Origin of the sequence: Aliagarivorans taiwanensis DSM 22990 (assembly GCF_000429505.1) — a bacterium.
In the GTDB taxonomy this organism is placed as follows: Bacteria; Pseudomonadota; Gammaproteobacteria; order Enterobacterales; family Celerinatantimonadaceae; genus Aliagarivorans; species Aliagarivorans taiwanensis.
The window spans coordinates 1-54,956 of the sequence record NZ_AUBZ01000034.1; the positions used below are offsets into that span (position 1 = coordinate 1).

Here is a 54,956-nt window from a genome sequence, read left to right on the forward strand (position 1 = left end):
GTGGGGCGCTCGATGTTTGCGGGTATGAATTTGATTCCAAAATTCACTAAGAGTAATACTAAATCTGCTTGTTCGTTCCATGGAACGATTTGAAGTTCTATTGGTGCCGGGGGCCGTTTGCTCTAGCCATGCTCATCTGAAATGGACCAATACTCATGGCGGTCATCAAAGAAGAGTTCGTTCCATGGAACGATGTTTGTGCGGCCGGTTTTGATTCCAAACTGTGCCTCGAGCAATATTAAAGGTTGGGCGCGCTTGGTTGGTGATTAGTAGGGTGGGGGGCTCGACTCGACTCATTAGTAACTGTTCCCATAAGTGGGTCCAACCAATACTAATCTGGCTGTACCTCGTTCCATGGAACGAGAGGGCGGAGTGCGCTGTAGGCATAGTCAGTGTGTAAACTGATGCCACTCGTTTTGCCAATCAATACTAACGAGCCGACAAAATCGTTCCATGGAACGATAAAGCGCCGGCGGGGAAAGCTCGAGAGTGAATGTGAACTTGGTAAATCCGTTACCATTTTCAATCTTAAGGAATACTAAATACGTAGCTTGTTTGTGGTCTCTGCGCGTTTCGCTGCAAAGTAGGGTGGGGTGTCATGTTGTGATTGGTCTGTGTGGTTTGAACAGCAAGCAGACAGTTAGTGATAGCGAATTTGACCGCACGCATGCAAAAGTGCCGCTGCTGTCACGCTAAAGCAATATCTCTGGCCTTATGTTTGCATGGTAAATTCACGGGCATAAGCTATCGATAAGGTGGCTAATATTTGAACGTATCATGCTATACCCACGCTACGGGCATATGTGGTAACGTAAATGGGTCATTCAACTGCCGTCCGTACCATGGAACTACAAGCCCTATTCGGTGTTCGCCACCGTGTCACTATAGATTACCACTCGTTATGCTTCCTGCTCGGTATTGAGGCTACGGCAGACCGTTCGGCGCTGACACTGCTGTTGACGCAATGCGCCAGTGAGTATTCGTTTGACGTTGTAACTATCAATGGTATGACAATCTATCAACTGGAAAGGGTAGGGGAGAGCTCACTAGACTTTAGCGCCTGGGTTGAGAGACCAAGCGCTGAGCAGCTTCACGCTTGGCAGGCTTGCATGGAAGAGTCTGGTGGAGTGACTCAGCCGTTGGTTGATGAGTTTCATCGTGTGGCGGAGCAGGGGCAATGGTATCAGGAGTTTGCGTTTAGCGATCTCATGTTTATGCTGGCGTCTTGGCCTATGACCCGCTTCCATCGTTTTACCCCTTTTCACCGCGGCCTCGAACGCCGTGGAATTGCCCAGCAGATCCATGTTGAATCAAGCTGCGAGCCGGTTCGCTCTGAACTGGATTTCGATGCGTGGCCTGCAAAGCCATCTATGTCATTATGGGTTCAGTATTGTGCTGCTCGCTCGACGAGGGGCTTGCAAACGAATCAAGCTGTTGTCGATATGCTTCGTAAGCCATTGTGGGCCGGTTACAAAAATGAAGGCTTCGCGGTCGATGATATGTTTAGGTCTGCGTTAGATAGTGGTGATGTTAATTTCACGGACTTGAGTGAGTCGCTAGCTAGTCATGTAAAGGGCGGGGGCGATAGCGGTGCTCGCTCGTCCTCGCTTATGGTTGACTCGTTAGTCGTTGCGTATCGAACCGCATATCCAAATTTATCATATACCATTCGTTCTGTTGGAAAGGCGGACTACATTGACAGTTGGAAGAGCTTCATAGACGCGAACGGGATAAGTAGTGACCTCATTGAGCGCACTCGGCAGGCTTTGCTTTCTACCTCTCTAACCACTGAATTGTCACATACCGAGGTCTTTTTGCTGGGCCTTGGGGTCGATGACATAGCGAGGTGGGTGCAGGATGCTAACTCTTATTCAGCTAACGCTGTCCAAAAGGCCGTGAAAGCGCAGTTAGGGCGTGGAGTCGGTGTAGATAAACGCTCGCTAGGTCGTTGGGCAACGGCATTGCTACAACATTGCCTCGATAATGGCTTAAGTTCTACTGTGTCTGAGCCGGTCGAGGCGGTGGATGGGGAACCTAAACAAACCGATCCCGCCGCGGGTGGCGCTAACCAAGCAAGCCCCGAGTTGGTTGAAGATTACTTGGACAGTATCAAGCGTGCGCTGGGTAAAAAGCCCCCGGTCAAAAAGTAGTTGTCGTCGCGGTAGATTAATATATCATATCTGAGACAGCAAATGTTCGAGATGATGTATGACAGCCTCTGCTTTGAGTAAACATGAACGTTATCGCTTGGCTATCGGCCGCTTTACTTTTGCGGCGCTTGCTTATGGTTATCTAGCCAACGGCAAACAGCCAATGACCCCACTGCTGGTTCGCTTTATTAAGTCAAAAATGGACTTGCCCCATTATCGCCCTATCCGGGCTGATCTTAAGTTGTTGCTACGGGAAGCTAAGCGGGCCGATCTACTTAATCTTATCTGGAACTTACGTCGTTCTTACGACCCCACGCTGCTGAAGACTCCGCTCGACCAATTCCGTTTTGCATTAAGCCTGGTGCCAGAGCTCAATGTGCATGTCGGCTTAGAGTGCGAAGTTAGTAAGTTGCAGGGAGACAAACTGTGGGTGGGGGCTAGCTGTATTCAGGCAAGCTTCAATCAGGATGAGGAGCTCGTAACACCGCTCTCCCTGACAGCGCAATGTGGTGCCGGCAAGTTGGAAGGGATCAGACAGCTTATGATCGGTAAGGGCGGATTTGATGTGAGTATCACGAGTCTGACCCAAGATACCCACATTGTGCAGCTGCAGCGCAGTCGCATGGCGCGCCAGCAGGTTGCGTGATATCACCTTGCTGGGCTAGCTTCCCCGGCTGAGAGTAGGCGCAACAATCCCGCCTTATCTAACCGATAAAAGCGCACAGCTGCAGCGTCTCGTGCGTTATCCGTGCCAAAGCTATAATTCGTTGATTGCTGTAGTTCGCTGAGGTAGCGCACCTGTAGCCCTAGAAGCATCAGAGCAAACCATGAACATTTCTTTTCGCAATGGCGCCACTTCTTGAGCGTTGGTAATCCTACCGGTAGCTCTTCGGCAAGCTTGGCAAGGCTGTTTGGGCGGTCGAACCCCAGCTCCTGTAGTGTGTGCTCAAATCTCTCGGGGTTGCCCCATGCGCTCAGCGTTGCCTTGTCCCAGTGGTTGGCCCCTATGGTCGCGAGCTCAAACAGCGCAAGGTAACTGAATCGGCTTGGCTCTTGTTCCCAGCGTTTGAGTGTACTTACGGGGATCCCTACGAGTAGTTTAACCGCCTCAGGCGTTGCGACCGTATATTGATAACTCATCTCAGCTCCTTTTAACTGCCTGGGGGGTGAGTAAGCAGTGATACCAGCCCATCGGGGTCGGTTCGATACAGCCGCGTTATCGTGGCGTCCTGCTGCCTGTTTTTCCCAATCTGATACGCAGGGACCTTGGCCGCGACTTCACAGAGGTAGCGCCACTGCAATCCCATCAACAGGGTGATATAGATGCGTCGCTTGTGAGATGTTTGCCAAACGTAGAGCGTGTTCTCGGAGACTGGGAGCTCGGCGGTTAGGCGGTGAAGTGCATATGGCTTATCAAAGCCAAGTGACTCTAGGGCTATATCAAACCCATCTTCAGGGCGTTCGAACGTTGCCCAATCGTCATCACTCCAGTGCGAGGCTATCTTAGGGGCAGCATCGAGCATGGTAAGGAGTGCCGCTCTGGCCGGATCGGCCTCCCAACGCTTAATGGTCGTTAGCGCAATCTTCGAGATCCGCATGACCTCGGCTCTTGATGAATAATGGTAAGCAAACTGCTCCATGTATGGATCTCCAATTATGCTACACGCAACGCTAAGCGGGCTGCCAACGTCATACTCTCCGCCTTTCTACTCACCGCGCTGGTCATCATCAGCTCAGCCTGACGGCAGAAGGTTTCTACGCGCTCAAGTTCAACACTAAGGTAATTGATGGCTCGCGCTAGGCGAGTTCGCATCAGTGCAACCTTCACTTTCTCTGGTATATAGAGAAAAAGGTATAACTCAGAGCGGTGCACCTGATTCATTAACGATGCCCATTTTGCACTAAGGGTCTCTTCACTATCAGCATCTGGGCATTCAATTAGCGCTTGGAACGCCTGTAATGCAGCAAGATGGCCCCGGTGCTCGTCGATGAGGGTGCGAAGTTCGATGAGTTCATCGCGGCAAACGTTACCGATTTGGGCCGGCATTTTAACGAATTCTGGTGCTCGCAGGTAGCGATTTCCAGCGTCGTGACCCAAAAGCATGCGCACAAAAGGGTGGATGCTGTTTACACAGGGAAGGTGGTAGCTCAACCAAAATCGGCTACCACTTATTCGGTGTGGGCCGCGATGTTCAACCGATTCGAATTCAGCGCCTAAGTGCCTAGCCATGCCGGCATTGAGTGTCATCTTGCTTGCCGTGACTGCCGACTGAAAGAACCATTGTGCCCCTTCAAGTAGTGGCTGCGCGTCGTTGTTGCTAGCTAGTTGTGCCTTAAGCGCTCTACGGCGTTGATTGCGTTTCTCGCGGATGCAGAGCATGACCTTGGCTTTGTGTGAGCGGTGTGCGCGCATATCGATAGTACTTGGGTGCCTGGTCAGTGCCGTGTGGTCCATATTTGCCAGGTCGAAGATCCCAGCATCATCAAGAATATGAGTGCGCTTGAGTATCGCGAGCAGCTGCTTACGATATGCCGCTTTGATTTGGATGCCTCCCGTGCGCAATAGTTGTTCGGCCACATGGGTGCCGCCATAACGACGCATGGGGTGTTGGTTTTTAATTTGCTGGCTTCTGTGGCTTCTGTGGCTTCTGTGGCGCCGGGCGCGTGCTAGGTGACTATCATGTTGCTCCATCGCGTCATCCAGGCCTCCGAACTGAATCCAGTCATTGAGCGCGCGCTGGTCGATGACAATGTTTTCGTTGCAGAGCAGATCATCACTGAGCATTGGCAGGCGCTCGACATAGCTGTACTCCCGTTGCAGTGATGTATCAAATGACAGTGCTAGTCGTGATGGTGCGGTGAAGTGGCTTTTTTCGAAAACCGGCGTCGTGCTGGCATCATAGGTGCGCAGGCTGCTGGTTGTGCGAATAAGCTTGCCCTTTGCAGCCTTGAAAACTCGGCGAATACTGGCCTCAAGAGGGCGTGCTCGCTGCGACGTTGATACGTTGCTCCGGGCAACGACGGGGCCATGCTCCAGCTTTAAGCCTACGACGCCGGCAGACTTGATAAACGGCTTTGCTAAGTCCAGCGCGATGCGTTCGACCAGTAAGGTTAGGTCGTTCTCACTATTGGCTGGGGCAGTCCGCTGCTCATCGATACGCTCTAGCGTTTGGGTCCATGACTTAGTCAGTAGCTCAGTGAAATAGGGCGTGAGGGATGATTGGGTGGCTACGTCGACTGCGCGGTCTTGCATAGTTAGCTTGGATAGAGACACCGTATCAAGCACGAGGTAGCAGCAATGCTTGCCATCAAAGGACCAGAATGGGTAGTAAGTCTGGTCTTGGGTGGGCTCATCGGTAGTGAGGTGCATGCGGTATTGGGCAGTCGCTTTAGCCGGAACGGTAGGCACGGTTGTCTGCAGGGTGCAATTCATGTCGGCTTCAATAAAATCATAGGCCCCAAGTGGACGCTCCCATAGGTCGACGAGACTGAAGTTCTGTTCCACCAGCGCTTTGGGTGGGTAGCGATCTTCTTGCAATAACGGGATTGCTAATGCGTCGGGAAGGGCGTGTTGGAACGATATTGGACCGCGTTTGGCTTCCCATTCACGGTTAAGCGCAGGGAAGGGGATCCGTTTACCGTGCTGGCTCACCTGTCGCCAGATAGCGAGTGGGCGGTAGGCAGCAGAGCAGATCCCATCCACTGACCAGCGAAAGGAAAGCAGTATCGCATGGTTCAGGGAAAAGACTTGAGTCAGCGGGTGTTGGGCGCGCTCTTTGTACATCTGCAGGAACTGAGCTCGCGTCTTCTCCGACATGCTCGGATCGGTGGCAATGTCTCGGTAACCGGGGTGCTCCATTTCACGGCCTTGTGCCACCAGCGCACGAAACTCAGCGGCGTAAGTCTGGCCATCCACTGCCAGTTGACTGATGTACCACACGATTTTTTCTAGGTAAGACGATTTTAAGACATTAGGCTGCAGTAATACCCGCATCGTGACAGGGCAGAAGCTACGAGCATGCATCGCTCTGGCATCCATATCCGCCGCGGCTCTTAACAGGTAATCTCGGACGCGTAGCATGTTCTCTGCACCCAATGCGTTCCATCGTGGATAACGAGTCAACGCTTCACCGGTGTTATCGTGTACGCGCATGGTGCAAAAGAAACAACCATAGCGGCTCTTTCCGTTGCAGCCGCTTTTCTTCTTAGTGTTCAGGGCTACTTCGCAGACGTCTTGACTACCGTTCCCATAGATTTCCAGCAATAGCCCTGCGTGGTCCATGAAAAACGGGATGTGCAAGTTGGGGCTCAGCCATGTCTCCACCGGATCGCGTCCTGCGAGCTTAAGGGTATTGAACACATCGTCGGTGCTCCAATCGCGGATAGGTGCCCAATCCAGTAACGGTTGCTTGGTGAGCATCTCTTCAGGTTCGGTCAGTTCAGACAGTAGGTCATCAACCGTTTTTACCTTAATGCCTTGCTTGGCCATATTGCCTGAGCGTTTTGAGCCTTCATCGGTTCTGCTGCCTACACACTTGAGGATAGTGCTCGAGGCATATTCTCGGGGAAGCAGGGTATGTATCTGCTGCAAGAAGCGTTCAGCGGTATCGACTTTTAAGATCACCGCGCAATCGGCCCGTCTAATTGGCAGTGGGATTAACTTCTGTCCTCCCACAAAGCGAATGAAGTATTCATCGTTAATTGTTGGCCGCGACACATGTACCAGTGCGTTGAGCTTGAGTGACGTTAAATGCGCCTCCAAGTGGCGTGCCGCAAACTCGGGATACATTTGCATCGGGATAGTCTCACCGCAGGTGTCCACGGTGTTAATAAGAATGGGCCGCTCAGGCTCAACCTTGCCGGCTTCAATCGTTCGGCGCATGGCTTCGGTCGCTGCCATTTTTACCAGCGTTGAGTCCTTGCCGTAGCTCAGTGGAATGAATAACACCGGGCGCATCTCTGTACATAGAAGTGTTTCAAATTCGGTTACTAGGCTTTCGAACCGATCATGCAGGCGTATTTGTGCTTGGCGAGTTCTCTGCTGAGCTTCAGTGCTGATGTCTATGCGTGCCGAGATTGAGTTCCGTAAGCTCACCAGAGCCTCCTGTTTGCGATTTGATGAGTTCATATTAGGGAAGAGATTAACCAAATGCAAATAATATTATTGTATATGGTTGACTGGGTTGTATTTTGGCCTTACAGTGAGGCTACAAATTCAGTAAATGGAAGACCTGGCATGAGTGAATTAGCTACCGAAAATCACATTGATATCCCTCCGACCGACATTGTCGCGCCAAACGGGGCGCCGCTAACGTTGGTGGTTCGCCCCGCCCGCGAAGGCTTAAGTGAGTCCAGTAATTGCGTGATTCGTGAGGGGGTGATGACGTGGGGGCAGTTCACTCAGTCGTTTGCAGCTGAAGCGAATTCAGATGAACTTTGCCCAAGTAAAAAAAGCCAGCGGGATGTCGATAACCGGCGCCTGAATAAGCTGGATGAGTATGAGCGGCGCGTCGATACCAGTTACCCCGGCGTCGTACTCTTCGTCACTCGCGTCGAGACGCTAGAACGCACGGAGTTTTATGGCGAAACCGTCGAGGCGGTGCGAATAGCTGCCGATGCTGGTCGTTTGCCATCGGACGGTCAGGGGCGGCTAGTCCACTTTGGTAGGCAGTTGATTAAACGGCCTGAGCTGGCAGACCGAACTATCGCGTTCAAGTTAATTGAAACCAAGACGGCGTCCATTTGGGAAGCTCGCGCCATGATCCGCCAGCACTTTACAGATATCAATGTGCAGAGTTCAAAGCCCAACACCTCCATCTCCAAGGCGTTTGATTCCGCTAACGTGTTCAACCGAATGGTAAATCAGTTGGTTGCTGGTGGCCGCTTGGGTGATGGCCGTCCTTACCATGACTTAATCAGCCTCAATGGTGTGCGCAACGGTGTCCAGATCTGGAATCGTGCTCAGCTGGGGGAGTGTATCAAGGCATTCTTGGGGCAGTCTGAAAAAGAGATCTGTAACACCCTTGCTGATGATGATTTATATCGAGCGGCACTTGAAGAGGTGCAGGCCTTTATGGAGGCGGTGTTTCGTTATCTACCGTTGTCTCACATCTACGCGGCGTCAAACAAGACACAAGCCCACAAAGAAGCGCTCTATACCAAGGCCTTGTTCGCCACAGCGATTGGTTTGGTGGGGCGTTGCCTTAGCAACGAACAACTGGACCAAAGCCGCGTTGACTACAGCAAGCTTGCTGAACTTCAGACGCTGCCGTTGACCAATTTGGCGGCGCCTGACTGGGCCGAGTTTGGGATTTGTGTGCCGGGCCAAGAGGGTACAGCAAAAATCGTTAAGTCGTGCCACAAGCTGATTGCACAGGTTCTTTGCAGTACCTGCGGCATCGTCATTGGCAAGTTCATTTTTAAGTAGGGGTTGGGCATGGATAAGTATCTCGACTTGGGGGCGCAGTTGTGTCCCAACGCGGTGACCAATGCCATCAGGGAAGTCTCGGTCTTTTATCAGCAAGCGCTTCATTCTAACGAAGACAAGCCGTCTCTCCTTATTGAGACGATTGCACCCAACATGAATAGAGATCTGTCGCTGTACTTAGCCCAGACCTATGGCGATAGCATCAAGATAGAGCAGCATGAAAGTGCCCCGCTTAATCAGTATCAGCTCGCCGCGCTTAAAGGAGAACTGGAGCCTGAGGAGCTTGAGCATCATACCCGCAGTTATTTGCTGTTGATTACCTATCAATCCAATCAGCAGTGCCGTCCGCAGTAGTCGTAAGCAAAGCAATAAAAAGAGAGAGCACCATGTTAAAAGGAATTGATCTGTTTGCAGGGGCCGGGGGAAACACCATTGCTGGTACCAATGCCGGTATTGAGATGGTTTATGCCGCCAACCATTGGCAGATGGCGTGTGACATCCACCGAAGTAATCACCCAAGCATTGAAGTTGCGTGTCAAGATCTGCAGCAGGCCGACTGGAGCCGTTTGCCGGCGCATGATATTGGTCTCGCATCTCCTTGTTGCCAAGGCCATTCAAAAGCTCGAGGTAAGGAGCGGGCACATCATGATACCCAGCGAAACACCGCGTGGGCAGTCGTCGGTTGTGCAGAGTACCACAAAGAGGATGTTTGGCTCGTCGAGAATGTGGTCGATTTTCTTGACTGGCCGCTGTTTCCAAGCTGGCTTGATGCCATGCGACGGCTGGGATACGCCATGGCGCCATACATCATAGACAGTGCAGACCATGGCGTGCCGCAGCATCGTGAGCGTGTCTATATGGTGTTTACTCGTTCCAAGCATCCCATAGAGCTAACGCTACCAAAGCGTCCACATGTCCCTGTGAGTAGTGTGATTGAGTGGGAAAGCTACAACTGGTCGAAGATTGAAAAAACTGGTCGCAGTCCCAAGACCCTCGCCAGAGTGAAAAGTGGTCGAGAGCGTTTTGGTGACCGGTTTGTCTTTCCCTATTACTCCAGCGGCAGCGGTAAAACGGGGCGCAGTCTTGATCGGCCCTTGGGGACGGTTACGACAGTGGACCGCTGGGCGATTGTGCAGGGGGACATGATGCGCATGTTTCAGCCAAGCGAGTACCGCAAGGTGATGAACTTTCCAGAGAACTACTTGCTTCCATCAACTCGCCGTGAAGCGATCAAGATGCTTGGCAATGCCGTGACCCCTATCGTCCCTGAAGATCTGCTGAATGAAATTCAGCGTGTCGCCTAATTAGCCGATTTAGCATTAAGTGAGGAGTTACCAATGATAAATACCATGGACGTTACTAACGGTGCCCCGTTGTTTATTGATTATTTCGCCGGTTGGGGCGGGGTGTCTCAAGGCTATTTTGATGCCACTGGGCGGCATGTCGATATCGCAATTAACCACAATGAAGACGCCATCTCTGTTCACCGGGCGAATCATCCTTCGACTCACCACATTCAATCGTCAGTTTGGGATGTGGATATTCCTCGGTTGGTCGCTGGCCGTCCAGTGATGGGGCTTTGGGGCTCACCGGATTGCACGCACCATAGCCGTGCCCGAGGAGGTGTTCCTCGTAAAAAGAATATTCGAGGTTTGTCTTGGGTGTTGCTGAAGTTTGGTCTTCACGCCAGGCCAAAGGTGTTCGGCATGGAGAACGTTGTGGAGATAAGTTCATGGGGGCCGCTGGTGGATGGTCAGGTGTGCCAGGCGCGCAAAGGGGAGACGTTTGACGGTTTTGTTCGAGCGTGGACAACGGGAATAGATCCTCAACATGGCGCGTGGCAAGAGATGGTCCGCGCCTTGGATATCGAGTTTGATGTTAAGGCCAAGCTAGCGCTCTATAAGGGGCTTGGTTACGAGTTGGAGTATCGAGCGCTTCCTATGGATCGCTATGGTATTCATACCTCTCGCTTGCGCTTCTTTCTGATTGCCCGTTGCGATGGTGAGCCTATCCGCTGGCCAGTTGAGACCCATGCCGACAATGCTCTGGGGATGCGACCTCGACGAGGGGTAGGGGAGTGCATTGATTGGACGATCCCCTGTCGCAGTATTCTTGGTCGCAACAAGCCGCTGGTAGAGAAGACATTGCAGCGAATTGTGCGGGGTATCGACCGCTTTGTGATCGCTGATGCTAACCCTTACTTGGTGCCACAGGCGCATCTCCACCAGATCACGCCGTTTGTCTCGGATTATCAAGCAGTGGCAGGGCGTTATGACGCCTCATCTATCTTGGTTGGCTCAATGGTCAAGCATTACGGCGGTAATTATAACGGCGCCGGTACCTCTTTGAGAGAGCCCTTATCTACGGTGACCTGCGTGGACCACAACGCCTTGCTGACGACGCACATCATCAAATTTAAAGGTTCTAATACTGGGCATCGGATGGATGAGCCGTTGCAGACACTGACAGCAGGCGGGCTGCATTATGGTGAGGTTCAAGGCAGTCTTCGTAAGTTACCCGGCGTATGGCCACAGGGCAAGTTTGACCATGGGGAGCGGGGCGTTCCTGCGCGAGAGTTGACCGATGATGAGCGCTATAGCGCATGGTGGACCGCTCGGTTAATTGAAGAGCATCGCACCGGCAAAGCCCAAAAGGCACCCTCAATTATTCCAGAACCTCGCGTTTCTATGCTTGTTGTTGATGGCTGGGCACTGGTTGAGATCGGCATGCGAATGCTAACGCCGAGGGAGCTAGCGCGCGCGCATGACTTCCCTGACAGCTACATCTTAGAGCGCGGCGCCTGTGGTAAGAAGTTATCGATTGCGGCGCAAGTGCGTGGGATAGGAAATAGCGTGCCACCCAAGATGGCAGAGCTATTGATTCGAGCGAACTTCCCTGAGCTGTGCGGTGAGCGTGGCGTCAAAGATGCCGCATAGGAGGTATTATGGGTTGCCAAAGTCAATGTTCTATCACCGTGAGTTGCTATTTGATGGCTACCAAAGCCACATTAGTGCTGCCTTGCTCAGCCGAAAAGCTGGCCACGACGGCGCCGGCGTTCGACTTATACCGCGGCAAAGGGTACATGGGGGTGGTGCGCCAATGGGAATACAGCGCCATTAAGGATGCGTTTAATGTGTTATTTCTGTCAGCTAAGCATGGTTTGATATGGGCAAACGAGTGCATAGAGCCGTATGAGCAGCGGTTAACCCCGCAGCGATTGAAAGAGCTGAGCCGGTCAGCCTCGCATCGCCGTAAGGCACAGCGCGCTCTGAGGCTAGTAAATGCTACCTCTCCCCTCTATCTGATGATGCCAAAGGCCTATCAGGAGGCGTTTTATTCGCTGGCAGGCAGAACCGCGCAGCGGTTTTCGCAAATAGAGGCAAGTAGCGGCGGAATTGGAACGCAGCGGGGGCAGCTTCGACGTGTCATCACCCATGAGATCGCCAGTGCAAGGCAGCGAGCCTCAATGGATGAGGTGTCGATCGAGTATTTCGATACAACCACTCCTATCAGTTGGGTTGAGTTGCTGGTGCGTGTTGGAGACAGGTTTCGCCCCGTAGTCAAGGGGGCGGGGCGCTCGGCCCAATATGGGCTACCGGTAACAATTGCTGAGATTATTGCCAGTTCCAATGGCGATGGCGTCAACTTTTGTGATACGCAGGGGCGGCACTGGAATCGGTGGTCGTTAACGGATGGCCTAACCGAGGAGCAGCTTGAAAGCTTGGCACCTAAGCTGGTGCGGTATAAACATGCGCCTTTAAATAGCGTGCGCTTTAGTCAGTTACCCTCTGTCTGCGCGAGTTAATGCTTGGTTGGGGTGTGGTGGGTGGTGCAAAACATATAGCGGCTAGGAAAAGCAAAGATGAGGAGCACCATGAAATGGTGCTCTATGTGCCATCATTTGAGCCCCGCGTACTTTTTTAGATCGCTAGGGTAGAGTTGGGAGCCAAAGCCCAACAGCAACTCGGCTTCTGCACGAACTTGCTTGGTTTCAGTTTCACCCACCAGCTCTTTTCTGTCGCGGGCATGAAGACGGCTTACGGTGTGATAGAACAGCGCGGTTTTCGCCGCTTTCCGTGTCCGGTTTCGTAGCCGTTTTCCCCACCATTTAACCGTGCCAGCAATGACGATTGCAGTCAGGGCAAAGTTTGACAATGCCACGCTGAGCGCGAGCTTTGGGTCGCTTTCCCATAGTGTAATCCAAGGCTCTACGAGTGGGACGAGCCTCAGTCCTGTCAGTACGAAATCTAGCATAAGACCTCCTTAATAATCTGGTCTAATTATATCACAACCAAGACGCAAGTAGAACCATAATTACACTAATATGGGTAATTATGGTTGAAACGGTTTTCTGTCTTGGATATGATATAGGTAAGAGTTGGGAGGGCACATGAATATAGTCAATTACGAACCAGTAGATGTGTTAAATGGGCCGGGCACGCGGGTTTCGCTGTTTGTTGCCGGGTGTCGTTTTCGCTGTAAAGGCTGTTTTAACGCCATGGCACAAAGTCATACGGCGGGCGTGCAGTTTACCGACGACATGGCCGAACAAATTATTCGCGACCTTCAAGATACTCGCATTCGTCGCCGAGGCTTGAGCTTGCTCGGTGGCGATCCGCTATTTGAACGCAATATCGAGGCGCTGACTGCCTTGGTGCAACGCGTTCGCCGTGAGGTGCCAGCTGCCGACATTTGGTTGTGGACAGGCGAGGTCTACGAAGCGTTGACACCAAAGCAACGAGCATTGGTGTCGCTGGTGGATGTGGTGGTTGACGGCCAGTTCGAGCAAGGCAAGCGTAGCCACAAGCTGGCGTGGCGCGGCTCTTCTAACCAGCGTGTAATCGACGTAGCGCGTTCACTTTCAGTTACTCAGTTGTGGCAGGCCTAATGGGGCTGTCCGTAGACAATGCGGCTATCTGTCGCGCTATCTCAAGGAATGAATCATGAGCATTAACCCTATCCAGTATTGTGTACTCGTGCCAATGATGTCTGGCTACTCGGCGACGGTTACAGAGAATGAGCATGGCGAAATGGAGCCTGATCTGTTTGATACCCATGAAGCGGGAGCTGCGGATCTGGCTGCCGACTTCGCTGAGCATCAAGCCCGTATCGATGAAGGAGACCTCGACCCGGAAGAGGTGTTTGAGTTGGAGCTGTGGCCGGTTCGACGCGAAGGCGATGTGTTATGCATGCTGGACGCTGAGAACGGCTTCAGTGAGGTGGCGCGGTTCAATTGGCGTGCAGAGGTTCAGTAATGGCGATCGAATTGAGTCATGCGAGTCATGCAGACCAGCCGCGTGGGGTTCATGTTGCGGTCAATGTGCCCAGTTTGGCCACCAAGCAGCTTAAAATTAAGCGTTACCCAGATGGTAAACGTAAGATCGTGTGTTCGTCGAACTGGCTGCCATTGTTCGCGTTTTTCAAAGGTACGCCAGTTGTTGAAGAGTTCGCTGCCGATAGGCAGGCGTTAATCATCAGGCTGGCTGAGCCCGCCGAGACTAAGGTTAAGACGGTCTATGGTCGCCACTATCCGAGGCGTCGTAACAACCCGTTTGAGACGTTGGTCCAAGTGGCCTCTCAAACAACGATTGATAAAGTGTTCCCGAAGGACTGTGAATACGTCCATGTGGCATTTACTCACGGTCGTTTAGTGCTTAGTCCGCTCAAGTCCAAGTTGCTGCAGCGGCTGCGACAGTTCATGGGCTTGCCGAACAAGAAGTCGGTGTTTGCGGTCTGTTCATCTGGTATGGATGCGACCGCCGCTGAGGAGGCCGGTTGGACGGTGCAGGCGGCGCTGGATTTTCGTCCCAATGAGCGTCGCGACATCAGTGCTGGCCGAGACTTAACAGAAACCGGGTTACTGAATCTGCTGGCCAATGTTGCTCCCCAAGCGGCATTTAACGAGGATATTTACACGGTTGATCCGCATTACATCAAGCGGGTATTTGGCAAGAACACACCGGCGTTGATGACGATCAGCTTGCAGTGCTCAGATTTTAGCAATGTGAAGTCAAGTAAAGCCAAGCTCGCCAGTGAGCTCGATCTGAGTTCGACCTTGGATATGGCCTATCCGGGCTTGCGCATGGTGGAGGTCGTTGCCCCGCCAATGGTGTTATTGGAGCAGGTGACTGGGTTTGGCCGCTCGCCAATCGGTCGTCTGTGGGATCTCACCTTGCGCCGTTTGGGGTATCAAACCTATCAAGCTGAGCTTGACCCGCGTGAGCATGGAGGGCTGACTAGCCGCAATCGCTTCTTTAGTTTTGCCACCAGCCTGCCAGCAGCGTTCGCATGGCCTAAGTTGCAGCCGGTTAACACCACGCCGCTATGGGATACCATCATCAAGCCTCGGCTTCACGAATTGCGCGATGTGACGGCCAACAATGCTATGCAAGAGGGGCTTAAGCGAGGGTTCTTGCGCTGCATTACCCCAGATAGCTGTCATGCGCCAACTATCTTAAAGAGCCAGCCTCGACAGGCAAAAGACTCCGTTGTCATCAAAACCAATGAGACGCCGCCGCGATTGTTGTGGCCCAGTGAGGGGTTGCTGAAGGATTTAATGGGCGCTACCGACAGCTTTAGCGTCGATAGCTGTGCCACGGAAGTGGCGTCGCAGATCATCGGTCAGGGCGTAGATATGCCTGAGTACCGGCAGATCATGTCAAGTATCACAGCGCACGTAGAGGAGTCGCTGGCGTTCACCGAGGCGGCCTAGCTGCCTTGGTCTCTTCACTGTGCAGCCAAAAGCTCCTGTTTAATACGCGCAATGATCTCCTCGTCGTCGACTTCTCCGTAATCGCTTAGCAGGCCTGCGATGATCTCAAAGCTCAGATCAAACTGGTGATTGAGCTTGTGGTGTAAGGCGGTGTGCGCATCCTCGGCCATGCCTGATACCTCACTAAAGCACGCCTTGATCCTCTCAACGTCTAACTCAGTGCCAGTAAGTGGACGGTCGTACTCGCTCACAAATTACTCTCCTGCCTGTGGTGAGTGGGCTCATTGTCGGCCAAGGGTGTCTATCCAAGGATGAATGTAACACATTACAGGTTGATCTCAGGGGCAGTGTGCTGGTGCCGGGGGCCTATGACAGTATTTAGCGATGGGATTTCACTTGCTAATTGATGTGGGTGTAGTGGTTCTGGCGTTGTCGATGCGGGGATAATCGGGCGTCCATGGCGGCGTTTGGCTCGACGCTAGCCGCCATGGGTGCGACTGGGAGTATAGTTTGCTTTCTGGCTAGTTGAGTTGGTTGGCCAAATTGATCGCCAGTGTTTCCGTTGCGACAGTGGCCACCCAGTCTTCTGTACCGGTGGCGAAGAGTCCTACCACGCGCCAGTTTTCACCACACGGTTTGTAGATATAGAACTTGTCCTGCTCTTCGAGTGCCTCCAGCAAGGCCTCTTCTTCATCAGGCCCCGGCCAGCCACACTGCTGTAACTGTCCGGTGAAGGCGGCCAATTCAGGGATGAGCTGGACCACGTTCTTAGGCACTGTCTGGATGGCCGCAATCAGCTGCCCTTGTTGGTCGCGAGTTGGCTCCGGGAAGTCCTTGTTTTGACGCTCCACCAGTGTGTCACCGAACTGACACAGTGCGAGCCAATCGGCCTGGCTGATCTGCGTGTCACTGGTTTGAGTGCTTGCCTGTTCTGTCAGGCCGAGTTGGCGTTTGAACTGCTCCCGAATTTGCGTAATAAGAGGTTGTGGGTTTAGTCCACCAGCCGTTACAACGCTTTCGAATGCGCTTGCTAACCACTGTTGGCGATAACCCCACCCTTCAACAAATTGGTGTTTATCGGCGTCACTCATGGGTTTCATTGATTCTGTCATTTTATAAATCCTTAGCTTGCTTGCTGCAAAAGGGGAGGGTGTGGCTGGTGCACCGAAGGCGCTTGGAATAGCTCCTCGTACTCGCGTTGCGTGCGGAACCAAAATACATCGCGTGGCTCAAGCTCACCGGTGCGTGGTTGCTTGGTTAGCTCCGCGTAGTTACCCAGTGGTACTTCAACCAGCGCAAAATAGCGTGCGTCACTGTGGTCGATGCCCTGCTCAGCCAAGCGCTGAAAGGTAGGGTCCACCAGCCGACCGTCCGCCATCCTTAGCCATGCGTGTTCTATCGGTAGGCCGCCAAATACCACTGCACTGCCATACACTACGGCTTTTGCTTCCAGTGAAATGCCGACCAAAAAGGCGTTGGTATAGCAGGCCTTTGGCTGAATCATTGAGCGAATGCGTCTAAATACCCCTTCATGGATTGCCTCCACTGTTTGTGGCTGGAGACATGACGGGTTCATGTGCAAGTGCTGCTGGATGAGTCGTTGGTCTTCCATGTGTTTCCTCAATTCCATTTATTTAGTTGACAATGGCATAATATGCCATTTATAGTGTTTGGGCAAGGTTAAATTAGTGGTTATTTACGGAAGGAGTTTGCCTGTGAGTGAATTAGCAAAAGCCCACTTTGTGGCAGATGTGACAGTTACGGACCCTGATACTCAAGCGCCGGTCGACGTGGCCATCTATAAAGATCAGCAATCGGGTGCCATGTTCGGTGTTGATTGTAGCTACCTGATGTTGCTTGCCGAGGATGATCCAGTATTCAGCCCTTTTAACGAACAACAGCTGATTCTTGTTGAGCCGAAGGAGGGCGAAGAATGCGTGTTGCAACGATAACAATAAGCAGCATTGACTTTAACAATGAGACACAGGCAGTAGAACAATTCATCGACGAGTATGCCGATAAAACGTTCGAGGTTATTGGCAAACAAGCGGTGATTTTGAGCGAGCAGGCGGAGTGTAACTCGCGCCTAGATACCGGTGATTTCGAGAAGGAGTTGTTAGGTATGCTTGACCGCTTTATCAAAGGTGAGGTTAGCGTAAAAAGCGTCTTTGATATTTGCGAAGGTTCGGCATCGTTAAATGTGGAACTCCAAGGTGAGCCGGGCTTTCTGCTTGTGGTTTGGTGATGGCTGCGCAGCGTCGGCGAATCGTTCGCTGTTACTGGTGAGAGAGGAGGGTTTATGGGGCAAATAATGGAACGAGTGGAAGGCTTCGACTCGCGAGTCGTCGACTGTTTGGCGGCCAGTTATAGTCATTCTGAGTGGGAACTATTGGACGCCATGGCGCGCTGGGCAGAAACGGCGGAATTGCCAGACGATGAGGCGTTAGCGTCACTGATTGAAGAGGCTGGAACGATGGCGCTGAATGAGATGCCATTGGGGGCCGATATCTTAGGCGCGCACTCCAATGCCAGTAATAAGCGTTGGCGCTCGATGAATGGTGAGTTTTTCACGCCCGGCAATGTGTGTGACGCCATTGGTGAGGTGTCAGCATCTCACTTATTGGCCTTGCATCAGGAATCACCAGATGCTCGGCTGCTGGTGGTTGAGCCGGCGGCAGGTTCGGGGGCGTTATTGCTTGGCTTGATTCGAGCGATAATGGCATTGCCTGAGCGAGATTCGTTGCTTCGCGCCTTGGATATTGTGGCGGCGGACATTAGCCAGACCAATATGATGCGGCTGTCAGTGAATCTCAACCTGTTGCAGCGTCGTTTGGGGTTTGAACTGGCCATCACCACATTGTGCGGCGATGCCTTTGAGGTCTTGCAGCCTTATCAAGGTCAGGCAGCGCTGGTGATTGGAAACCCGCCCTTCATCAAATTGCCCGCCGAGGGCATGCTTGCTGCTAACTGGTCGCTGCCTTGTTTGTATCGTCGCCCACTTGAATTCGCGCAGTCTCAAGGCTTGTTACGTGAGAGTGCTGGCAACCCTGATACTACTCACCCTGTAGTCAAGGGAAGCGTAAAGGCGGCGGTGGCCTTTGTGGAAATGGCCGTCGCGCTGCTAAAGCCGAAGGGAATGATCCAAATGGTGGTTGACGATGGGATCTTGGCCAACGCAAAAGAGCGGCCTTTTCGAGAAGTCTTGCTAAACGGTTACTGCTCACTGACTAACGTGATCGCCCTGCCTGGGGAGACATTCGCTCACAGTGGCACCAAGGTTTTATGCTCAATACTGGGTCTGCGTGGCCGCGCCTATCCTCCATCTGGGTCGGTGTTAATGGCAGTGACGGACACCATTGGCTGGGACAGTCGGCTAAGGCCAACTCGTGATCAGTTAAATCAGGATGTCTTGCCTGAATGGATGGATTATTTGGCTGGTGATGTTGGCTCGTGCTCAGTGAAGAGCGCTGCGTGAGTGGGGAGCGGCGTGTTGCTGACGCCGACGAGATCTTTTGTGGAGGCGCCATCACCGCGTGTCGCTCTCACATTATTTTTGACGCAATCGAGGTGTATTTGCCCGACGGCGAGCGCTTATGGATGCTCGAATCGACCATGCAAGTGACGGTGTGGCCAAGTAATGCAGCCTCTGCCTAACTCTTTTCAATGGATAAAGGAGATAATTTATGAAATTCCCACCGAGTGACTTGTGTAAGGCGTTGCATGTTAACCTCTGTCATCTCAATGAGCTTCGTAGCGGGGGTGATGGTTTTTGGGGGAGTAATTTGGATATTGCGCTGGGAAGTGTGGTGGTCGATCTGACCAATAAAGCGGTTGGTTTTGATATCACCGTTGATAGAGATTGGACGGCCTACTGCAACAAGGCTACCGCGATTGAGATCGCTGAGTATGGCGCTATGCGGGTGTTGCAGCTGCTCAAGCCGTCACTGGGCGCGGCGCATCAAGAGCCTGTCTACTTAGTTGTTCCCGAAAACCCCGATTACCATGATGATCTGCTCTTCACGCTGCAAAACAGCGAGCCGCAAATTTGGTTCCATAGTCAGTCGTTTGTTGAAAACGCTGGCTGGAGCGCCCAAGAGCTGTCAATCATCGCAGCTCTGGAAGTGAATCAGCGAGTCGTGGCGTTTGGCGACTTTTGCCACACGATTTATCGCATCCTGTAACGTCTACTGGGCCATTGGATGGCCCTTCGAACCATGCTATTGTGCTTACTGCCAATGCGACATGATTGCGCTAGAGGTTGTCCCGCAAAGGCGGGAATTGACGAGTCTCTAATGATGGTCGATATATGTCGGTTGAGCGTGTCCCGCATAAGCGGGGATTGTCGGCACTGAGTACCACATTGCCCTTATATCCGTAGCTTGCCTAGCTATGTGATCACCCCTAGAGTAACACAGGGCGCATAGCGCCCTTGGGGTTACTGTTCGCTCTGACTGAGATACTTCGAGTAGATAGCCTGCTTGGCTTTCCATGTAATGCGCGCCTGAACAACTTCGCGCAGTACGCCGACACACTTGATCCCTTTGCTGGTGGTTGGATCTATGAGGTAGTAGCGATTATCGCTGGGGTTTTTCTCGAACATCACATAGCCCAGCTGGTAATAGGCGTCGATAAACGCCGCGCAATCGACTCGCTGGCCATCGTTAGGATCTGGAAACTGATACTTGTCATCTGCCTGTTCGCAGAGCGCTTTATATCGCTCATGGCTTGTCTTGGCGTCGACGCCTGCGTGGTACTGATCCACGCTAATGCCGCAATGCTCACAGGCGTAACGCAAATTAGCAGCCTGGTTATCCATAAAGGGTTGCCCGACGGCAGCGGCAAACGCCTTTTTGCAGTTAATGTTCCAGCCGCGTCCGTGGGCCACCAGCTCCAGCAGCGTATCAAGTTGCTTATGATTAATGGCGTTTGCCAGCAAGCTCAACGTTTTCGATAGGGTCTGTTGTGCTAAGTCAATGCCAGCTGCGCTGGCTAAAGATTGGGCTGAGTGCATAGTCTAGTGTTCCTCTTTGGTGGTTTGGTCGCTGATAGGGGCGGCGTTGACGGGTAGCCATACCATGACGTAGGCGCTATCACCTTCTTCTGCCCCGCTGACAAGGGTTTCGGCGTCGATTTCTACCTGCTCGCTCTTGACCAGCTGGTGCGCGAACGCCGCTTTTACAAAGCGATCCTGCTCTGGCTCGTAAAGCGCGTTGAGACAATCCAGCAATTCTAGGCCTTGGCTTTTAAGTGCTTTCAGTTGCGCTAATCGATGTGCTTGTGGGTCAACGTTGACGCTGGGTAATTGCTCACGCGCCCATTGAGGGTTTCGCAAGTTCATCGTGAGATCATTTACCGCGTTGTCGTCCAGTTGGGCGCGTATTGCTGAGATTGCGGCTTGGGTCTGCTCTGTCGAAAGCAGGGGAGTGATGATGCTGAGTAGCGCTCGGGCGATAGGGGCTTCATCGCGCACAGCGCAGACATTGCCGATTAACTTCGAGCACAACTCGTTTAAAGAGTGAGTATCAGACATAGTCGTTTCCTTCTTCGGCTAAAATTTGGTAGTTGACAATGGCATAATATGCCATTTATAGTATTTGGGCAAGGTTGATTTTGACTCTATAAGGAAGCTTACATGCAGCACGTCGAAACCTTAGTTACACAAATTAAAGACGCGAATCAGGCCTACCGTTTTGGTAATGCCACCATCAGTGATGCCGAGTACGATAGCCTTGTGGCACAACTCGCCAGCGCAGCCCCTGAGCATCCATTACTACAGGAAGTTGATCCGGCGGTTGCGCCTGAGGCCCTTGCCAGCAAGGGTCGCATTACTCACCCCGTTCCCATGCTCAGTACTGATAAGGCCTACACCTTGGAAGATATTGGTAAGTGGGTTGCCAAGGTAGAAAAAGCGGCTACCGCGTTGGGGATTGCTGCTTGTGATATTCAATACGATGTGACGCCAAAACTTGACGGTTGTGCGGCCCGATTTGACGGTGTTCGCCTGATCACCCGTGGTAACGGCGTGCAGGGTTATGACATTAGCCATCTAAAGGATGCGGTCAATTCACCACTATCTTGCGTGGGGGAGTTGGTGATCGCCAAGTCGTACTTTGCTGAGCATCTTTCTGCTAAGTATGAGAATGAGCGAAGCTTTGTATCCGGCGCCCTAGGCCGTGTTGAGCTGACCGATGATGTTCGAGACGCCTTAGATGCAGGCGCGCTGGAGTTTGCTGACTTCGGTCAGCTTGTTTACCGCGCTGTGATGTCCGGTGAGACGCTGCTAGAGGTCATCGATGGGCTGCGAGCTGAGCTGCCTGCACAGGTGGATTGCTTGACCGATGGTTTGGTGATTGATGTGGTGACTCCTGCACTGCGAGAGGCCTTAGGTGGCAATGGTAAGTTCTGGCACTACCAGCTGGCAGTCAAAAGCAAGGGAGAGGTAGCGCATACCACGGTGACGGACGTGGCGTGGCAGGTGGGACGAACTGGCAAAATCACTCCAGTCATTCAGGTTGAGCCAGTACGCCTGTCTGGCGCGACGATCAGCAAATGCACTGGCCACAACGTTCAGCAGGTGCTGAACAATGGCATTGGTAAGGGGGCGCGTATTGAAATCATCCGCAGTGGTGAGGTGATCCCTAAGTTTGAGCGCACCTTGGTGCGTGCCCAAGAGCCTGCTTCGCTGGAGCGATGCCCCAGTTGTGGAGAGCTGACGGTAAGTGTTCGGGGCGTTGATTATGTGTGTGATAACCACCAGCTCTGCCCTGCGCAACTGTCTAGCCGTATTGAGCACTTTGCTAAGCAGTTGGAGATCAACGGGGTTGGTCCGAAAGTGGCGGACGCTCTCACGGAGGTATTCAAAGTGCCTTCTCACTTGCTGATGGCCAGTGCTGTCAACTTGTCAATGGCTGGCTTAAGTGCCGGTGTTGCCAAGAATCTACTGGCGGAAATCCGCCGCGTCAGCGGTGAGCCGGTTGCGGATTATCGTGTGGTTGCAGCCCTTGGTATTCCCCGTTTTGGCAAGGGAGCGGCCAAAAAAGTACTACGTGTGCATGATATTGCTGACTTACCGTATTTGTCGGCAGCGGATGTTGCGGCAATCGATGGTTTTGGGCCTGAGTCGGCGCGGAGTATCGCCAACGAGTTGTCCGTCTATCGCAAAGCTGAGTTGGAGCTGACGCTGTCTAACCTTTTTAATGTGGTGCCGAGCAAGCCTGCTGAGGGAGAGGCGGAGCCTAGTGAGCAGCCGTTAGCTGGATTAGTGCTGACCTTTACGGGGGCAATGAGCTGTTCGCGTGGCGAAATGGAAGCGCAGGCTGAGGCCTTGGGTGCCAAAGTGGCTGGAGTGAGCAAGAACAGCTCCTTTTTGATTGTCGGCGAGCGAGTCGGCAAAGCGAAAACCGACAAGGCGGCGAAGCTGGGGGTGGCGGTGCTCACTGAGGCGGAATATCGCCAGCGCTTTGCTATCGACGGCTAATAGCCAATCAAGCGCTACCGCTGAGGTGGCGCTTTCCATTTCACGTCAACAGTAGTTAGCCGGAGGCGTTATGCCCTCATTCACACGCACCTATGTCCATCAATATGGCAGCTGGTGGTCTTTCAGCCGCTCGCAGTGGCGAGCATTTGTTGAGCGCATTATTGCGTCCGGTCATCACAACTATGTGGGGTTTGATTTGCCCACTGAGCGCGAATTGTCACGCCGTCCTCGGCAGATGGTTAGCTGGGACGGTGATGGGCGTTTCATCTCTACGCGATGCTGCGATCAGGTGGTCGCGCCTGTTGACTGGGAATATGCAGACTGGCAACGCCAGCTTGAAGAACTAAACACTGGAGAAGCACTGTTATGACACAATCCACCCACGCGCTGGTGAGCAAGCTAAAACAGCAGGGGCAAGACTTTGAGTTCTACCCGACGACCTCCGCTCAAATAGCGGTGATAGAAGATGATATCCGCGCGCTGGTGGCGGATTATGACATTGGTCCCAATAAGGATGCCGCTATTCGCCTGCTGGATGTCGGCGCTGGAGATGGTCGGGTGCTCAAGGCGTTGTCGCCGATACTGGAGAGCGGTGGCCGGTCGGTGGCACAATTTGCCATTGAGAAAGCCTCAGTGCATATCCGCAGTTACCGCGGCCAAGGTATTACGCTGCTGGGGACGGATCTTCACGAGACCAACTTGATCTCGAAAAACAGTGATGTAGCGTTTACCAATCCGCCATACAGTGAGTTTGTGCCGTGGATGGTTCGGATGATTGGCGAGCTCAGCTTTGCGGTGCTCTACGCCGTGATACCGACTCGATGGGCTGATGATGAGCATATTCAAGAGGCCATCAGTGCGCGAGGCAGTTTGACAGCAACGGTGTTAGCGAGCTCGGATTTTGTTGACGCGGAGAGGCAGGCGCGTGCGAAAGTGGATGTCGTCCGCTTTGCCTTTAACGACTTCGCTGAGGATGCGGAGCGTATTGCGCTGTGGAGTGAGCGGCGCAGTAACTACCGTTACCGACCTACGTTAGGCGCTAACATGACGTGCCCATTTCAATGCTTTATTCTGCGCGAATTAGGGCTTAAGCAGACCTACAGCGAGACGTTAGGTAAGTTTCGCGAGTACCAAGAGCTTGAGCGGGTGCGAGCGGAACTCAAAGAGCCAGGCACAGAGGGATACGAGCTGGTTAAATCAGAAGGGATACTGACGGCGCTGCTGGCTAACTATGAGGCGCGCTTGCAGCACTTTTTGACTCAGTACAAGGCTATCGGTGGCCTCGATGCGAGTTTGTTGCAGGAGATGGGTGTAGAACATAACGCCATCAAAGAGGGCTTGCAAGCCAAGTTATATGGGCTTCGAAATGTGTACTGGGGGCTACTGTTCGAAAAGCTGGATGTATTGACATCCAAACTGATCAGTTCGCATAGCAGTAAGTTGCTCGATACCTTAAAAGCTAACCAGCTGGACTTTACTCGACTGAATGCCCTGTACATCATCGAGTACGCGGTCGGCATGGCTAACGAGCTTGTAGAGGAGTCGCTGGTGAAGGTCTACCGTGATTTAACCTCTGAGGAGTCCATTCATCGTTATTACGTCAGCAATCAGCATGTGTATAGTGATGATTGGCGACATACCAAGACGAAAGATCTGGCGCGTTACCTGTTAGATTACCGGTTTATCCACAGCGGTACCTCCGATACCTTTGAGAACGGCCTTGGCGGTTCATCTAAGAGCTTCTGTAACAACCTGAAGGTGATGTTTGGATTGCTGGGTTACAGTGGGGTGGAATTGGATACGCCCTTTGAAGAGATCGCTTCCGGCCAAGCCTTTCATATTACCGGTAGAACGCCAACCGGCGGGCATGTCACCTTGTGTCAGCTGCGGATCTATATGAAGGGAACGCGTCATATCAAGTTTGATCAGGAAGCCATGCTCAGACTTAATGTGACAGCATCTCGACTGTTGGGGTGGGTGCGCAATAAAGAAGAGTTTCAAGAGCAGGCGGCTTGGCCAACGGCAATAACCCCAGATGTTTGGGCGTTGAGTGATGATATGAAGCTGTTACCCCAACAAATGCTGGCGCTGGCGGATAAGCGCGCGGCGTAATCAGGTACCGTGTCTTGTGCTAACTAGGTGACGGGACACGGGAATTTTGGCATAGTGCGGCTCGCTGCATTGGAAATAGAAAGAGGTCATTGTGCTAGCCTTTGAAGATTATACTTTTGAAGAGTACCGCGAACTGATTGAGCGTTGGACGAAAATGGTTAATAAGCGTGGGGTGACGCTTTCGGGGGGGCAGCCTGTGCCGGTTACCTTCTGGAAAACCTTTTTGGGACTAACCCGTAAGCAGCATCAGGATATGTTTAACGGCACGTTTAAGAATAAAACGGGCTGTGTGCCGAAGTATATTGGCCGAACCCTTGAACTTGCTGAGCTGCTAAACAAGGTATCTCCCGATGATTTTGACCGCCAGGTCCGGTGGCAGATCCCGAAGTTTGAGGCCGACAAGACTTCTTAATCCCTCTCTCATTCGCCCGCGGGAGGGGGTACCTGTCTCCCGGGTACCGCATCCATCCCGCTATCATCGTTCTCAGCGCCACGAATGTGGTATCCAATCAGCTTATCTGTGGTCGCAAGCCGGTCGTGTAACCTGGGTTGTCTGCAATCATCCTTCTGATTAAGTCAAAGTTGTCGTCCTGACAAAACAGGTATTGTTCGGCCCAGGTGACTTGCAGGTGATTAAGGAAGATGGCGTTTTCCTTAGAGCAGGGAACCGGAGTGCCGTCGAGGTGGGCCTTGGCATGCTCGATGATTTCGCGCGGGCTGCGCTCGAGGTGGCGGATCAGGTGGGTGTTGGTGGCGACAATGTGTTGGAGATGTCTTCGGGCTTCCAGTGCTTTATCGCGGATGGTCGGGCAGTAGAAGGCGAGGGTGAGGGTCGAGGATAGGGGAAGGTGGATCTGAATACCGGGCACAGCCAAGCCAATGTTGCCATAGGGGCCAAAGTCGTTGCTATTATGCATCGTAATGGGGTTGTCGGAGATGTAGAACGCTGTGCTGGTGGGGTTTTGAATCAATACCCATGATTTATCCAGAAAGTGCCTGGCATGCTCGGCCTGTGACAGGATGGACTGTAGAAAGAAGTTCTTGAGTTCGGCCTGTTGGTCGCTGTTCTCGCCGGTGCTGCTGCCCAAGATGGCTGGGATATCCTCGGCGGCTGCGCCGATGGCTGCCAGTTTGTCCTGTAATGATCTGTGAAATGTCTCAATGGTTACCAGGTTTGCAAAGGTTCGTGAGCGCTGAACAGCGGCAAATACCGCCAATTGGATCCGCTCGTTGTCGGTGAGGTTGGTAAGACACTGCTCCTGAATAATCTTGCGGATGACCTCCGATGCCTGGGACTCGATTTGCCCGAGCAAAGGCTCCAGGCTCCAACGTTGGGGGTGATCTTCAAGGTTGTAAAATGTTCTTCGTGTGGTGGCGTCATTCACGGATTGACGAAACGAGCGCCCGCTTTGTTTATCAAAGGTGAATAGTTGCCTTGGTCCCCTGCGTCTATCCTCTGCAAAGTTATGTAATAGAAAGCGCGGCACGGTGTGTTGCCTGCGCACGTCGGTGGTGAGATCGGTAAGGTTGAAGTTGAATGGCGGCGTCGCGTCAGGCATATCGGGCTCACTATAGGCGTGTAAATGAGCGCTATGTTAACACCATAGGGCGATAGATTACTCTTGGCGAATGGCGCGAAGTAAGTCCCAATACCATACAGTCTGGTGACTCCCTACGCTGATCTTGTTGCGCAGTCCTCAGTATTCTGCCGGTGTTTTTGGTGGCACGGCCAGCACCAAGCTTTCAAAGTGCCCATTAAACGACAGTTCTGTCGGGATATCAGCATTCTCTGCGTCGGTGACCATCGCTGCTGAGCTCGCTCCCCAGATGCATGCGCCATCATCTCGTACCCGTTGGTCGGTTGCCAAGCATAGGTATGAAAGTTGGTGCTGATCTTGTTTTAGGATATGTACGTTATCAGGATACCAATTAAACGTGCCGGCCGCCCAAAGTAGTGCGCCTGGGAGCGTTTGCTGGTTATCGGACACCAGCGCAAAGCCTGAGCTCACGATCAGCTGGTAGACGCGGCGTGCTATCCCTGAGGCTTGATACTCGGGATCGACATAAGCGCCGCAAATCTGCTTGCCCGGTGCTTCGCTACTAATGAGTGGGATAGGGACAATGCAGCGCTTGTAGGCGAAGCGTGCCACGACATCGCTTCGGGGGAGAGCGTCCAGATCTTCACCGGTTTGCCGTTCGAACTCGATAAATGCGTCGGTGTCACAGTCGGCGGCGATATCATCGAGTAATTGCTCATGCCAATCTTCCAGCATTACCCGAGTCACTGCGTAATAACCGGTATAGAACACGTTACCCGGTAAAAAATACTCGTCTATCTGGTACAGCACTCCGCGCTCCAACACGCGCCAGCGCTCGTTGTGCGTCTTCAGGCCCTCAGGTTGAGAGTCCAGCTGCTTGTGATACGGGTCTTCGAGAACGATCGGTGCCATCTATAAACGGGGCCTTGTACATATATACAGGCTCCAATTATACAGAGTAAGTTATTACTAGGCTAGCGTGCAAAAAATGCCTGGTATCGCTTAATGTGCGACGCAGGTGGTATCCTTAACGATGTGATCGGTCGTCTGGTTTAACAGCGCCGGTTGATCATTAAACAGTGGCGATTTGACGACTGTGCGCAGTTTGCTGTGCTCATACAGAAACTCTGCAACCACTGGGATGCGGGCAAAGCGCTGGTTGGCATCCAGATCTTTAGTGCGAAGTAGGATGTAGTGAGGGCGGTCTTTACGGCAAGCCAGTTTACACAGATACATGGACTCGTCGGTATCCTTTGATAGGAACCGAGACACCAGTTCAGTGCTTCGCTGGAAAAATACAGCCGGGCGCGTGCGCGCGTTTGCTGACATGACCGTTCACCCCAAGTTAGATCATAATAGTGCTTTGCTATGGGCGGAAAGCTAAGAGAGCTTGCCCTTAACCGATACTTATAGAGATATCGTGGTTATCTGTCAATAACTACTAGGTATTTGCGCATCGGAATGGTGGTTCGAATGTGTAAAGTAGACTATTGCCCGAGATGTCATGCTGGTGACCAGGTCATGAAGCTTATGTCGAGTCTGTTGATAGGGCCGCAATGAACGTAATGACTTGCTCCTGGAGTGCATCGAACAAGTGGTCTATCTCTTTTACGTATTCCGGTGCAAACAACGGGGTGATCTGCAACGTATCCCCTTGCTTACCTTCGAACCATGTGGGGTGTTTACCAATGGTCGATGCGAGGGCCGCGGTGGTAATCTCGTGATGATTGTGGGTGATGTGGTTGCGCACCTGCTGTACATCCATAACGATATTGCGACTGTGGGCGATTCCACTTAGCTCGAACTGCGCTACTTTGGTTAAATAGCTTAGACCTCGCTTTATACCTTTGTTCGTTTTGAATTCCTCAAGGGGCGTGCTGTCGCGCCCGGCCAGTTTATGTGTCTCGGCAATCAGGCGGCAAAGCCCGAACAAGGATCTCTCCAGCTGACTTTGTAATGCGGTTAGCAGTGCGCGCTGGTGGATTTCTTCCATCTGTATTCGGTCGACAATGTCATGGCTGTAGCTTTCAGCGGTCCATTGGCGCTCTTCTTCATCTTCTATGGTTGCCACGCGAGTGTGCTGCTCTTCCACCAGCGAGTTGATGGCATCATCCCACATGGTATTGACCGTTTGGTGCAGTCGCTTGAGTTGCCGGAAATGCCCCTTTTGTAGGTGGCAAAAGGTGAGCAAGCCGGTTTCGTAATGGTCAATTCCATTGGAGTCAGTCAAGGGCATGGTCGGGCCTGGGTAATCATGAGATGTGAATTATGTGTTGGGGCCATTAAAGTCGCTCAATCGTCTCTAAGATGACCTGTTTTGCTTGTTTTGCCAAGTGGGCTCGTTGATCAGCTTGGGGAGGGCTGCGGTACGTGGGGCGCTTTGTCTCAGCGTTGTGCTAATTTCTGCACACAGGCTCGTGGGGAAGTGGAATATCAGCCCCGCGACCCGGTGGGCAGCGAGGCGTTGATTTTGGCAGGTTCGCTATGTCTCTACGAAGGCGATCAGGCATTCGTCTAGCGTCAGCCCTTGGCGCTTTAGGTCTTCCAGCTGCTCTATCAGGCTTGGGGTGGGCGGCGGCAAGAGTTCAACGGTTTCCATAAAATTACCGTCCTCGTCATGGACCGTGAAGGTCAATGCGTGCGTCTCTGGTGATTGAAGTTCTCGAGCGAACTGCGCGGCCTGGTGTGGTGTCGTGGCGTCATCAATATCAACTTCCCAGCGGACGATACAGGGGCGATTGTTGCTCATTGGTCCCGCTCCTTCTGCGTTAGCAGTATGACGTTTAGTTTGGCGAGTTGCTCGCTCTCGGTAGTGGCTGCCCAATCTTTTAGGCCGTTTAGCGACAGGGCGTGCACATCCCATGCGTGGTCGCGTTGGTCGATGACATAGCGGTGGCCATAGTGCGCTATGGCGTCTAAAAGCTTGGTGATGCGATTGTCGTCGGGGGAGGCTCTGTCTCGTAACATCGTTGAGAGCGCCACCAGCTCGGGTATGGTCGATAACGCGAGGTGAGGCAGGGTATTAATCGCGCTCACTATCGCGGGGAGCTCCGTTTGGTGTTCGTAGTTTTGAAGGCGGCGAGTGAATTCAGCGATGTTGCGCCATGCTGTTTCGTTCAATACTGATGCTGCGGAGGCCACCTTGAACTCTTCGACAGTAGCGACGTGGTCGCAGTGTAGGCAGATGATCTTACTATTGTCATTGAACTCGCTGTCACTGGTAACGTCTTCGGTGCCGTCATCGTCATAGGTTGCCATAAAGCGAGTGGCGACCAGTTTGCCGTCGTTCAGAGCGTTCATTACCTGGCTTTGGGTCATTGCTAGCGTGGTTGGTGTCGCAGGCACGCCGAGTACTTCAATTCGCATCGGGGCCAGGCTGTGACATTTAGGGCAGCGAAGGCCTTGTAGGCAATTGGTATTGTGATAGCGCATTCGTCGATTCCTTTTAATCTAGAGTGATTTCGGCGGTGGTGGAGACGGCAATCGTGTGGTTGCAGTCGTCGCATTGAACGTGGGTACCACGGGGGTCGCGGTCACAGTCGACGGTGTTATGGCAGTTCGGGCAGGTAATGGTGATCGCACCCGCCTGAATATCGGTCGCTTGCAGTGATGTGGGTGTTGTTGTGCCGGGGCTGTCTTCATAGGCGGTTGGTGGCAGTTCGCCATTATGCAATGTGAACAACTGTTCCGCTTGCTGCTCTGTCTCTTCAGATGTAATCGATTCGATGTTCTCGCCTCGGTCTTCTTGAGCTTGTCGTGCCAACGCCATCCATGACATCCATTGATCACCCTGTAAGTCGTCAAATGTGACGGTCTCTTGGATCTTAATCTCACAGTCATCGGTCAGAAAATCGGTCAGGCGTTCGTGCAGAATGCCGTACTCATCGGCATCAAAAGAAACACCGGCCTGTTTAAGCGTATCTAGTGCAGCGTTAAGGGCTTTATCAACCAGGGACCCAGTTATAATCATCATTATGCCTCCATGCCTGATTCTGAGGGGGTAATCGCAGCGGCACCCTGTTTGGCGATCAGTACAGCCAGTGCAACGGCTCTCATCATGCGAATTTGCTCCTGAGTGACAGATTGCTGCCCGTCATAATTTTCATCTTCGAGTGTTCGCTGTTGCAGTGCGCCATCGTCTGTGCCCCAGTTAAACCCGAGCATGTCATAGGGTTCATACGCACGGGTCAGTTGATGCTTGACGACCAAATCTGCACACAGCGCGCGCATTGCCAGTGAGCCGTCAAACAGATTCAGGGTGTCGTTTGCGTTAAGTTGGTATTCCGGTACTGCGAAAAACAGCTTTAGTTGCCCATTGTCGTTATAACAGGGCCATTCATTTAGCTGTGCGATGTGCGCCGTGATATCGAAATCAGTCATCTGCGATGTGGCCAGATAGACATCTCCACGGTCATTACGTTCAAAGGGAAGGCCGCTGGGCTTAAACTCTTTCATTTGTTTGTCCTATATATTGTATTGTTTATTGATTATGGTGCGGTTCGCACTACCGCGTCAAGGCTTAATTGTTCAATAACAATAAATATTTTTTTATGTGGTGGGTTGAATAGGTCGTCGGATTTTGTACATTTAAGAAGAGAGGCGAGAAACGCCCTCATAAAAAATCAAATAAACAGTATGATTATCAATTACAAATCCATCTCCGCTTTAACCGGCCTAATCGTGACGCTGTCTGCGTCCTCAATCCTATTGCAAACAGCTGTCACGCTAGCGGCGGTCGCTGCCGTATTGGCTATGCTTGCAAAGGTGTTGCGAGAGGCGCGGTTACTGGTAGGAGGCGGTAAGGAGAAATAACCGCTAAGTTAAAGGGCTCGCCATCGAGCCCTTTATTTCTAGGTGTTGTGGCGATGCGCGCAGGCATTTACATGGCAAGGGGTAGGTCGGCGGGATCGGCTTTATCAATTGTAATCAGGACGGTTTGAACATTCGTCCCTGACGTTTTGAATGCGCCAGCCTCGATTTCTTCCACGCAGGCCCCTTGGTCTTTCAGCCACTGGCGAAACGCGAGGTACTTACGCGTGGTCCCTGTCATCCATGATTGGCTTGCAAATGCCACCAGGCGGCCACCGGGTTTTAGGTGGACTTGGAACATCTTCTTGATGTGATCGCAGTCTTGTCCACGGGTAAATGGTGGGTTCGCGATGATTTTGTCGAATGTTCCTAGCTCTTCGCCGCCTAATGCCATGAAGTCGGCTTCAATGGGGGTGTAGTGCTGCTCGCGAAGTGATTTGGCATTGTCGGCCATTAGTTCCACCACTGTGCCGTTTAGCGATATTGCGCGCGCTGCGTTTGCGAGTGCTCCTTGGCCTGCTGAGGGCTCTAGCCAGCTTTCCTCGGCGCTAAGTTGGAGCTTGTTGATTGCTTTTTGGACTAGCATTGCCGGGGTTGCAAAGAACTGAAAGGCTTTTTTGTCGTTTAGCTCCTCGCCTCTGAGAAGAGCGGATTTAATGTCGGCGGCATCTTTCCCGGTAAAGGTGAATGCGTTTTTGCCGTATTTGCCACCCGCTTTTTCTAGCAATGATTTAATTTGTGGGTAATGGTGCAATTTTGTCGCTGGCAGGCGCAGGCGTTCCCCGTCAGGGATCATCATTGCGAGCTCTTGAATCATCGTGTCTTGAGTGGGTGTTTTGCTGGTGGGTTCCACTGCAACAGGCGTGGGCGTCGTGGTGTCCTTGTTTGCGCGTTTGCAGTCCCAGAAAAAGCTATGAATATGGCGGAGCACGGAGACTTGTTCGGGGTGTAGTTTGTCTTTGCCGTCAACAAACCCTAGTGAAGCTAGATAATTCTTATGGTCTTTAATTCGGTGGCCGGTGGCCAGTGTCCCTTTATTATTGGTTAGCCAGTGGTAGTAATGCTGGCTGAAAAATGGGGCTTGCGGATCGGCATCTGGCAGCTCGAAATACAGAGAAATAGGCTCATTGGTGTATACGCCAGCGATGCGAGATATGCGTTCCGAAAGGGGTAAGTTAGCGGGTTTGAATTTGCTGGTGGAATAGTCATTAACGGTTGTCGCAGTGGAGCCGCAGTCGTAGAGAAACTCTCTTTCCATGCCAGCGCTCAATTCAAGAGCTTTGAAGAACTCGCGGCGTGATGTTATAGCGGTAAAGTAATTCATTGCGCATTATCCTTAACTGGTTTGTTGGGGGAGGGGTGTAAGATGTTGTTAAATATAAAAAATATATTTTCAAAGCGGATTGGGCGGGAATAAGCGGCTTGCAGGCGTGAGCTTTTAGGTGTACGATTTGATACATGTTGAGTAAAAAAGTGTATACCAATGACGCGATCAGAACGCCTTGTATCCGCTATCGCACGCTCTGTCACGGCAGGGGGTGGGATTTATGCTGCGTTCGAGCTGGCGTTCCTGCTGGATGAGCGTCCGTCACCTGCATTCACAAAGTTCCTCGCTGACTGTGTTAAGCGGGGGGTGTTGCGGCGAGTCGCCAAGGGCCTATATGAGAGTGAGGTCACCCCGGCCAGCCCGACACTGGCTCTTTATATGATCGTAAATAAGCTCCGGCCTGGCGTGTTGAATTACATTAGTCTTGAGAGCGAATTAAGTCACATCGGAGCGATTTCTCAAATTCCAATGGATCGTCTAACGGTGATGACCAAGGGGCGTAAAGGGACCTTCGACACCCACTATGGCTGCATTGAGTTTACTCATACCAAGAAGCCCTTGGGCTCACTAGAGCATCGCCTCTACTTCGATGAGAGCGTGATGATGTTCCGGGCAACTGAGGCATTGGCGCGAGCCGATCTGATTAGCTGTCAACGGAATCGACATATGCTGGTGGCCAACGACTAAGGAGAGGTTGTTATGTTAAAGCAGTACTTGGCGACGATTACATTGCAAAACCCAGAGCTCGGCGGAGCAGTGATGCCCGTGGTCGAAAAGGAGCTGCTTCATCACGATATTATGCATGTCATGATGAAGCAGGGGGCGCTTCAGGGCCTGACATTTATTGGTGGGACCTCTTTGCGTCTTTGCTATAACAGTTCTCGGCTATCAGAAGATCTCGATTTCAATGGTGGCCATAACTTTAAGCCTGCTGATCTCGATGGCTTGGAGAACGACATTCAGGCCTATATTGAGAATAAATACGATACTCGGGTATCGGTATACAAACCCAACCCCGATAAGCAAGGTGACACCTCTTCTTGGAAGATCAGCATTGAGAAAGAGGCTGGTCGCCCCGACTTGCCGCGGCAAAAAATGCACATTGATATCTGTGCGATCCCTTCGTTTGATATTCAGCGGCGTCCGCTCATTAATCACTACCGGGTGAACCTGCCAACGACCGGGCTGCTGGTACCGGTGCAAAGCCTCAGTGAGACCTACGTGGATAAGTTTATCGCGCTGGCTTACCGTGCTCGGCGGATCAAACCACGTGATGTTTGGGACATCGCCTGGCTAAAACAGCAGGGTGTGTCCCTAAACGATTCGCTGCTGAGCAACAAGCTGGAGGCGCGAGGTAAGGCGCGCGCTGATTTTGTCGAAGCGTTATCGGTTCAGGTGGATAAGCTCACTGCGCAAGGTGGAGAGGAGCGCGACGATTTTATCAGCGAGATGACGCGGTTTGTTCCTACCGTAGTGAAATCGCGGACCTTGGATAACCCGGATTATTGGCCTTACGTTCAAAACCTCATTGCCGATGAGGCGAGGCCGTTGCTCAGTGATGCCGCTGAGGATCAAGACGACATGGAATTCAATATGGGGATGTAAGCCGCCGGGCTCACGTTTCTTCAGTCAACCTGAGTGCACGCTAGGGAGTAGTATGGAACTTTACGTTGAACAACCGTTAAAGGCGTTTGTGTCATGGGCCATTGTTTTTGGGCTGTGTTATTGGGTCGCGTTACGGCAAAAAAATGCCGGGCGTTATCGCATGGGTCAGCAGCGCGTTTTGCTGTTACTTGAGTTAGTGCCGTGGTCATTGGCTGTGCTGGTGGCGGTGGTGGTGATGGCCTTGGTGCCTGCGCAGCCTGTTGAGTTGGAGAATACGGTGCGCCTCGTGCAGGGCATAAACAGCTTAACCCCCAGTTTTGATGGCGTTTTGCAGAAGGTGTCTGGCTTCGGTGCGCTCGTTGGCGTGGCTCTCGTTAAGTATGCGTCCTTGGTGCTACCTCCGCATTATTTTGTCAGTCGGTTTTACCGCCTGTAATCGTTAAGGAAGAGGTCTGTTATGTTTTTTATGTCAGATAAAGAGTACCGCTCCTTGGTCGTTGGTCAGTCCCGAGTCATTGTTGAGATGCCAACGTATCAAGGGGTGGTGCAACTACGTGGTGACTACAAGGTGCACTTAGAGATTATGGGAGCTCAGGGACGGCAGAGCGTGGAGTTGCTATTTAGCATGGCGGCAGATCCGATGGGTGGATCTGGTGGCGTATGCCAACTCATTGATCTCATTGGCCCTAAGTATGGAAAGCCGTTTAATCGGCAGGGGCTTGGTAGTCTGGCGCTCGGGGTTGGGATCAAGGTAATGCAGGAGCAGGTGCTTGCTTGGGCGGGTTCGCTCGATGGGTGGCTCGTTAAAGGCCAGCTTAGCACGGTGGGGGATGACAGTACCTCTGACCCTGAAGCGGCGGGTTTGGCGCGAATGGTGTTCTGGCGCAAAGCTGGGTTTACGCTCTGTGAACCGGGCTCTCCAAGCTCAGTCATTCGAGCGTCGTTAGCGGAGTTGAGTTATTGCGCCAAGCCGAGGCTGGAATCGTCTGATTATGCGAACTGGGCAGGGTACCAGATTGTTGAGCGGTTTGAGCCTCTAGAGAGTGTGATTGAGATGGAGAGCGCCTCGGGCGTTGAGGCGGGGTCATTGCCTGGTTATTCTGCATCAGCTAGGGCACAAGCAGATCAGCGCGGCCATCGTATCTACAAGAGCTGTCGATTGGGTATGTGGCTGGTGGCATCGGTGGTGTTCTTGTGGTTGTTTATGCGCTTCATGCGGGGTCAGGTGTCGTTTAGTTATTTATTAGGCTGCACCATAGCGACTTGCGCATTCGCGGAGGTGGGGGCTGTGTGGTTAGCGGCTCAACTTTCGGTGTAGGTTTGGGCGGTAGATGATCAGCGCGAGAGGCTACTCCCCCTGTTCTCTCACCATTTCTTTAAGCAGGCGTTTGATTTCAGACTTCGCAAAGCGATGTAAAACCTGTCTAATCAAGGGTTGGTAGCTCTGCCCGTGTATGTCCGCAATGAGCTTTAAGTGTTCGATTAATTCTTCTTCTAGCCGAATGGATATGGGTTTTAGCGTCAGGGATGCCTCGATGTTTAAATCATCAAGCGTGACCTTCGCAATCGTGGCAAATTGTTCGTCCTGCCCCAAGCGGCCATCTTCCCATGCTTCTGCGGTGCCCTCTATTTTCCCTGATGCTGTCATAACATCCAAATCTCCTATGTTTGCTAGCGCTTTGGTTATATATTTGTTGCGTCTCTAACCTAGTATATACATGTGCCGTGGTTTTTGTATATACAAGCTAGGGAGAGGTGATCGGTATTTCTTTAACGGCATTCTGTCAACAAAACGATGGCATTAAGCGAGTCCGTTTGATTGTCAGGGTGTCCCAGAGCCTGAGTGTTTCAGAGTATGTAGGCTTCGTGAAAGGAAGAATCGCGATTAGGTTGTTTGCGAAGTTTCCTTACTTGAGAAAGAAGAGCAAGAGCGTCAGATGTCACTGGAAATGCAGTAATATAGGTGAGCCCCTTCTAGGGGCCTGTCAAAGCCACCTTCTCAGCGGGTGGCTTTTTTACTTAAAAAATGGGTGCCTAGTAAACAAACATCTTAGTTGGTACAGCTTTTCAATGACACTTTCATATCCATCTATCTCTTTTTGCAGATTAAAACCCTGAGCTTTGATAGCTTCAAGGAGATCAGTGTCTTCGGCAAGATGCCTTTCGATTTCACCTAGTGCGCACGCAAGATCATTGGCTTGGTGGTTGGTTAGGGGAAATTGCAACTCGGAGATGTTAGTAAGTTCAGTGGCGGGCATGTCTTTGACATTTTCTAAGCTCATGGTTTGTTCCTTAATTTACGTTGGCCTTAGTGGTGCGCGCCGCACCGCATCTATTTGTTAGTTTGGTGCGGTTCGCACTTTTTATCAAGTGTGATGTAACGTTTATATTCCATGCGTGTTGTTTAACGCTGGCTGTGGCATGTATGTGTTTCATACGCAGGGTAAATACAGTGGTGAGTTAGAAGTAATCAGCCGATCACGGTTGCCCTCGTTGTCGGACGGCGTGTTAGCGGCTAGTGCTGGCTGGTGGCGTTCCACCAGCTCAGTGAACGACACGGCATCGAGAGTGCGCTTTAACAAATTCAAGCTGGGTGTAATTGACGCTTGGATGCTGAGTAGAATTACTCGGCGAAAGCCCCATAAGTCACTTTTGGGGCTTGTGTTATTTCCGGGGTCGATTAGCGCACTGACGCAGGGAGCTCAGGGTTGGCGCCTAGCTTACTAAAGACATAGACGCGCATTGAGGCAATAAGCATTGTCTCGCCCGTCATTCGGATGACGCCATCTTGAGAGGTCGCTGTCCAGCAGTCGGGTTCGCCGTGCTCTGATCCGGGCGCGTAGTTGCTAATGTTCTCACGTTCGACAATCTCGCCGCCTTGCTCCCGGTGTGAGGATGGGGTGTAGTCATGCCCGATAAGTTGCATTCGAGCGGGGTAACCGTCTCCCCAAATCCAGTAACCGGCCTGTATAACCTCGGGTGCATCATTGCGAAACCCCATCGGATCTAACCGGATGGGTAGCTGCTCGCATTGGGCTATCGCAAAATCTAGCGCTAGTCCGACTAATTCTTGTGTCATGGTCATTGCTATAAGTCCTTGTCTCTTGAGAAAGGGCTGGTTTCCCAGCCGTTCTCATTTAGTGCTCCACCAGCAGTGCATCGTTATCCAGTATGTCGAGGCTGAACCACTGGCTATGCAGCAATGCGTTCTTGTCGCAATGCTTGGGTACGCCGGTGATGCGAAACGATGACTGGCGCACCTCAATGCTGGGTAGTTCGGTGTAGCTAAACTGCTTGTCCATCGCGTTCACGTAGCTGTTGAACGCCGCCTCTTGCTGTCGAGTGTCTGTGGGTTTTGGCAGCTCACTCAGTTTTGCCTCGCTCCAAAGGGCTTCAAAGTGATCGAACGCTATTGACGTTTGGCTGTTGTCGCTTAGTTGCTTGGCCGTGTTTTGGATGCGCTGGCGCAGTTCAGGGGTAAGCAGCAGGGCTACGGAGTGCGCGCGCTCGGTAAACCAGCGGTCAGTGCAGGCTACCTTGGCGACGATGTACTTGGTGGTGGGCTGCTCTGCTGGCACTACGTGATAACCTGCAGCGGCCAAATCGTTGGTTAATTGAAGCGCCATGTCACTGTCATCAAGATGACGGCCATGGTTGCGAAGTGAAGCTACGATGGTGGTTTGAATGCTAACGTTCATGTTCGTTCCTTGAGTTAGTTGCCTTGACTGGTGCGATTCGCACTGCATGTACTTATAATGGTGCGAATCGCACCGCGTGTCAATGATTAAGTAACGTAAACGTTCTTTTTCCTGTAAATTGGCCTATAATGAAACGTAAGCGATACTTAATTTACGTGGAGGCGAGATGAAGATTACGCAGTCTTTAAGTGATGTTGCCGTGTGCGAAGCGCTCTTTACCCGACTGGAATTGCGGCGTAAGGCGCTGGGTTTGACGCAAGCGGAGCTGGTGGAGCGGGCGGGTACAACGCGACCTGCCTATCGGCGATTAAATACAGGCACTTGTAATACATTGGTGCTGGTGGCTGTGCTGAGGGAGCTTCGGTTGCTGGACGGCCTTGAAGCGCTGGTGCCTCAGCAGCAAGTGCGGCCAACTGAGGTGTTGGGTAAGGCACGGTCTCGGCGTGTTCGCCGTACGGTGCCATCCCAGGTTCAGTCGCCAATCGAGGGAGGCGTGACTACGGCAAGGCTCGCGGCATCGGTCCCGTCGGTGGCAAGTGCCTTGGCGCAGCGCAGAAAATTGGTGGTTAAATGATTACTCAAGCTTGTGAAGTCTACTTTGATGGCATTTTGGTGGGGACGCTAGCTTATACCGATGCGGATTCTCGTATAGCCACATTTGAATATGACCGTGATTGGTTATCCGGTGGGTTCGCACTGGATCCGATTCATCTACCATTGACCCCGGCGCTTTACCAGTTTCCTCATTTGAGCTGGGATACCTATAAAGGTTTGCCGGCCGCGCTGGCAGACTCGTTGCCCGACGATTTCGGTAATGCGCTGATTGATGCGTGGCTCGCACGTCAGGGCTTGGATAAGGCGCAGTTTATGCCGCTAGATCGCCTTTTGTACACCGGCACGCGCGGCATGGGTGCGTTGGAGTACAGGCCTGCTACTAAGGTTTCGGAGCCGGGCGATGAGTCGCTATTGCTCTCGGACTTGGTTGAGATGGCGCAAAAGGTCCTCGATAAGCGCAATGGTGTCGAATTGGATTTACACGATAGTGATGCCCTGACGCAGTTGTTACAGGTTGGAACCAGCGCTGGTGGAGCCAGACCGAAGGCCGTGGTTGCCATTAATGACGACTATTCCCAGATCCGCTCTGGCCAAGTGCCTGCGCCAGAGGGCTTTGAACACTATTTGTTGAAGTTCGATGGGGTGGTAGAGAAGCGCGCCGATCAGCAAACGTATGGTGATCCGCAAGGCTATGGCGCGATGGAGTTTGTATACAGCCAGCTCGCTGACAAGTGCCGTATCAAGATGGCTAAATGTGATCTGCTCAAAGAGCCGGGTAGCGGCCGTGCCCACTTTATTACACGGCGCTTTGATCGGGTTGGAGGTCAGAAGTATCACTTGTTGTCGTTGTGTGCGCTGGCTCATGCGGACTACAAGAAACCCGGTGCCTACTCCTACGAGGAATTGTTGGGCCTGTGTCGCCAGCTCGGCTTAAGTTATCCAGAACAAGAACAGATCTACCGCCGGATGGTCTTTAACGTCGTTGCACGTAACCAAGACGATCACACGAAAAACTTCGCGCTCATGGTCGATGATAACTTTGAGTGGGTGTTGGCACCGGCGTACGATTTGGCCTATTCGTACCGAGCTGATTCAGACTGGGTAAGCCAGCATCAGATGTCGCTCGCGGGGAAACGGGATCATTTTACCCGTGCCGATCTTGTTTCAGTGGCCAGTCAGATTGGACCAATGAGCACCGCAGACGCCAACGCGATTATCGATCAGGTCATCGACGTGGTGTCCAACTGGCGAGAGATGGCTGATTCGGCTGGGGTGCCGGCGGTGCTGCGCGACGAAGTGTGGTCCAATTTACGGCTAAACCTGTAAGTCTTGCTAGTACCGCAGTATAAAAAGCGCGCCACTGGGTAGTCTTACCGGTGGCGCGCTTTTTTGCGTTCAGCTTAAGGAGCTGGTTGTCAGGCTAGTTGTTCTGTTCGCTCTGCGCTGCAGGGGCTTGTGGTAGTAGTTGTTTCAGCGCAAAGGCGACCAGTGCGATGGTGTTGCCTTGGGCATTGCCTTTTGCTGAGCGGCCGATCGTCGTACGCGCCACATTGGCGCCGGTGGCTTGGTTAAGCTTGTCAGCGACAGCATACGTCGAACCCCAGGTCTCGATAGCTTGGTTGATGATCGCAATTTGCTGCTCTGTGCTAACGTTGTCTGTCATGTTTTTCAATCCTGACTTTTGATGACGGTGAGCCGAGTATATCACTAATTTGACTATCGGCTCTGTGCTCATTGGTCATCCTTTTTGAAGGTCGCCGTTGCCAGGGCTTACGCCACCCCGGCCAGTTCGGTCCAATGCCGAGACTGGGCCATGTGTTCAACAGCCTGGTCAACGAGAGCTGGAAGGTCGGTGACAGAATAGCTCTGCCATTGGCTTCGCCCCTTGGTCTGGCTAAGTGCTTCAAACCAGATAACGTCCACGCGTAGCACGCGAAACAGTTGCTGTAGGTAGCCAGCGTACGTGGTTGGTTCCCAGCCTTTTTGTTGATGCTTGTCCATTGAGCGGGAAATGCTTCTGGCTAACTTTACAAAGCGTTCGGCGCGTTCCGCGTCAATGGTTCGAAACTTGGGTGTCAGGATGGGTTTGTAGCCGGCTAGTCCTGCGGCGCCTTGTTTGCTGTAATCGTCTTTATGCAGTGATGCGCGGACGCTCATGTCGGTAACGCCTTGTCGGCTTTTGGCTCGAGGCATCATTGATGCAACGATAAACTCTGGGGTGTCGTGTGGATAGCCGGCTTCAATGAAGCTGAAGCTAACACTGAGCTCAATGCAGTAGGTTTCAAAGTTTCTTTTCACGCCGTTTTGCATGTCTAGGCGGGCCACCAGCAGTGGCGAGGGGGTCTTGTTCATGATATCTCCTTGTCCTGTTCTCGAGGACCGCTTAGGCGGCCGCCAATTCGTATTTGCGAAAGAGGTGCTCTTCGAGCTCGTTGGCCAGTTGGCCCTTGCGATCTTCCATGGCTTCTTGCAAGAACTGCGAATCTACCAGTACATCGCCGGTGCAGGTCGAGGCGTAGCGCTTGGGAGATGAGTGATGCGCCAGCCAGTGAAGTGTTTGCTGGTGGCGTGGTTTATCGCCCAGAGGCAGGTCCTCGCGCCATAGGTCACTGATCTGCGAAGTGACCTGCGATAAGTGCACAAGCGCTTGGCGCCCGCTGATATAGTTGCAGTCGGTGGCTGAGTTCCAGATTTCCCGCGGCTCAGCGCCAACGTGGCCTACGCGGACTTCAGTGACGATGATGCTCCAGTCATCCCAATGGCTGTTGATAACCACCGTTTCCCGGTGCTTGAGGTAGCGGTTGGCATGTTTGATCGCATCCTCTTTATCGAACGATGAATAGACGAATACGTAATCTTGGGATTCGTAGGCATAGAATTGGTATTCGTGCACCATGTACAAAACTGGGCGTGGGGTAGTGGCTGTTGCTGTCATCGCTGGCTCCTTTTAGCGTTGGTGCGACCCGCACTGCTAGCTTCATCCTAGTGCCACTCGCACCGTGTGTCAACAAAAATGTGTCTTTGAAATGATATACGTTGACCGTACCAGGCTAACGGTGGGTAGAGCGTTCAGCGGCTAGATCGAGAAGGGCGGAAAGCGCCAAAAACAAAGGCTCAAAAGCACAAAGGCCGCGTGAGCGGCCTGAGCGGAGCGAACCTGTGGTGTTAAGAGCAGGCGTGGCCAGCATGGTCAAGCTCCCGATATAGGGCCTTGGCAAACGGGAAGTAACAGCATGTGGCGGCGTACACTCGCAGCGCTTCTTTTTGCTCCGGCGGTAAATCCGCCAGTGCGGTGTTGCTGTCTAATCGGATAGCGCGTGCGCTTTGGCAAAGATGCTGCTGGGTTTTGTTGTTCATCGTCGCGTCCTTTTGATGGTGTGATAGCTTGCGCTAGCCGATTAGTCGGCCAGTCGTCCTTGCTGCTCTAAGATGGTAAGCGTCTGCTTCTGCACGTCAGTTATGTCCAGTGGGCTTGTGTATTTGCCTTTGCCGCGGCCAAAGTCGTGGGCAGTGGCAAGTCCCGCTGGGCATACGACGTTATCCATCAGTCGCTTGGCTTTTGCCCAGACAGCCGGTTTATAGAAGCGGGGGATGCAAAAGCCGATGGCTACTAAGCTGTTTGCGTCTTTGCGAGTCATTTTGGCCATGGGGCTCTCCTTGTAGAGTGGTGTTGGGTTAAGTGTTCAGTGTGGCGTTAGCTTTTGGGTGGTGAGATAGCGCTGCCCGCGTCTTAGTTGAGAGTCTAAGTACGACCATGCTGGTGATTTGAATGGCGGTTAGCCACCACGTTGACAGGCCGTGATTGCCCATCAAGACCGCAATGGCATACAGTGCTAGTGCGAGAAAAACCAAGCCGCGTGAAAATCGGTCTATGCAGCCGAAGGGGCGTGCGGGTGCGGCAAAGTCTAGAGATAGCAGTCCAATAATGAGTAGGTCGATTAGGTCGACTAGCCATAGCGTCTCGTAGGTTGCAGGTGCAACGTGTTGTATTAGCCAGTGAGTCGCGCAGTGGGTAGCGGCGAGCATAAATACTTGGGCAAAATACAGCTGGATATCGGAGCGGTATGTAAAACGTCGAGATTGATTCATTGCTGTCTCCTTTGTTGTTAGCACTGCTGGTGCGGTTCGCACTCTTGTGAGTTAACAGTAGTGCGGCTCGCACTGGGAGTCAAGTTTTTTGTTCGTGGTTATGATATAGATAGGCTGCATGGGTAAAAGGGCGGTAGCGCTATGCGGTGATCATGCTTGTATTGTGCTGGGTGGCATTTGAGCCGCCACTGGTGCGTGGTGTCAATGCTTAGGCCTTGGCCTTGGCCTCTGGGTTCTGCGGCAAGGCGCGGTGTTAAGATCTGGCTCGGTAAGTGAGGTGTGTTCAAAGCCCAGAGCCAGCAGCTAGGCAATAAGGGCGTAAAGACAACAAAGCCAAGCGCGAACGCTTGGCTTTGCAAAGGCAGGTGGAGTGGGTTGTTAGTGGTAGCGGCGGCGCAGTAGGCCGACGATAGCAAGCATCATGACCATCAAGCCGCCTGCGCTACCGCCAGAGCCGCCATCGCCGCCGTTTTCATCGCCGCCGTTTTCATCGCCGCCGTTGTCCTGTCCGGTGCCTTTTACGGTCAGGGTGTAAACAGGGGCGTTGCTCGCAGTCAGCTTCTCAGGGTACTCCAGACCCACCGTGAGGGCTTTGTCCAGTTGGCCTGCGTCCATGTTCACGTTCAGCGTGACCAGTTTGCTGGTTTCTCCGGCGGCAAAGGTGATGCGCTGATAAAAGTCGCCATCAAAATCCACGTCCCACTCGGTATTGCTGCCCTTGGCGTAAATGCCCACCGATACCGACTCGTTCAGCGGCGCGTCATCGGGTAGCTCGCTCAGGGTAACAGTGAAGTCCACGTAGCCATGACCCTCCTCAACCTGCTCGTCGCTCACCTGCATACTGACATGCCCTACTGTTGGCATGGTCGGGGTGACGTGACCGAGCACGTCATGGTAGTCGAGGCCGGGGTTATTGTTGGCGATGCCCAGCTCATAATCGGCGATTTGCTCGTCAGTTAGGCGTATCGAGGTATCTGGGGTGATTATTTTGGGGTATCTGCACATTAAGTAGTTGTTCTCATCGCAAGGAGTGTGGCTTAGCCCTGCAAGGTGACCCGCCTCATGCGCCCAGAGTGCAGGGGCGGAGGGGGTATACGCTAGGCCGATCCCCATGTTGGCGGATGCGAATCCGATATTGTTGTACTGGTCGGCGTTGAGTGCGACATAGCTAATGTGGTCAAGGCCAAATTTATTACGGCGCTGATACATATCGTGCTCTGGGTCTTGACTCCATACGTAGGCAGTATTGTACGCGAGTGATGACATTATATCGGTCTCAGGGTCAAACGGCGACTCCTCAATCAACATCAAGCGGTAGCTGAGGGCGATGCCGTTATCGACCATGACCTTGTTGGCCAGTGCTACTTGCGCTTCCAAGGTTTGGTTGACGGTATCGACGCCGTGCTCGGTGTAGACGGACGGGTCAACGAAGAAGCCGACATCGACAATGTGATTACTGGCGGCAGCATTGGCTGCAAGCAAGGTGAGGGCGGCGGCGCTAAGTAGCGTAGTCTTACGGGTCATGGTGTCTCCTTTGCCTGATGGCATATCCTTGATTCCTCTTAACTATATCATAACCATGACGCATTGCAATGGTGTTGATACTTTTTTAATGGCGTTTATCAATATATCGGAGGGGCCTGCGGATGGAAAGATGTGGTCGCCGAGTTAATGCGTTGTCCATTAAATTATTGAGTTGGAAAGGGATAAGCGCTGCGGCAAAGCCATGTAATGGCTGGGCCTCATGTTTGGTGTGATAGCCCATAGAGAGATGGCTATGGGCGTGGGTAGGGTATTTTTAGTGTGGGGTATACAGTGCGCATAGCGCATTAAGGGGATTTGTGCCGCCAAGGCTCAATCTAGCAAGGGGCGCAGTAGCAGGTACCACTCAATGCCGGTCACTGTCACGGCCCCAACAATTACCAATAGTTTTCCGCGCCATGTGAGGCGTCGGGCGGCCAGAGCCGAAATAACAATCGCGCCTAATGACAGCGATACAATGTCAATCCAGTCCAGTACCTCTGTTAATGCAAGTGCCAGCAGGCTGGTGACTACTGTACTCATGATGGCGAGGATAACGGCCGCGGTGAGAAGTAGTCTGCGCAGGGCGCTCCCGAGTGGCGCGGAAGCGGGCGAACGATTAGCTTGTGTTGTCATTAGCGTTGGTACTCTATGTGAATAGGGCAGTGGTCGCTCAGTTTTCTGAGCGGGATGTCAGCGAGTGCGAACGTCGTCTGTTTAAATGATTGCGGTACCTTGCGCGTTGCAGCGGCTTCGCTCACCAAAATGTGGTCGATGTACTCGGAGTAAAGCTTGTTGCCCCTGGTTAAGCACTTGCTGGTGGTTTGGTTGCTGGGAAACAATAGTTGTGCCGGTGAAGCGGCCTGCAACTGGCCAAAAATGGCATCCCCAGAGCGCTTAAGTCGACGATTGAAATCACCCAATAGGATGTACGCATCGCCAGCTGCTTCGCGCTGTTTGATCCACGCATCCAGTAAGGGCACCTGTAGCGATAGGGTATCGCAGGCGCGCTGGGCGTTGGATTGATTGGAAAAGCAGCCTGACTTCAAGTGCACGGCTAACAAGCGCAGCTCAGTCCCGTCGGTTTGAACGATGCCGATATCAACGGCATTGCGCATATTCCTAAGGCCGGTGCTCTCGAAGTCGAGGTCGGGGTAGCGGGTGTATTTCAGGTCGCTGCGGATCGCAAACCCGGTGTGTTGTCGCCACTTCTCAGCCTTAGCCTGGTTAGCGGTCTTCGAGACACGGTCACTCATCTCGAATGTGTATCCATCACCGACAACGCGCTGAAGCGATGCGGCGTTGGCGACTTCTTGGACGGCCAGTATGTCAATATTGGTCTTTGAAAACGTGTTTGCTAGAGCTTGATAGTCTTTGTCGCTGCGAGCGGATATCCAGCGTGAGCTGTCTTGGTCAAGGAATTCAATGTTCCAAGTGCCAATTGTCACCGTGTTTGCATAACCGGTCGAGATAGTTAGCAGAGTAAACAGGGCCGCTAGCAGTTTGTTCGTGAGTCTAATCATGTCAAGTCCATTTATTAGCAAATACAGCTATATCATAACCGTGACGCTCATAAATTGCAATCACAAAACGGTTGCAAAGGGGGGGTGGTTAATGTTTGCATATAAGCAATGTATATTGTAATGTGTATTTGGTGGTAACGGGCGTAGCCCCACCTTCCTTATTGATGCTGGATGTAACGAAGCTAAAAGAGCCGGTAGTGATACCGGCTCTTTTTTATCACTCTCGCCAGCCAAGGTAAAACGAAGTCTTTAAAAACAATCACTTACATCTCTTTGGTGCAGCAATGGCGTCCAAGTTTTTATAGTTGATCAAGGTTTAGCTGTTCGTCACCATCGCTTCCAAATTCACTTCCAAATTCATCACATGCGTTGAACGTGGGTGATGACGCTGGCAATGCCTGGTCAAACACGCCATGAGATTGCTGGTGGCCAGCCTCATGGTTGGATTGCTGAGGCTTAGCTTCGCTAGGCTCACAGGCGCGCTGCGCTGCAAGTAATGCATCAATGTCCAGCTCTGGAAGCATGTCAGCCAAAAGACTAGCCGCCTTCTCTAATGACAAGGCTCCGTTGATGCCTTGCTGTACCAGTGCTGTTGGATCGGCTTGGTCTGCTTGGGTAATCATCATCCATACCATTTCTCGAATAGCGTCCTCTGTGGTTCGCGCGTCACCGTTGAGGAGGCCCAACTGAGTGCCGCTCAATGCCTTTAGCCTGTTCATGGTGGCATGGGTAATCGGTTGGTTAGCACTGATTTTCTTACCGACGACCTTTGCTTGCTCCGATAGCAGGTGAAGCTTAGTCAACGCCTCCAGACTACTCTTTGCACTGGAAGCGATCAGGTTGCGCACCTGCCGATGCTCTAGTGTCTGCACGTAGATGTACAGTTGGCAGATCTCGTTGACACTGCGTTGCCCCCAGTAATAGCGCATCGCTAAATGAGAGCTGTTAACGAGTACCAAATAGAGTTGGCTCGCTGAGGCCGCAAACTCAGCCTCCGTCATCTTGGCCACCGGAATCCCTTTGATAGTGTATGGCGCCAGCGCGAACGCACTGATTTCCATCATGTGCGAATGAGCAATCTGCAAATCACTGAAAGCCCGAACCAGGTTGCTACCGCAGCCTGCGCCGCTCATGAAGTTTCTGTGGCGACTAGCCGGTAAGCCGATCATATGTAACCAGTCGGCAAGCTGCTCATAGCTGCCGCTGAATGACAGGTATACGTTGTTGTACTCTGCGCATGAAAGGCTTTGGCGGACATCCAATTGGCTGTTGGGCTCCATTAGCAAGCCATCCTCTAAGCTGCAAAACTCCGAGGCATTGTCCAAGACAGTGAAGTCAACATACTTAAGTCTTTTAAGTGCCTTGCTGTCATTTGCTTCTACCGCTTGCTCGCGGATAGTCAGTAGCTCTTTGGGGCTCATGAAGAACGGGCCGTGGTAGTACTGACGTCCTTTTACTAAGTATTTAGCGAAGTACATTGTATAGTCCATTGTGTTTCTCATATTATTATAATACGCCAGCGTGGTTAAAAAGCAACCAAAAATGGCGATTGCCGCCCCTGTTTTTCGTAAAATAGTGCACCTCCGCCTCGGGCTTTTGTTATCTATTTGCGTTATGCGCAACAAGTGAAGGGCTGCTGCCAAGAATTCGGGCGGTCTGGAGCCTTAAGTCTGAAACTGGGTGTAATGCAATCGGGGTAATTCGCCGTTGCTATCACATCGCTGTCGCCTCAGTTGGGCTTGACTTGGAGAGGCAGGTCGGGCGCGCTCATAGATAGGAAGCCTTGTAGATCTAGCGAGGCGCTTTGCAGTGATTTGTGGTCTATTTCCAAAAGGGAAGTGCTGCCAATTTTTCCGTTTAGAGCGGGGCCGTTTGAAAGCCAAATAGGATTTTCGCCAGAGAACGAGGCCGGGCGTTTTGCCAGGGCTGTGTTTTGCTTTAAAAGGCCTTCTGTATTTAAAACAGCTTCGAACTTAACGAACGCGGCCTTCTTGGATTGTGCTTGGCTGTCACAGGCTAGGGCATTGCAGCCTTAAGCAAAGTCCCAAATTTGATGGCGTTGTCGCACCCGCTCTCGCTTGCTTAGGCTTCTAGGTCGCAACACTTTGGTAGCGCCTAATTTTTCTTGGCATTTTTGCACGCACTCTCAGTCATCATTACTGCTGCGACACTAGCTGTTACCTGCTGTTCGTCCTCTGTTATGTCCAGGCTACCCAAAGGGGGTGGGCCGCTATGGGCGTGCTTATGCGGGACCGTTCTGTCTCGCTCTGTCGTAGGTTATCGGGGCGCTGGGTCGCGCTGGGGTAATGCGGGGCGCATTGGGGCAGGCGGGGCGCCATGGGCGATTTATGGGCTCTCTATTGTTTTGCTGGGGCGTGGCGGGGCACGATGGGGTGATATGGGGCTGTGTATTATAATAATACCCCGAATGGCACTGCACTTATAATAAGTGCAGTCGCCATATAGGTATTATAATAAGTTCTGGTCATCCGTTAATGTTATTGAAACTGTGCAATATACATAGCATTGCGTTGCGTAAGGCTCTGTCTGCTTTATAATCTTAGTAACATTTGTGAGTGAGCATGGAGTGCCAGATGCGTATCCCAGATAGTGTTATAGAAGAGCTTAAAGGAAGGATGCCGTTATCCGAACTTATCGACCGTGAAGCCAGCCCGAACAAACTTAAAAAATCTGGGAACGGCAATGTCTTTACAGCCTGTTGTCCATTTCACGAGGAGAAGACTCCGAGCTTTAATATCAATGACGATAAAGGACTCTACAACTGCTTCGGCTGCGGAGAGGGCGGGACTCATATCGATTTTCTAATGAGCTATCGTAACCTTAACTTTCGGGAAGCGGTGACTGCGCTAGCTGACATTGTGGGCGTGGACCTCCAATCTCGTTTGAAGCAGTCCGTAAACACAAGTGACACTGGCTCAGATCCCTATTTCAACAAAAGCAGCATTGAGCGCCTTAGTTCCCGGTATTTACAAGACATGTCCAAGCAATACTCAAGTACCATTTTTTTTCCCGAGCCTCCTTTTAGCATACCGTCCTACCCTCAAGGCAGAGATACATACCTGGCAGAGGACATACTGGGGGCAATGCGTTGCAGTTCGGTACTCGACTATAAGCGTTGGCTCACAAGTAAACCTGAGCAAGTTGAATTAGCGAAGCAAAGTGGAGTCGTCGTCGACGGAGACATTCGATTTCCGAATGCTAAGTGGATGATCCCAATATTTGGGTTGAGTGCTCCTGAGGACACCTCAGCACTGCCTATCTTGAGAGGTGCTAAAGGTTTGGTTCAGCTGAATTGCCAAGGCTATTTGTCAGTGAATGAATTAGACCATATACGTTTTGCTGGACTTTATCCCAGTGGCCAACATTCGGTTTGGGGTGGTTTGTTGATGCCTTTTGCCTCAAGTATCGCAATTGCTCAGGCATGTAAAGAGTTACGTCTATTACCAGGGCGGGAAGCGTTGGTATCATCAATGCGAGCTGGGAATTTTATGGCGATTGCGCCGGCGATTGGTGGGCTGACTCAAGCGCATGTATCTAACATTGGTCGCTTGCCAGTGAGCTCCCTTAAGGTTGAGCTCGAAGCCGACTTCTTGGCTAAACCGAATGCAATTGAAAGTTATTTGAATCTGGCGATGTCAATGAATGAGGCTTCGGTAAAGTTTGTACTCGAGAACGGAGATGCAATAGGGCAGCTCCCAGAGTTGATTGAGCACATAGGATCCACTTTGGTTTCGTTATCGCTGCCTCAGTTGGAGCGTATTGAATCTGCGCTGGGGCGGTACGTGAACCGTTGTGTTCGTGAAGAAGATGCAAAGCAAGCGTTTGGTGTATGCCGCTCTTTTGCCAAGGTCATGGATGTTAGCTTACCGTTAGTGATTGATCAGTTCTTTGCTGTGGACAGTTCAGAGAAAATGCTCACACTGTCGCTACTTGGTCGAGGGTTTGGCGGGAGTGGTTTGCTCCCTTTAGCGGTCGAGCCATGTAACTTGGCGTTGGACGACAAGCTACTTCGCGTGTCATGTGCGCTGGCGGGTAAAGATGCGGATTACGGGGACATAGCTAAAGAGGTGTCCTTGTACTTCTCAGACAGTAAAATGCGGCAAGTTGCGACGTTTGCTGCGGCCTCCGCTCTAAACTATTTGCCGGCGCTAACCACGGGGGAGGCTCATGAGTTAGAGGCTCAGTATCAACAATGTATAGATGTTCATATAGAACCTCTATCGGGTGTATCGACTGAATCCTCCATGGCAACTAGCGGAGCGTAGCCAAAAAAAAATAGGCAGCCATGCTGCCTATTTGTCGTTTAAAGGGATTGGTTGTACTACATACTTTGCACCATGCTCACGCCATCGTCTAACTTGCAGGTTTGAACATCCCCTTGCTTACGCGTCACTATCGACTCTAATCCGCCCAATGAGCTAAGGTCGTTTAGCAGTTTTTGCTCTAGAGGGGTCTTATCTGGTTTAGCTTCTAACTTCGCCATCACCGCTTGGGATGAGGTGCTCATATAATAACGATCTTGGTCAGTTGGCTTAGTGATAATAATGCTGTGTCGTTTAGCTTCTTCAATAATTCGGCTTGCCGTCGCCTTTGGGTCTTCTGGCTCGTGTTCTTCTCTTAACACCACTGGGGGTGATGAAGCTGAACTGCTTGCTCTGGATTCATCTCGTTCAGGAAAATTGACATCTGGAAAACGGTAGTCTTCATGCGCCTCGAAATTGATGACGTCTTTACTTAGGTATTGGTCGGTACCGCTAACGACGTGCACGGTAAGGTTCGCCCGGCCCGCATGCTTGGTCACTTCTGCAATATAGCGGTCATGTCCCCAAACAGAGATGGGATCCCAACCGCGCAATTTGGCAATTTTAACGGCTTGTCGTGCATCGTTCTTGAAATCATCTCCATCAAAGAGACAAAACGTATCGTAGTTGAATACGCTGCGTCCGCTAGAGGAGCTATACGACTCAACGTAGTCTTTGTGCTCATTGTGTTCAAAATAGTGTTTTGGGTGAACTTTGGCCATCGCCTGTTCTTTTAGAGAAAAGGTTTTTGCTATCTCAGATTTCTGGATTTTTCGGCGATTGACGTTGGTGGACAACAGGCGACTGGAAAAATGTTCCTCAGTAGCTCCTACGCCGTTGTATTCTTGATGATTGTCAGCCATGTGCTGGTAACGACTGGACTGGGCATGGTCAGCGCCTGGCGGCGTGAAGGACTCACTAGCGCTGGATTGGTTTGTGGTTGAGTTTGGTTGTTCAGTTTCTGTATTACTATCGGTCGATGCTGCCGCAGGGGGAGAGTCGGTAGTATCCCCAAGGTTTGTTGTCTCGGCTTGGTCTTCTAGACCTGTCGCATCCGTTGCGTTGGCTTCTGATGTATCACTGGTGTCGGATAATCCATCCAAGTCTTCTTCATTGTTGTCTTGAGCCGTCGCCTCATCACCTAGCTCTTCGCTCTCTGATGTGTCAAAACCAGATTTTGGCTTTGCAACGGGTTCGTCATCATGATCTGGTGCTGCACGGGGCTTCAGCAGCGTTTCTAGATGCGTTTTCACGTTCTGCGCATGGTCGATACTCGGTGGTGCACTTTCTTCAACGTTGCCTTGTGCAGCGTCTAGATCTGCTGTTGCGTTATCCTCTTGTGCGACGTTGGCTGCGGTACCTTCCTCGCTTTCCGTAGACTCGTCAGGGGTAGGTAGTTCAGTTGTTTGATCGCTTGATTCTTCCTGCAAAGCATCTACGGCAGGGGTATCCTGCTGTAAGTCTGAATCTGACGGACTTTGGCTTTCGATAGTGTCTGACTCTGGACTTGGGGCATCATGACCTTCGAGTTCGTCCTGGTTGTCCAAGTCCGATTCCATCGGCTTATTTAGTATCCCCATTGTAACACTCCTTTACCTTGGTTAAATTTTTCCCGGTATAGAGGCTCGACCTAGGTTTCCAGCAAAGCCTGACATCATGCCTTTTGATGCATCGATAGCTTCTTGAGCACCAAGGTTGTTATGGTGTTTATCACCAACCTCAATAAATTGCAGGAGCATAGTTGGGAGCTCCCACGTGATAGCTAAGTTTTTGTAAATGCCGATGGTAATTACCGCTCCATTAACAAATAGAATCCCAAAAAATTGGAACAAATCGAATGTGCCTTCATATGCACTCCTTATCGCTGGCATTAGCGTCATCTGGACGTAGAAGCCCAGTGCGCGGTTAAGCATCATTGCAACAAAAAACGAAATGGCCATTAGCGGCGGCCGTAGGAACAATGAGACCAAGATGTTCACGCCCTGCGATGACTTGCCTTTAAGGTCGGCACGGTCACCTTGAGTGATACCCATGCCCCACCAGCCTGAGCCGAGATAGGCAACAATCACGTAGTGGAGGTAGCTCATTACTGCGATGGACCAAACGATATAGGGCAGGTTGGGTATTAACTGTGAGTACATTAGCCCGAGGATCATCATTGCCCCCATGATAGATCCGATGAAGCGAGAAAGGTGATTGTTCCCTAAGCTGTTATCTCCTTCGTTCTCTTCGCCTTTGCTCTGTTGATTTTTGAATGCTTTATCGAGCGCTTTTTTCACTAGAGGCATAATAAGCGCGGTGTTGGTAATCATGACTCCAATGGTCTGCATTTCTGTTATCGGGTCAGGAAAATAGTCCCCATTTGAACTTGTACCCGCCATGCGCTCTACACCTCCGAGAATCGCGCCAGCTGTGAATCTGGAGAGCATGGATACAAGGGATTTGACGGAGCCACTAAATCCGCTACTGTCAGACATCGCGCGAACGGATTCTTCTAAACTTCGTGCGACATTAGTGCGTTCGTGGTGTGTGTTCAAAAACAGTTCATGGCGATAGTTTAGCGCCTTAGTTGCGTTGGCTTCTGCGCTGGTAAATGACATTAGCCATGTAAGGAATTTACTGGCTAAACGCGCTGTGTGGGTTTGCCGGTAAGCATTGCCCCCACTGGCTTCATGAAAGAAGTCAGAAATGATCGTATTGGCGGTTTGTTGGCGTCTGGACAGCATCATATAGGTGCTGCCTAAGCCAAACAGTCCAACATTCGCTATGTCGTCAATAAATGCCGTGTCAAAGCTGGCAACTCGTACCCCCGTCATTCCGCCATCCGCAGAGAGTTGGTCAACCATCTCGATGTCCACTACGTACTGCGATGTAGTCGCGGAGATAACGGCTTGTTGTATGAGATGCATAACCTCGTAGTAGTAGTTTTGCTTGATCACTTCATATTCTTGCAGTTTGGTTTCAAACTTGGCGTTGTAATCAGCCTTATCTGGCTCATAGTCGTTTTGCACCAGAAAATCAGCAATGGGGTCGAGGTTTTTCCAAAGATTGAAAACTGCAGTCTGGTTTGCGTTGAGCAAGCTACGCTGGATCAGTATTCGCATCCCATCTACTACCCCGACTTTTGGTTCAGGGGATATAGGGTTGTTCTTATAGTTGTCAATTCTTCCTAGCATCATAGAACCGCAAGTTTGGTCGTCGACAAAGTTAGCCTGGAGTTCTGTTTCAACAATGTAGGTTTGGCTCACATCCCCAGGGACAAAGCCGGTTTTGTGTTTCGTGTCAACAACGAAGTGTGCTCCGCTATCGTCGATTTTATCAATGTTATTGAATTCCATTTCACGCAAAACGCAGATCTTAGAGTCCAATAGGCTATCTACGACATTTGACACCGATGGCATGTCGTACATTAGGGTGCCGGGGGTGATGATCAGTACGATACCTATTCGTATTATTGCGCGAGCCATCCCAAGGCCGAGCAGAACAGTCGTCAATGTCATCATCTGAAATATGTTGACTCCTGCAAATATAGGGATAGGGAAAGAGAACAACACTGACCATGCAAATCGAGCGACTGCAAAGAGATTGGGATCAGCCTGATTGGGTTGTGAGCTCAGAAAATCCAGCTCAGCTGAACTTCGTAGCATAAACACGAGCAAACTGATAATCACAATGGCAATCATACCGATGATGCCGAGTGTGTTTAGCATGATAGCCATTGCTGTGACCAGTGTAACCGGCCCTTCCTGGACTTCGGTGCCAGGGGCATTGGCAAACACTGAGTACGCTTTGTCGACTGGAGAGCCAATCAGCATCCGCAGGGTCCTGTACATCAGGTCTGTGTGGTGAGGTCCATCAAATAGCGATTCGGGATGCCAAAAACCCTCGGTAGAAGGAGCTACGAGTGGTAATTGAGCATCGGTATAGCTCCTATAGCCCCCAAGCATATCTTCCCAGTCTGGGGCCAGACTTCCTGTGGTTGTGACTTCATTAGGGAGTTGAGGGAAATCCCCGTTTTCGATATTTACTAGTGGTGAATCAGAGGCTGCACTGATATGCATCGGCCCCAAGATGCTTAACAAAAAGACAAGTACGACGGATTTGAACGCATTTTTGCGCATGGCCCTGTTCACGCGGTGGTAAAGGTAATTATTCGAGTGTATTCTATCATATGAGCAAGTGCAATATATAGGGTATACATGATATCTGATGGTGATGTGGGTGAGTGGATGGCACGCTTTGATGAACCGACGCGCGCCATTATTACGCTTGCCATGAAAAGGGAACACTGGCCCGTTGATGGGGATCCAGAAGTACTTGAAGCGATAGGTTCGTTATCTGGAAGTATGGAGGCGATTCTTAAGCAAGCAGATGTAGATCTTGATGATGTCGAAATCAGCGGCATTGATGCTGCTGCAGCGAGCATTATCGCTAACCAGTCACCAGTTGAGCGTTTGCCTGCTGAATTGCTGCTGGAGTTGCAGGGGCAACTGAACCTCCCTCGAAGTATCAAGATGTTTGGCGATACCTGCCAGTTCAACCCTGCCCGTGCCAAGGAGATGCTAGAGGTTGCTAAAGCGCCAGATGGCAGTGAGGCGTTGCGCGATGCCGGACGATGTACCGTCAACCGGCTTTTATTTTTGGCACGCATGAATCTGATATCAAGGGTGTTCTGCTCTGAATCTCGGATCGCCACGACCGTTGAAGCGTTAAAAAACTATCTCAGGGATGACAATGAAAAGGACTAAAGCAATGAGTCTCAAATCGGCTGTACTACTTCCACTAACCGTAATGCTTGCTATGCCATCTACGTCCAGTGCGACAGATGCACTCGGCGCTGCGTGGCAACAGGCCTATCAGGAGCTACAACAAAACCAAGAAGCAATGTATCAACCTGGAGGTAGTTGCTCAGATCCTCAGCAAGCACGGCAAGATAAAATGGATAAGTTTTCGCTGCCCTCTTTTCCCTCTTTGTTAGAAGACTGTGGATTTGACGGCATCTTCGATTCCGGGGGGGGCTTTGACATATTCGGCTCAATCTTCGATGGGATCGGGGGGGTGTTTTGTGGTTACACCACCAAAGATATTGGC

General features: G+C 51.8%; 61 protein-coding genes and 1 pseudogene (1 of these 62 running past the window's edge). 28 read left to right on the forward strand and 34 right to left on the reverse strand.

Going from position 1 to position 54,956, the window contains the following annotated elements; all coding sequences use genetic code 11:
* Positions 1-842 precede the first annotated feature (842 nt).
* On the forward strand, positions 843-2,150 hold the full coding sequence (locus tag G462_RS0115655; RefSeq protein ID WP_035477968.1) for a hypothetical protein: 1,308 nt from the start codon (positions 843-845) through the stop codon (positions 2,148-2,150).
* 58 nt (positions 2,151-2,208) lie between these two features.
* Complete coding sequence (locus G462_RS0115660; protein ID WP_026959828.1) at positions 2,209-2,796, forward strand: hypothetical protein; 588 nt, start codon at positions 2,209-2,211, stop codon at positions 2,794-2,796.
* Between the two features lie 2 nt (positions 2,797-2,798).
* On the opposite strand, the gene G462_RS0115665 is transcribed toward G462_RS0115660, so the two are convergent.
* Genes G462_RS0115665 through G462_RS0115675 form a run of 3 tightly spaced genes read right to left on the reverse strand, consistent with a single transcriptional unit; the run spans position 2,799 to position 7,107 of the window.
* Positions 2,799-3,290 carry a hypothetical protein gene (locus G462_RS0115665; RefSeq protein ID WP_026959829.1) on the reverse strand — a complete coding sequence of 164 codons (492 nt, stop codon included), beginning with the start codon at positions 3,288-3,290 and terminating at the stop codon, positions 2,799-2,801.
* 11 nt (positions 3,291-3,301) lie between these two features.
* Positions 3,302-3,748, reverse strand: coding sequence for a hypothetical protein (locus G462_RS0115670; protein WP_157378646.1), 447 nt, complete (start codon positions 3,746-3,748; stop codon positions 3,302-3,304).
* A gap of 56 nt (positions 3,749-3,804) precedes the next feature.
* Entirely contained in the window at positions 3,805-7,107 is a 3,303-nt protein-coding gene (locus G462_RS0115675) for an adenine nucleotide alpha hydrolase family protein (protein ID WP_035477971.1), read from the reverse strand.
* A gap of 279 nt (positions 7,108-7,386) precedes the next feature.
* Here G462_RS0115675 and G462_RS0115680 point away from each other — a divergent pair, with 279 nt between their 5' ends.
* The 5 genes from G462_RS0115680 to G462_RS24020 are packed head-to-tail and all read left to right on the forward strand — an operon-like array spanning position 7,387 to position 12,382.
* On the forward strand, positions 7,387-8,577 hold the full coding sequence (locus tag G462_RS0115680) for a DGQHR domain-containing protein (protein WP_026959832.1): 1,191 nt from the start codon (positions 7,387-7,389) through the stop codon (positions 8,575-8,577).
* A gap of 9 nt (positions 8,578-8,586) precedes the next feature.
* Positions 8,587-8,931 carry a hypothetical protein gene (locus tag G462_RS0115685; protein ID WP_026959833.1) on the forward strand — a complete coding sequence of 115 codons (345 nt, stop codon included), beginning with the start codon at positions 8,587-8,589 and terminating at the stop codon, positions 8,929-8,931.
* 32 nt (positions 8,932-8,963) lie between these two features.
* Positions 8,964-9,881 (forward strand): DNA cytosine methyltransferase, encoded by a 918-nt coding sequence (locus G462_RS0115690; protein WP_026959834.1) that lies wholly within the window; start codon positions 8,964-8,966, stop codon positions 9,879-9,881.
* 33 nt (positions 9,882-9,914) lie between these two features.
* Complete coding sequence (locus tag G462_RS0115695; protein ID WP_051326792.1) at positions 9,915-11,513, forward strand: DNA cytosine methyltransferase; 1,599 nt, start codon at positions 9,915-9,917, stop codon at positions 11,511-11,513.
* A gap of 8 nt (positions 11,514-11,521) precedes the next feature.
* Positions 11,522-12,382, forward strand: a complete 861-nt coding sequence (locus G462_RS24020; protein ID WP_026959836.1) for a DUF6884 domain-containing protein — start codon at positions 11,522-11,524, stop codon at positions 12,380-12,382.
* Positions 12,383-12,474: 92 nt separating this feature from the next.
* On the opposite strand, the gene G462_RS0115705 is transcribed toward G462_RS24020, so the two are convergent.
* Positions 12,475-12,831, reverse strand: coding sequence for a hypothetical protein (locus tag G462_RS0115705; RefSeq protein WP_026959837.1), 357 nt, complete (start codon positions 12,829-12,831; stop codon positions 12,475-12,477).
* 136 nt (positions 12,832-12,967) lie between these two features.
* Between G462_RS0115705 and nrdG the strand changes: the two genes are divergently transcribed.
* From nrdG to G462_RS0115720, 3 genes are read left to right on the forward strand one after another with little or no spacing between them, the layout of a single operon-like run.
* Positions 12,968-13,465: an anaerobic ribonucleoside-triphosphate reductase-activating protein gene (gene nrdG / locus G462_RS0115710; RefSeq protein ID WP_026959838.1), complete on the forward strand. Its 498-nt coding sequence runs from the start codon at positions 12,968-12,970 to the stop codon at positions 13,463-13,465.
* 55 nt (positions 13,466-13,520) lie between these two features.
* The gene (locus G462_RS0115715) at positions 13,521-13,832 is read left to right on the forward strand and encodes a hypothetical protein (RefSeq protein ID WP_026959839.1); all 312 of its coding nucleotides are present in this window, start codon (positions 13,521-13,523) and stop codon (positions 13,830-13,832) included.
* Positions 13,832-15,289: a DNA cytosine methyltransferase gene (locus tag G462_RS0115720; RefSeq protein ID WP_026959840.1), complete on the forward strand. Its 1,458-nt coding sequence runs from the start codon at positions 13,832-13,834 to the stop codon at positions 15,287-15,289. The genes G462_RS0115715 and G462_RS0115720 overlap by 1 nt, the downstream gene beginning before the upstream one ends.
* Before the next feature lie 14 nt (positions 15,290-15,303).
* Here the strand turns inward: G462_RS0115720 and G462_RS0115725 are convergent, their stop codons facing one another.
* The 3 genes from G462_RS0115725 to G462_RS23025 form a co-directional block, all read right to left on the reverse strand.
* Positions 15,304-15,540, reverse strand: coding sequence for a hypothetical protein (locus G462_RS0115725; RefSeq protein WP_026959841.1), 237 nt, complete (start codon positions 15,538-15,540; stop codon positions 15,304-15,306).
* 270 nt (positions 15,541-15,810) lie between these two features.
* The gene (locus tag G462_RS0115730; RefSeq protein ID WP_157378647.1) at positions 15,811-16,401 is read right to left on the reverse strand and encodes a hypothetical protein; all 591 of its coding nucleotides are present in this window, start codon (positions 16,399-16,401) and stop codon (positions 15,811-15,813) included.
* An 11-nt stretch (positions 16,402-16,412) separates the two neighbouring features.
* Entirely contained in the window at positions 16,413-16,901 is a 489-nt protein-coding gene (locus tag G462_RS23025) for a hypothetical protein (protein WP_026959843.1), read from the reverse strand.
* A gap of 103 nt (positions 16,902-17,004) precedes the next feature.
* On the opposite strand from G462_RS23025, the gene G462_RS0115740 reads away from it, so the two are divergent.
* Genes G462_RS0115740 through G462_RS0115760 form a run of 5 tightly spaced genes read left to right on the forward strand, consistent with a single transcriptional unit; the run spans position 17,005 to position 19,470 of the window.
* Positions 17,005-17,241, forward strand: coding sequence for a hypothetical protein (locus tag G462_RS0115740; protein ID WP_026959844.1), 237 nt, complete (start codon positions 17,005-17,007; stop codon positions 17,239-17,241).
* Positions 17,223-17,534: a hypothetical protein gene (locus G462_RS0115745; RefSeq protein ID WP_026959845.1), complete on the forward strand. Its 312-nt coding sequence runs from the start codon at positions 17,223-17,225 to the stop codon at positions 17,532-17,534. The genes G462_RS0115740 and G462_RS0115745 overlap by 19 nt, the downstream gene beginning before the upstream one ends.
* A gap of 54 nt (positions 17,535-17,588) precedes the next feature.
* Entirely contained in the window at positions 17,589-18,764 is a 1,176-nt protein-coding gene (locus G462_RS0115750; protein WP_084405092.1) for an N-6 DNA methylase, read from the forward strand.
* A complete protein-coding gene (locus G462_RS0115755; RefSeq protein ID WP_026959847.1) occupies positions 18,761-18,943 on the forward strand; it encodes a hypothetical protein in 183 nt (60 codons plus the stop codon). Before G462_RS0115750 ends, G462_RS0115755 begins: the two co-directional genes overlap by 4 nt.
* 29 nt (positions 18,944-18,972) lie before the next feature.
* Entirely contained in the window at positions 18,973-19,470 is a 498-nt protein-coding gene (locus G462_RS0115760; RefSeq protein ID WP_026959848.1) for a hypothetical protein, read from the forward strand.
* 254 nt (positions 19,471-19,724) lie between these two features.
* On the opposite strand, the gene G462_RS0115765 is transcribed toward G462_RS0115760, so the two are convergent.
* Positions 19,725-20,300, reverse strand: coding sequence for a hypothetical protein (locus G462_RS0115765; RefSeq protein WP_026959849.1), 576 nt, complete (start codon positions 20,298-20,300; stop codon positions 19,725-19,727).
* Between the two features lie 3 nt (positions 20,301-20,303).
* Entirely contained in the window at positions 20,304-20,819 is a 516-nt protein-coding gene (locus tag G462_RS0115770; RefSeq protein WP_026959850.1) for a hypothetical protein, read from the reverse strand.
* Positions 20,820-20,921: 102 nt separating this feature from the next.
* Here G462_RS0115770 and G462_RS0115775 point away from each other — a divergent pair, with 102 nt between their 5' ends.
* From G462_RS0115775 to G462_RS0115790, 4 genes are all read left to right on the forward strand, one after another.
* On the forward strand, positions 20,922-22,766 hold the full coding sequence (locus G462_RS0115775; RefSeq protein WP_026959851.1) for a BRCT domain-containing protein: 1,845 nt from the start codon (positions 20,922-20,924) through the stop codon (positions 22,764-22,766).
* 70 nt (positions 22,767-22,836) lie between these two features.
* On the forward strand, positions 22,837-23,136 hold the full coding sequence (locus G462_RS0115780; RefSeq protein WP_026959852.1) for a hypothetical protein: 300 nt from the start codon (positions 22,837-22,839) through the stop codon (positions 23,134-23,136).
* Entirely contained in the window at positions 23,133-24,878 is a 1,746-nt protein-coding gene (locus G462_RS0115785; protein ID WP_026959853.1) for a class I SAM-dependent methyltransferase, read from the forward strand. Before G462_RS0115780 ends, G462_RS0115785 begins: the two co-directional genes overlap by 4 nt.
* A gap of 91 nt (positions 24,879-24,969) precedes the next feature.
* The gene (locus G462_RS0115790) at positions 24,970-25,290 is read left to right on the forward strand and encodes a hypothetical protein (RefSeq protein ID WP_026959854.1); all 321 of its coding nucleotides are present in this window, start codon (positions 24,970-24,972) and stop codon (positions 25,288-25,290) included.
* Positions 25,291-25,387: 97 nt separating this feature from the next.
* Here the strand turns inward: G462_RS0115790 and G462_RS0115795 are convergent, their stop codons facing one another.
* The 9 genes from G462_RS0115795 to G462_RS0115840 form a co-directional block, all read right to left on the reverse strand.
* The gene (locus tag G462_RS0115795; RefSeq protein ID WP_084405093.1) at positions 25,388-26,437 is read right to left on the reverse strand and encodes a DUF4238 domain-containing protein; all 1,050 of its coding nucleotides are present in this window, start codon (positions 26,435-26,437) and stop codon (positions 25,388-25,390) included.
* A gap of 138 nt (positions 26,438-26,575) precedes the next feature.
* Positions 26,576-27,328, reverse strand: coding sequence for a hypothetical protein (locus tag G462_RS0115800; RefSeq protein ID WP_026959856.1), 753 nt, complete (start codon positions 27,326-27,328; stop codon positions 26,576-26,578).
* 90 nt (positions 27,329-27,418) lie between these two features.
* A complete protein-coding gene (locus G462_RS0115805; RefSeq protein WP_157378648.1) occupies positions 27,419-27,688 on the reverse strand; it encodes a hypothetical protein in 270 nt (89 codons plus the stop codon).
* 256 nt (positions 27,689-27,944) lie between these two features.
* A complete protein-coding gene (locus tag G462_RS0115810; RefSeq protein WP_026959858.1) occupies positions 27,945-28,652 on the reverse strand; it encodes a hypothetical protein in 708 nt (235 codons plus the stop codon).
* 246 nt (positions 28,653-28,898) lie between these two features.
* Complete coding sequence (locus tag G462_RS0115815) at positions 28,899-29,165, reverse strand: hypothetical protein (RefSeq protein ID WP_026959859.1); 267 nt, start codon at positions 29,163-29,165, stop codon at positions 28,899-28,901.
* A complete protein-coding gene (locus G462_RS0115820) occupies positions 29,162-29,848 on the reverse strand; it encodes a hypothetical protein (protein WP_026959860.1) in 687 nt (228 codons plus the stop codon). The genes G462_RS0115815 and G462_RS0115820 overlap by 4 nt, the downstream gene beginning before the upstream one ends.
* A gap of 13 nt (positions 29,849-29,861) precedes the next feature.
* A complete protein-coding gene (locus G462_RS23030) occupies positions 29,862-30,389 on the reverse strand; it encodes a hypothetical protein (protein WP_035477977.1) in 528 nt (175 codons plus the stop codon).
* Positions 30,389-30,871, reverse strand: coding sequence for a hypothetical protein (locus G462_RS0115830; RefSeq protein ID WP_026959861.1), 483 nt, complete (start codon positions 30,869-30,871; stop codon positions 30,389-30,391). The genes G462_RS23030 and G462_RS0115830 overlap by 1 nt, the downstream gene beginning before the upstream one ends.
* 424 nt (positions 30,872-31,295) lie before the next feature.
* The gene (locus G462_RS0115840) at positions 31,296-32,549 is read right to left on the reverse strand and encodes a DNA methyltransferase family protein (protein ID WP_026959863.1); all 1,254 of its coding nucleotides are present in this window, start codon (positions 32,547-32,549) and stop codon (positions 31,296-31,298) included.
* 159 nt (positions 32,550-32,708) lie between these two features.
* On the opposite strand from G462_RS0115840, the gene abiEi reads away from it, so the two are divergent.
* The 4 genes from abiEi to G462_RS0115860 are packed head-to-tail and all read left to right on the forward strand — an operon-like array spanning position 32,709 to position 35,475.
* On the forward strand, positions 32,709-33,239 hold the full coding sequence (abiEi, locus tag G462_RS25135; protein ID WP_026959864.1) for a type IV toxin-antitoxin system AbiEi family antitoxin: 531 nt from the start codon (positions 32,709-32,711) through the stop codon (positions 33,237-33,239).
* Positions 33,240-33,251: 12 nt separating this feature from the next.
* Entirely contained in the window at positions 33,252-34,157 is a 906-nt protein-coding gene (locus G462_RS0115850; RefSeq protein WP_026959865.1) for a nucleotidyl transferase AbiEii/AbiGii toxin family protein, read from the forward strand.
* Positions 34,158-34,209: 52 nt separating this feature from the next.
* The gene (locus G462_RS0115855; RefSeq protein WP_026959866.1) at positions 34,210-34,593 is read left to right on the forward strand and encodes a hypothetical protein; all 384 of its coding nucleotides are present in this window, start codon (positions 34,210-34,212) and stop codon (positions 34,591-34,593) included.
* Positions 34,594-34,614: 21 nt separating this feature from the next.
* Positions 34,615-35,475, forward strand: a complete 861-nt coding sequence (locus G462_RS0115860) for a hypothetical protein (RefSeq protein ID WP_026959867.1) — start codon at positions 34,615-34,617, stop codon at positions 35,473-35,475.
* Between the two features lie 30 nt (positions 35,476-35,505).
* Here the strand turns inward: G462_RS0115860 and G462_RS0115865 are convergent, their stop codons facing one another.
* Positions 35,506-35,805, reverse strand: coding sequence for a hypothetical protein (locus tag G462_RS0115865; RefSeq protein WP_026959868.1), 300 nt, complete (start codon positions 35,803-35,805; stop codon positions 35,506-35,508).
* A 161-nt stretch (positions 35,806-35,966) separates the two neighbouring features.
* Between G462_RS0115865 and G462_RS24340 the strand changes: the two are divergent.
* Positions 35,967-36,080 (forward strand): annotated as a pseudogene (locus G462_RS24340) (IS200/IS605 family transposase); the annotation flags it as partial.
* A 92-nt stretch (positions 36,081-36,172) separates the two neighbouring features.
* Here the strand turns inward: G462_RS24340 and G462_RS0115870 are convergent.
* The 3 genes from G462_RS0115870 to G462_RS0115880 all read right to left on the reverse strand — a co-directional run bounded on the left by G462_RS0115870 (position 36,173) and on the right by G462_RS0115880 (position 37,855).
* The gene (locus G462_RS0115870; RefSeq protein WP_026959869.1) at positions 36,173-36,439 is read right to left on the reverse strand and encodes a hypothetical protein; all 267 of its coding nucleotides are present in this window, start codon (positions 36,437-36,439) and stop codon (positions 36,173-36,175) included.
* Positions 36,440-36,837: 398 nt separating this feature from the next.
* Entirely contained in the window at positions 36,838-37,242 is a 405-nt protein-coding gene (locus tag G462_RS24025) for a phage protein NinX family protein (protein ID WP_051326794.1), read from the reverse strand.
* Between the two features lie 52 nt (positions 37,243-37,294).
* A complete protein-coding gene (locus G462_RS0115880) occupies positions 37,295-37,855 on the reverse strand; it encodes a hypothetical protein (RefSeq protein WP_026959870.1) in 561 nt (186 codons plus the stop codon).
* A 570-nt stretch (positions 37,856-38,425) separates the two neighbouring features.
* Here G462_RS0115880 and G462_RS0115890 point away from each other — a divergent pair.
* Positions 38,426-39,736, forward strand: coding sequence for a type II toxin-antitoxin system HipA family toxin (locus G462_RS0115890; protein WP_026959872.1), 1,311 nt, complete (start codon positions 38,426-38,428; stop codon positions 39,734-39,736).
* A 94-nt stretch (positions 39,737-39,830) separates the two neighbouring features.
* Here G462_RS0115890 and G462_RS0115895 read toward each other — a convergent pair whose 3' ends face one another.
* The 10 genes from G462_RS0115895 to G462_RS0115940 form a co-directional block, all read right to left on the reverse strand.
* A complete protein-coding gene (locus tag G462_RS0115895) occupies positions 39,831-40,073 on the reverse strand; it encodes a hypothetical protein (protein ID WP_026959873.1) in 243 nt (80 codons plus the stop codon).
* Between the two features lie 107 nt (positions 40,074-40,180).
* Positions 40,181-40,762 (reverse strand): hypothetical protein, encoded by a 582-nt coding sequence (locus G462_RS0115900; protein WP_026959874.1) that lies wholly within the window; start codon positions 40,760-40,762, stop codon positions 40,181-40,183.
* 31 nt (positions 40,763-40,793) lie between these two features.
* On the reverse strand, positions 40,794-41,345 hold the full coding sequence (locus tag G462_RS0115905; protein WP_026959875.1) for a hypothetical protein: 552 nt from the start codon (positions 41,343-41,345) through the stop codon (positions 40,794-40,796).
* 230 nt (positions 41,346-41,575) lie between these two features.
* Positions 41,576-41,767 carry a hypothetical protein gene (locus tag G462_RS0115910; RefSeq protein WP_026959876.1) on the reverse strand — a complete coding sequence of 64 codons (192 nt, stop codon included), beginning with the start codon at positions 41,765-41,767 and terminating at the stop codon, positions 41,576-41,578.
* A 41-nt stretch (positions 41,768-41,808) separates the two neighbouring features.
* Complete coding sequence (locus G462_RS0115915; protein WP_026959877.1) at positions 41,809-42,057, reverse strand: hypothetical protein; 249 nt, start codon at positions 42,055-42,057, stop codon at positions 41,809-41,811.
* Between the two features lie 28 nt (positions 42,058-42,085).
* Positions 42,086-42,499: a hypothetical protein gene (locus tag G462_RS0115920; protein ID WP_026959878.1), complete on the reverse strand. Its 414-nt coding sequence runs from the start codon at positions 42,497-42,499 to the stop codon at positions 42,086-42,088.
* 378 nt (positions 42,500-42,877) lie between these two features.
* Positions 42,878-44,023, reverse strand: coding sequence for a hypothetical protein (locus G462_RS24805; RefSeq protein ID WP_026959879.1), 1,146 nt, complete (start codon positions 44,021-44,023; stop codon positions 42,878-42,880).
* Positions 44,024-44,353: 330 nt separating this feature from the next.
* Complete coding sequence (locus tag G462_RS0115930; RefSeq protein ID WP_157378649.1) at positions 44,354-44,563, reverse strand: hypothetical protein; 210 nt, start codon at positions 44,561-44,563, stop codon at positions 44,354-44,356.
* Between the two features lie 92 nt (positions 44,564-44,655).
* Positions 44,656-45,543, reverse strand: coding sequence for an endonuclease/exonuclease/phosphatase family protein (locus G462_RS24030; RefSeq protein WP_051326795.1), 888 nt, complete (start codon positions 45,541-45,543; stop codon positions 44,656-44,658).
* Between the two features lie 299 nt (positions 45,544-45,842).
* On the reverse strand, positions 45,843-47,033 hold the full coding sequence (locus G462_RS0115940) for a hypothetical protein (RefSeq protein ID WP_157378650.1): 1,191 nt from the start codon (positions 47,031-47,033) through the stop codon (positions 45,843-45,845).
* Between the two features lie 1,104 nt (positions 47,034-48,137).
* On the opposite strand from G462_RS0115940, the gene G462_RS0115945 reads away from it, so the two are divergent.
* On the forward strand, positions 48,138-49,829 hold the full coding sequence (locus G462_RS0115945; protein ID WP_026959882.1) for a CHC2 zinc finger domain-containing protein: 1,692 nt from the start codon (positions 48,138-48,140) through the stop codon (positions 49,827-49,829).
* Positions 49,830-49,885: 56 nt separating this feature from the next.
* Here the strand turns inward: G462_RS0115945 and G462_RS0115950 are convergent, their stop codons facing one another.
* Together G462_RS0115950 and G462_RS0115955 are read right to left on the reverse strand one after the other, a co-directional pair.
* The gene (locus G462_RS0115950) at positions 49,886-51,445 is read right to left on the reverse strand and encodes a RodZ family helix-turn-helix domain-containing protein (protein ID WP_026959883.1); all 1,560 of its coding nucleotides are present in this window, start codon (positions 51,443-51,445) and stop codon (positions 49,886-49,888) included.
* Between the two features lie 21 nt (positions 51,446-51,466).
* Positions 51,467-53,986 (reverse strand): DotA/TraY family protein, encoded by a 2,520-nt coding sequence (locus G462_RS0115955; protein ID WP_026959884.1) that lies wholly within the window; start codon positions 53,984-53,986, stop codon positions 51,467-51,469.
* 108 nt (positions 53,987-54,094) lie between these two features.
* Between G462_RS0115955 and G462_RS0115960 the strand changes: the two genes are divergently transcribed.
* Together G462_RS0115960 and G462_RS0115965 are read left to right on the forward strand one after the other, a co-directional pair.
* Positions 54,095-54,613 (forward strand): type IVB secretion system protein IcmW, encoded by a 519-nt coding sequence (locus G462_RS0115960; protein WP_157378651.1) that lies wholly within the window; start codon positions 54,095-54,097, stop codon positions 54,611-54,613.
* Between the two features lie 4 nt (positions 54,614-54,617).
* Positions 54,618-54,956, forward strand: partial view of a hypothetical protein gene (locus G462_RS0115965; protein WP_026959886.1) — the 5' portion only. The gene runs 144 nt beyond the window's last position; only the first 339 of its 483 coding nucleotides appear in the window; it begins with the start codon at positions 54,618-54,620; its stop codon lies off the right edge, out of view.

Bases quoted from the DNA above. Each gene is read 5' to 3' on its own strand.
- G462_RS0115655 (WP_035477968.1), top strand. From the start codon at position 843: ATGGAACTACAAGCCCTATTCGGTGTTCGCCACCGTGTCACTATAGAT.
- G462_RS0115660 (WP_026959828.1), top strand. From the start codon at position 2,209: ATGACAGCCTCTGCTTTGAGTAAACATGAACGTTATCGCTTGGCTATC.
- G462_RS0115665 (WP_026959829.1), bottom strand. From the start codon at position 3,290: ATGAGTTATCAATATACGGTCGCAACGCCTGAGGCGGTTAAACTACTC.
- G462_RS0115670 (WP_157378646.1), bottom strand. From the start codon at position 3,748: ATGCGGATCTCGAAGATTGCGCTAACGACCATTAAGCGTTGGGAGGCC.
- G462_RS0115675 (WP_035477971.1), bottom strand. From the start codon at position 7,107: ATGCGCCCGGTGTTATTCATTCCACTGAGCTACGGCAAGGACTCAACG.
- G462_RS0115680 (WP_026959832.1), top strand. From the start codon at position 7,387: ATGAGTGAATTAGCTACCGAAAATCACATTGATATCCCTCCGACCGAC.
- G462_RS0115685 (WP_026959833.1), top strand. From the start codon at position 8,587: ATGGATAAGTATCTCGACTTGGGGGCGCAGTTGTGTCCCAACGCGGTG.
- G462_RS0115690 (WP_026959834.1), top strand. From the start codon at position 8,964: ATGTTAAAAGGAATTGATCTGTTTGCAGGGGCCGGGGGAAACACCATT.
- G462_RS0115695 (WP_051326792.1), top strand. From the start codon at position 9,915: ATGATAAATACCATGGACGTTACTAACGGTGCCCCGTTGTTTATTGAT.
- G462_RS24020 (WP_026959836.1), top strand. From the start codon at position 11,522: ATGGGTTGCCAAAGTCAATGTTCTATCACCGTGAGTTGCTATTTGATG.
- G462_RS0115705 (WP_026959837.1), bottom strand. From the start codon at position 12,831: ATGCTAGATTTCGTACTGACAGGACTGAGGCTCGTCCCACTCGTAGAG.
- nrdG (WP_026959838.1), top strand. From the start codon at position 12,968: ATGAATATAGTCAATTACGAACCAGTAGATGTGTTAAATGGGCCGGGC.
- G462_RS0115715 (WP_026959839.1), top strand. From the start codon at position 13,521: ATGAGCATTAACCCTATCCAGTATTGTGTACTCGTGCCAATGATGTCT.
- G462_RS0115720 (WP_026959840.1), top strand. From the start codon at position 13,832: ATGGCGATCGAATTGAGTCATGCGAGTCATGCAGACCAGCCGCGTGGG.
- G462_RS0115730 (WP_157378647.1), bottom strand. From the start codon at position 16,401: ATGACAGAATCAATGAAACCCATGAGTGACGCCGATAAACACCAATTT.
- G462_RS23025 (WP_026959843.1), bottom strand. From the start codon at position 16,901: ATGGAAGACCAACGACTCATCCAGCAGCACTTGCACATGAACCCGTCA.
- G462_RS0115745 (WP_026959845.1), top strand. From the start codon at position 17,223: ATGCGTGTTGCAACGATAACAATAAGCAGCATTGACTTTAACAATGAG.
- G462_RS0115750 (WP_084405092.1), top strand. From the start codon at position 17,589: ATGGGGCAAATAATGGAACGAGTGGAAGGCTTCGACTCGCGAGTCGTC.
- G462_RS0115760 (WP_026959848.1), top strand. From the start codon at position 18,973: ATGAAATTCCCACCGAGTGACTTGTGTAAGGCGTTGCATGTTAACCTC.
- G462_RS0115765 (WP_026959849.1), bottom strand. From the start codon at position 20,300: ATGCACTCAGCCCAATCTTTAGCCAGCGCAGCTGGCATTGACTTAGCA.
- G462_RS0115770 (WP_026959850.1), bottom strand. From the start codon at position 20,819: ATGTCTGATACTCACTCTTTAAACGAGTTGTGCTCGAAGTTAATCGGC.
- G462_RS0115775 (WP_026959851.1), top strand. From the start codon at position 20,922: ATGCAGCACGTCGAAACCTTAGTTACACAAATTAAAGACGCGAATCAG.
- G462_RS0115780 (WP_026959852.1), top strand. From the start codon at position 22,837: ATGCCCTCATTCACACGCACCTATGTCCATCAATATGGCAGCTGGTGG.
- G462_RS0115785 (WP_026959853.1), top strand. From the start codon at position 23,133: ATGACACAATCCACCCACGCGCTGGTGAGCAAGCTAAAACAGCAGGGG.
- G462_RS0115795 (WP_084405093.1), bottom strand. From the start codon at position 26,437: ATGCCTGACGCGACGCCGCCATTCAACTTCAACCTTACCGATCTCACC.
- G462_RS0115800 (WP_026959856.1), bottom strand. From the start codon at position 27,328: ATGGCACCGATCGTTCTCGAAGACCCGTATCACAAGCAGCTGGACTCT.
- G462_RS0115810 (WP_026959858.1), bottom strand. From the start codon at position 28,652: ATGCCCTTGACTGACTCCAATGGAATTGACCATTACGAAACCGGCTTG.
- G462_RS0115815 (WP_026959859.1), bottom strand. From the start codon at position 29,165: ATGAGCAACAATCGCCCCTGTATCGTCCGCTGGGAAGTTGATATTGAT.
- G462_RS0115820 (WP_026959860.1), bottom strand. From the start codon at position 29,848: ATGCGCTATCACAATACCAATTGCCTACAAGGCCTTCGCTGCCCTAAA.
- G462_RS23030 (WP_035477977.1), bottom strand. From the start codon at position 30,389: ATGATGATTATAACTGGGTCCCTGGTTGATAAAGCCCTTAACGCTGCA.
- G462_RS0115830 (WP_026959861.1), bottom strand. From the start codon at position 30,871: ATGAAAGAGTTTAAGCCCAGCGGCCTTCCCTTTGAACGTAATGACCGT.
- G462_RS0115840 (WP_026959863.1), bottom strand. From the start codon at position 32,549: ATGAATTACTTTACCGCTATAACATCACGCCGCGAGTTCTTCAAAGCT.
- abiEi (WP_026959864.1), top strand. From the start codon at position 32,709: ATGACGCGATCAGAACGCCTTGTATCCGCTATCGCACGCTCTGTCACG.
- G462_RS0115850 (WP_026959865.1), top strand. From the start codon at position 33,252: ATGTTAAAGCAGTACTTGGCGACGATTACATTGCAAAACCCAGAGCTC.
- G462_RS0115855 (WP_026959866.1), top strand. From the start codon at position 34,210: ATGGAACTTTACGTTGAACAACCGTTAAAGGCGTTTGTGTCATGGGCC.
- G462_RS0115860 (WP_026959867.1), top strand. From the start codon at position 34,615: ATGTTTTTTATGTCAGATAAAGAGTACCGCTCCTTGGTCGTTGGTCAG.
- G462_RS0115865 (WP_026959868.1), bottom strand. From the start codon at position 35,805: ATGACAGCATCAGGGAAAATAGAGGGCACCGCAGAAGCATGGGAAGAT.
- G462_RS0115870 (WP_026959869.1), bottom strand. From the start codon at position 36,439: ATGAGCTTAGAAAATGTCAAAGACATGCCCGCCACTGAACTTACTAAC.
- G462_RS24025 (WP_051326794.1), bottom strand. From the start codon at position 37,242: ATGACCATGACACAAGAATTAGTCGGACTAGCGCTAGATTTTGCGATA.
- G462_RS0115880 (WP_026959870.1), bottom strand. From the start codon at position 37,855: ATGAACGTTAGCATTCAAACCACCATCGTAGCTTCACTTCGCAACCAT.
- G462_RS0115890 (WP_026959872.1), top strand. From the start codon at position 38,426: ATGATTACTCAAGCTTGTGAAGTCTACTTTGATGGCATTTTGGTGGGG.
- G462_RS0115895 (WP_026959873.1), bottom strand. From the start codon at position 40,073: ATGACAGACAACGTTAGCACAGAGCAGCAAATTGCGATCATCAACCAA.
- G462_RS0115900 (WP_026959874.1), bottom strand. From the start codon at position 40,762: ATGAACAAGACCCCCTCGCCACTGCTGGTGGCCCGCCTAGACATGCAA.
- G462_RS0115905 (WP_026959875.1), bottom strand. From the start codon at position 41,345: ATGACAGCAACAGCCACTACCCCACGCCCAGTTTTGTACATGGTGCAC.
- G462_RS0115910 (WP_026959876.1), bottom strand. From the start codon at position 41,767: ATGAACAACAAAACCCAGCAGCATCTTTGCCAAAGCGCACGCGCTATC.
- G462_RS0115915 (WP_026959877.1), bottom strand. From the start codon at position 42,057: ATGGCCAAAATGACTCGCAAAGACGCAAACAGCTTAGTAGCCATCGGC.
- G462_RS0115920 (WP_026959878.1), bottom strand. From the start codon at position 42,499: ATGAATCAATCTCGACGTTTTACATACCGCTCCGATATCCAGCTGTAT.
- G462_RS24805 (WP_026959879.1), bottom strand. From the start codon at position 44,023: ATGACCCGTAAGACTACGCTACTTAGCGCCGCCGCCCTCACCTTGCTT.
- G462_RS0115930 (WP_157378649.1), bottom strand. From the start codon at position 44,563: ATGAGTACAGTAGTCACCAGCCTGCTGGCACTTGCATTAACAGAGGTA.
- G462_RS24030 (WP_051326795.1), bottom strand. From the start codon at position 45,543: ATGATTAGACTCACGAACAAACTGCTAGCGGCCCTGTTTACTCTGCTA.
- G462_RS0115940 (WP_157378650.1), bottom strand. From the start codon at position 47,033: ATGGACTATACAATGTACTTCGCTAAATACTTAGTAAAAGGACGTCAG.
- G462_RS0115945 (WP_026959882.1), top strand. From the start codon at position 48,138: ATGCGTATCCCAGATAGTGTTATAGAAGAGCTTAAAGGAAGGATGCCG.
- G462_RS0115950 (WP_026959883.1), bottom strand. From the start codon at position 51,445: ATGGGGATACTAAATAAGCCGATGGAATCGGACTTGGACAACCAGGAC.
- G462_RS0115955 (WP_026959884.1), bottom strand. From the start codon at position 53,986: ATGCGCAAAAATGCGTTCAAATCCGTCGTACTTGTCTTTTTGTTAAGC.
- G462_RS0115960 (WP_157378651.1), top strand. From the start codon at position 54,095: ATGGCACGCTTTGATGAACCGACGCGCGCCATTATTACGCTTGCCATG.